This window comes from Flavilitoribacter nigricans DSM 23189 = NBRC 102662 (assembly GCF_002646595.1).
GTDB classification, from domain to species: Bacteria; Bacteroidota; Bacteroidia; order Chitinophagales; family Saprospiraceae; genus Flavilitoribacter; species Flavilitoribacter nigricans.
On the sequence record NZ_PDUD01000048.1, the window covers coordinates 1 to 57,671 of the forward strand.

Here is a 57,671-nt window from a genome sequence, read left to right on the forward strand (position 1 = left end):
CCCGTTTGGCCTTATATTGTGATGTACTCATTTCGGATTGTTTTATGATTCAGCACCACAAAATTCTCCGTTTTGAGTACATCTTGTATTATTTACGAGTAGGTTTTAAAACAGTCTCTTAGGGCTCTTTGAACAAATACAAAATAGCCGTTTTTATTTACAATTAAAGAACCCCTATCAACGATTTAAATCCTCAATGTGGGTTTTCCATTTTTCGATTCTACAGCATATACATTTAAGGTATCTACTATACAAAAAGGACCTGCTTCCTAAAAAACTGGTCCACTTTTTAAAAGAAGCAACCAAACAAAATATTTTGGAATCGGACGGTGGTTCATGGCGCTTTCGCCATCGTATTATACAAGATCATTTGGCCAAGCATTGGGTAGTAGAGTATTCAACAAGAGAAGAAGAAGCCGTTCAGGAGATATAAACCATTTTATGATAATTCACCTAATACCCCCAATCATTATGCACTCATACACTATAGTTTAAAGCTTGTTTAGTGATGTCGGGTAAAATATGGCCTCTCGAGTAAGAAGTTGAATGCTATAGACTAAAGAATCTACTCTATCGACCAGAATATCTACTCATATTCGTGGTTTGCTCGGCATAAAGTGAAAATTCTGTACAGCTTCATTATTGTTTGGTTTTTCACTTTTATTAAAAAGCTTCAATTAACGATACCGAATAGTAATTGCCTGCAATGCTTTTTCCCTATTGAAAGAACACAAGAAGGGAAAAAAGCGTATAATCGAGAAAAAAAATCCGGATGTTGACAAGAACGGAATTTACGCTCATTGGGGCCGGTATCATGAGTGCGACCCTGGGGGTGCTGCTGAAGCAATTGGTACCCAACGCCACCATCGTCATATTCGAACGGCTCGATCAGGTTGGTGCAGAGAGTTCCGATGCCTGGAATAATGCCGGCACCGGGCATTCGGCTTTTTGCGAGCTTAACTACACGCCCGAGCGCGAGGACGGCACCATTGATATTTCCAAAGCGCTGAAGATCAGTGAGGCCTTTGAAGTATCCAAACAATTGTGGGCTTATCTGAAGGAGAATGAGCTGGTCACTACGGGGTACCCTTTCATCAATGATATCGATCATATGAGCTTCGTATGGGGCCCGGAGAATATAACTTTTCTCAGGAAGCGCCACGAAGCGATGGTGCAGTACGAGATGTTCGCCGATATGCAATTCTCTACTTCCTTTTCGGAAATTGCCGAATGGGTCCCGCTGATGATGGACGGTCGCGATCCGGAAGAACAGGTCGCTGCCACACGCATGGCTATCGGCACGGACGTCAATTTTGGGGCCATCACCCGGGGCATGATCGACTATTTGCGCGGTTGTGACGGGGTGGAATTACACTTAGGACACGAGGTGGAAGACCTGACTCAGGAACGGCACGGCACCTGGAACGTGGCAGTAAAAGACCTGCATCAAAAGAAGAACAGGGCCGTCCATAGCCGGTTCGTATTCATCGGTGCCGGTGGCGGGGCTTTGCCGCTGCTGGATAAATCCGAAATTCGACAAGGTAAAGGATACGCAGGTTTCCCGATCAGTGGTCAGTTTTTGCGCTGCACCGATCCGGATGTGGTAGCCCGGCACGAAGCCAAGGTGTACGGTAAGGCAGCAGAAGGTTCACCACCCATGTCTGTACCGCACCTGGATACGCGTTTGTTGGACGGTGAACGCTCGCTACTGTTTGGCCCATATGCCGGTTTTTCCACTAAATTCCTGAAGAATGGTTCTTACTTCGATCTGCCGCTTTCTATAGAGATGCACAATGTATGGCCAATGTTATCGGCCGGTGTTAAGAATATTCCACTGACCAAATACCTGGTGGAGCAAGTTTTTCAATCTCAGGAAAATCGTTTCGAAGCCCTACAACAATTCTACCCCAAAGCACGCTTTGAAGACTGGAAACTGATCACTGCCGGCCAACGGGTGCAGATCATCAAACGCAATAGTAAAGGGGGCGGAGTACTGCAGTTCGGCACCGAGATCGTTAGCGGTTCTGATCGCACGATCGCAGCCTTGTTGGGGGCTTCGCCCGGAGCCTCTACTTCGGTTTCCATTATGCTGGATGTGCTGGCCATCTGTTTTCCGGACGAAATGAAATCAACTGTTTGGCAGGAGCGACTGATGAAAATGATCCCGAGTTATGGACAATCGCTGATCAATAACGGGGCGCTTTGCCGCCAGATGCGGGAGTATACGACGGAGGTACTTAAGCTAGCTTGAGGAGGTGTTTTCTTCATTGTAGGATACTTGTTTTAAGAGCCCCAATTAGTTGTAATTTTTAAGCCAATCTCTGTTAAAGTATACTAGCTACTTTTTCCTGTACTTTCTCAGCGGAAAGAGGTTTTCTCAAAAAATCAGAAGCGCCTACGGCTTCAGCTAGCCGATCAATGTCATCATAATTACCAGACATTAATATGATAGGAAGCCCTTTAAATTTATCCTTTATTCGAATAATTTGAGTCAGGTAATCACCATCTACATCAGGAAGTAAAGTATTGATCAGAAGCAAGTCAGGAAGGACAGGACTGCGCTTTAAGTAGTTTAAGACTTCTCTGCCGCACCGTTTAAGGATAATCTCAATGTGGGTGTGCTGTTGAAGCGTTCTGGACAGAAGTTGGGTAGTCTTTTGATCTATATCACAAACAAGGAGTTTCTTTTTCATGATAATGGGATTTTTGACGCCTACATGGATAAATAAAAAGTTCAATAAAGTCAAGCTTTAAAGAAATGTTCTAGCGGATTTTCCGAGGAAAAAACAGGGAAAAGGCTTTAAGATAGTTACCAATTGCTTTCTTACTCCGATGGGTGTCATGCTGGCGCTCGATAAGGTTCCGGTAAACGTGAAACAGGATATTTTGGGCCACCAATTCCCGGAAAGTACTCAGATCTATATGCAGGTTTTAGGCGATGATCGGCGGCAGCTAATCTCCAATGTCTGGTAGTTTGGACAGGTGGATTTTTCCTTTTGGACCAACGAAAAAAGAAAACATTTATTCTTTGATATTTTGTAGCTTTGAAAAGCTTTTAATGCCTGCATTTTCTATATTTAAGCACATCGTTCTACCGTCGGAAAATTGCCTACTAGGACAACAAATTTAAGGACATTATTATGATAACTCTTCGTATCGAACATAAAGTGTCGGACTATGATGGGTGGAAAAAAGCATTTGACAATGATCCCATCAACCGCAAAAAATCTGGTGTGAAGCGGTATCGAATTTACCGTCCAACAGACGATGAAAATTATGTAATAATTGAACTCGATTTTGACAATATAGAACAAGCACATTCGACGCAGATTGCCCTGCATAAATTGTTTGGAATGATTGAAGGTAAGTTGGTTTTTGGTGGTAAGACCAAAATTCTGACTATGATAGAAATAACTGAATCATAAAAAGTGATGTTGAACATTAAATCTACCGTTCGCTTTATCAATATCACGCTTGCTGCTTTACTGGCAGGAACAAGCTTTGGTATATGGGTTGGATTCAATCCGAAAAATTACACTGCTTCGACCTATCTGGAGCAACAGCAGCATCTTGTTCAGTCGCTAAACACATTGATGGTTTCCATGGTAATCTTGGTAACACTTGTATCCATAGTGTCGGCTTATCAACAGAGGCAGAACAAACCTGTATTTATCACCTTACTGTTTGCAGCAGCATTTTTTGCATCGTGCATTTTCATTTCCCGATTCGGCAATCTTCCTATCCAGACTGAAATGCTAACATGGACACTGGAATCTCTTCCTGAAAATTGGATGGATCTTCGCGATAAATGGTGGAACTTGCACATTATCCGGACAATTGCCGAACTCGTGGGACTAAGTCTAGTTGTTTTGACGAATGTAAGTAATCAGACCACAAGGTTAGAAGAGATGTAGAACGTCTAATCCCTATTTTAATATATGTTCCGTTTTCTCCAACGGATCGCGAAACGGTTGGAGAGAACAGGAACTGATCATTCACAACGCGGAGGCAGGGATCATGATGGTGCGGGCCCGCGGCCGATAGCATGAACGATGAGCTAAATTCTGCACGATGTTGCAGGCTATTGTGCAGGCTCACCTCTGGAAGCAACTCGACAGTTTGTTTGAAAACATATTCTACTTAACATAAACTTAATTATAGGCTAATTAAAATCAATTGAAAATCAGGGCATTATATCTAATTATAGGCATCCGTCTAAGGTTGGACAGCGGCAAAAAATGGTTTTAGCAAAAAATGCTAAATTGTGACAATCCAAAATTCGACCCGTGTTAAAGCAACTATGGTTACGGTTGAGTGCTCACCGCAAAAAGCATCCGAAACAGAGTATCCGACAAATGAGCCGCCAAACGGCTATACCTAAAAGCAGCGTTCATTACCATTTACATCGTGAAAATCAACGCCATCAATTTCCGGAATCTGTATTCTGGGACAGTGAGGCCGGTCAAAATTTTCTCAAACGACTCATCACCAGTGCTATTTATACCTTTGGAGTTAAAGGGGGTGTCGGTGCTGGACGTATTGAAGAATTCATGAGGAAGCTACGGATCCAAACCCATGTCGGGATATCAGAGAGTTCAATTTATCGGCAAATGAAAGCAATTGAACTATCAATTTTGAAATATAAGGAATTACGCGAACTAGATTTGGCAGACCAAGCCACTAATCAATTGGAGCACCTGGAAGTAGTTCTTGGATTAGATGAAACTTGGCTAGATACCATGCTTTTGGTTTGCCAGGAATTGAGTAGTGGTTACCTTTTTTTGAAGTCCCAAAAGATAAACGAGATACAAAAAGCTGGTGGGATCAACTCCAGAAAAGCTTAGCAAAATATAACTGTAGCGTCAAATTGCTGGTCAGTGACAGAGCCACTGCCTTGGTGCAATTGGGGGATGAGGATTATTTTGGTCCTAACTCTACAAAAGGATAAAATGTCCCACTTTTCCTGTTCTGCTCATGCGCTTCAGATTTAATGTTCTAAATTTTGCTATTTAAGACCATCCTTTAAAAAAGGAACCATACTTGCCCAAACCGCTTCAAAGTTTTCCATGAAAACAACATGGCCTGTGTTTGGAATAATGCTCAGCTGGCTATTCGGTATCATGTTGTATGCATTAATGACGGTTGGTAATGGTGCGTTGCGGTCGAGTTCTCCTGACATAAGCAAAACTGGACATTTAATCGACATAAACAACGCTTTGCCTGCTACCATTGTATTGTAAAAGTCGGCCATAGCCAACCAGAATTCTTCAATCCTTCCGGGTTCCGGCATCAGGGCCAACTTTTGTCTCCAGAACTCACTTTCTAGGTTTACTGTCTCTTTAGTTAATGGCACTACTTTGCGCAAACCGGGTTTTTGCTCACCGGCGCCAATAGCAATTAGCTTTTTTACCCGCTCGGGATACATACTGGCCACTTTGTAACCGGTATAGGCTCCGTCGCTAAACCCCAATATGATAACACTGTCTTGTGTTACTGCATTAACTACCTCCATCACATCATTTGCTTTTAGCTCATAAGTAATAGGGGCTGTGCCAATTTCAGATTTACCATGTCCACGGGTAGCCATGGCGATGACCTGGTAATTGGGCTTCAGGTTTTCAATGAATTCAGCCATTTCACCAATCGATCCCATTAATCCGCCATGTAGCAATATGATGGGCTGCCCGCTACCATAAAGCTCGTAGTAAATTTTGGCATCACCGGCTTGTACATATTGCCCGGCCTCCTGATTTACCCCATAGACAATTTTATTTCCTTCATTGGACGCTTGAGAATTCCTTCCCGGATTGTTTTGAGCATGAACATTAGAGAAAGCCAAGATAATGGATAGCACTAAAAATAATTTTGACCACATGTTTTCTACTTATAGATTGTTAAAACAATTTTTCCTGCGGCGGCTTGACTCCGGCCAAACGAAGATAGACCGTCGTTTGGCCCCTGTGGTGCGTTTGATGCTCAAAGCATTTAGCTAAGGCTGTTCCTTTGCTCATCTCAAACCGACCGAATAGTTGCACGCTTTCATTCAATTGATCAGCCGTCATTTTCCGAATGTTATCAATAACGAAATCATAGCCCGCCATGACCAATTTCGTCACGTTTTCCTTTGATTTATCAGCTGTATTTTCGGACTCACCGCGGCCAATTGGGTTTTCGACACCGGTTGCCGCTGAAGCAAAACCATAGTTGGCATCTGTTAAATGCAACATTTGCTCGGCAAAGGAGCGCATTTCAGGTGTTGGTTTTAATCCATAACTCGATTCAGGCATGGCATCAAGGTATTCTTTGGTGTAGGCTTTAGCGCGTTCCCAGTCTTTGACGATATCATTCACGGGATCTTGCAGGGAGGTTACCTTTAAATCTTTAAAATAGCCGATGGTGCCCATATCCACATATAAGCCGATACCGCCATGTGAACTGGTGCTCAGCATGGAGTCCACAACAAAAGTGGAATATTTGGCGTCATTGACGAACATCTCCGCCTTTTTGCCATTTACTTCGATGCGCATGGTTATCCACTCATGAATGTCCACCGGAGCGGAGGTTTCATACTTTCCGGGGTGTGCTTTCCGCAAGGTCTCGAACTTATAATCCGGGTAGGCATAATATTGAACTGTATGGTTCCTCGATCGCTGGTTGTCGGAACGCCCGACCTTGGGCCGCAAATAAATGGACTCATAGGCTTTTTCATTTTCACCAACCCTGAATGCAACGCCAATAAAGCCTTGTGCATGCTGATAATCCTGGGGCATCGGGTCTTGCAGTTGGCTATACATTTTTACTTCAATAGTACCGTTTTCAAAATCCAAATCGGCCAATCTGGCAAATGTCGGCTCATCAACCGTAGCCTCCAACCTGGCTTCATCAAAAGGGATGGCATTCAGATCCCGCTCTATTTTCAGGACTTTTTCACCCTGAAATTCTATGATGGAACCGGTAACGTTTTTCAATTCAAACTCTTGCTCACCCAACTTGAGTTTTTGTCCGTAAGTGTTATCAATCGTCAGGCTTAATAGAATGAGGATAATCAGGATATTTTTCATTTTTTACGATTTAGTTTTGTTAAACATGTATCGGGCAATTTTCCAATCACCATCCATTTTTTCAAAAACAAATAATTCTCTATTCTCTTCCGGTACTGTTTCGCCCGTTGCCTGAATCAAGGTTGTACCTTTTGAGCTGGACGTAACATAGGCAAAATCTTCCTCGACCAGAATTTCATCGATATAGAATTCAATATTTAACTGTATTTGAGAAAAAATGAACTCGTAAGATTTCAGAATGTTATCTGCCCCAATGGCAGAAGGAGCTCCTGATGGCATGAATATGCCGTCTTTTGCATAAAGACTTTGCGCTAATTTCGCATCGGAAGTATTGAGGGATTTTTTGTAGTCTTCCAATAGGTTTCCGATTCTTTCTTTTTCCAATTTAACCATAACATCTTTGTTTTCGGATTGATTCGGATCTTGATTGCAAGAAGCCAGTAACAGCATGGCAAATGCAACGGTCAATAATCGTTTCATTCTACAATGATTTGATTTGATGATGAATTACATCACAAAGATGAGGTGCTTTGATAGCTTGCACCAATAAGGTAGTTTAAGAAAGAATCTTAAGGTAGTTTAAGATTTTGCTAGTCTTTTTCGAATGGTACTCAGGAATTCGGGTGTTATTCCAAGGTAAGACGCAATTTGTACATTTGAAATGCGATTGAACAAGAAGGGATAGCGATCCATAAAATCTAGATATCGCTCCTCTGCAGTGGAGCTGATATTTTGCATGACTCTTCTTTGACAGGCTATTAATGCGTTTTCAGATAAAACTCTGAAAATTCGATTGAACTTGGGGTAGTTTACAAACAAATTGAACTGGTCTTCTCTGTTGATTTGAAGAATCATAGAATTCTCCATGGCTTCAATATTCAACCGACTCGGCTCATCAGAATAGAAACTATTCATATCAATCACCCACCAATTTTCTATTGCAAACTGTAGATTGTGCTCTTTACCATTTTCATCTACCATATACATTCTTAGGCAACCTTCCACGACGAATGAGTTATGTTTGCAAATATCTCCTTCCTGAAGAAGGAACTGCCTTCTTCTTACTTTTTTTTCCTTAACCACAGTTTTCAGAAAGACTATTTCCTTTTCATTTAAAGGTAAATGTTTTGAAAGATAGGATATAAGTGGCTCAATCTTCATTTTTCTGATTTTGATCTACAACTATTGGCGCAAAGGCTTCTATTTTAAGTAGTTTCTATTTTCATTTGCTTTTGCTGAATTGACCATTTTGTCGAACCATTTACCCAGTTATCTTTCTAAACTCTCTATCCGTGTCAATGGCGGCAGTTTTTGTATAAATCTGTGTAGTACCAGGTAAATCATGGCCTAGAAATACCTGTAAATGATCTTTGCTCATTCCATTTTCTGCTAAAAAGGTAGCCCTGGTATGACGTAGCGTATGAGGCGTCACTTCTATCGAACTAATATCCGCAGACTCGGCGATCTCTTTTACAATTTGCTGGATTCTGCGATTAGTAAACCTGGTTCCTCTCTGCGTTCTAAAAATCGGCCCTGTTTTTCTTTCTTTCAGATGGGTTGATAACAGGCGGGTTAAATGTTCCTCCATGGGTACCTCCCGCCTCTTATTACCTTTCCCGGAACGAATAATTATTCTCAATTCCCCAAAATAAATATCATCAGCGTTTAAGCTGGTGAATTCATCTACTCTCGCCGCTGTTTCAAATAAGGTTTGCATCATCAGACCAGTCTGCGACGATTTTTCATAGGCTGCATTGATGAAGTTCTGATATTCCTTTCTAGACAGACGCTTTACCGTTCCTCTGTTTTTCTTCTCCGGTTTTAGTTCCAGCTTTTTTCTTACCTCCTTAAAAATGTATTGCGATTGACTATAAGTGATATTCTCTTTGGCGAAATTTTTCGCAATGAGATTAATGATATGCTTAAAACCTGGTGTATCCACAATTTCGCATTCTATTTTTGAGTAGCGAAAAGGTAGTATTTTTCAGTCGAAACTGGAAGTGCTTTTCTAAAAAAAGTAGCTAGTCATTTCGCACTCTGTCTCTTATACGAAATCCGAATCGTGGCTTTTTAGTTTGGCTACCTTGAACTTGAGCCACTGTTTTTTAATTCAAAATACCGCTCTATGCCTAAGATGACCATCTTGAACGAACGGGAAATCAAAAAATATGATGAGCCTCCATACTTTCAAAGCCAGGATAGAAAGCAGTTTTTGACGCTGCCCACCAAACTCCAGGAACAGCTATCATCCTTTCATACCACTACCAATAAGGTCTGCTTTCATCTTTCTTTTGCTTATTTCAAGGCCTGTGGCCGGTTCTTTACTCCGGCTCGGTTTCGGACAAGAGAGATAGAATTCGTTTGCAGGCGATTAGGCATCTTCGCTTTTGCGGTTGAAAGATCTGATTACAACCGGGAGACCTTCGGTCGGCATAAACGATTAATTTTGGCGTATTTTAATTATCAATCATTCGATTCCAACACTCATTCGCTAATGCTGAAGAAGTCGGCAAACGCCATGATCCGGTCTCAGTTTCGACCAAAACTGATCTTCAATTTCATGGTAGATTTGCTGCGGCAAAAGCGAATTGAACTACCTCCATATAATACCCTACAAACCATTATCGTAGATGCTATCGGGGAATATGCCCGGTCTTTGATGGCCAATCTTGAACAGCATCTTCGCCTGGATCACAAAGCGGCAATGGATTTTTTGTTACAGAAACTTACGGACAGCGAGGCTTCAAACCATCCCTACCGAATAACCTGGTTAAAATACTTCAATCCCAAAGACAGCCTCAAAGGAATCAAGGCCAATGTCGAAAAACTACGATCGTTGCAGGAGATTTTCAGGGTGATTCAACCCTTAATTGGTGCTTTGGATCTTAACCCGGACGCCATCAGATATTATGGAGAGTTGGTTAAACATTATCAAATCCAGCAGATCACCCGTCGCTCAGAATTATACAAATACCTTTATTTACTGGCTTTCACAGCATACCAATTGTACCAATTGGAAGACTGGTTGACTGATACATTGCTACTTGAAACCAGGAAAATTTTCAACCAGGCTCAGCACGAACACAAACAGAAACAATTTGAGTATCAGCAATTGAGTAAGCCCACTATCCGAAAAGTGGTAAGTAACTATTATGGGGTTTTGGAGCGGGAAGAAAAGGCGATAGCTATTCTTTGGTCGGAAGATACTTTGATCTCTGATGGGGTTAGAATACAACTTCTTCGACAGCTATATCCCAATCAAGTACAAGTATCTCAGGAAAAACAAACGATCAAAAGGTGGCATGAACAATATGAAACCAGTGAGGAAGACAGCTATTACAGCATATTGGAATCCGACTCCCTGACCTTGCAAAAACAAGTAGCTGGTATTGTTAAGTTGCTTCATTTCAATGGACAAACTTCAGATAAGAATATTATCGACGCCATTCAAGACTTCAGGATTAAGGATGGAGCGATAACAAAGTCCGTCCCCACTGATTTTTTGCCGGATAAAGAAAAGGCCATCATTTTTGACGACAAAGGAAAATTCCGAATTTCTTTATTCAAGGTTCTATTATTTACCTCCACCTGTCAGGCTATCAGGGATGGGAGTTTAAATCTGAAGTATTCTTACCGGTACAAGGCTTTCGATGAATATCTAATCAAGGATACGATTTGGAAACAGGACTGGATACAACTATTGGAACAAGCAGATTTATCCCATCTAAACTCAATTGATGATTTACTTCGTTCGCTGAAAAAGAAGACCGAAGAAGCATACCACAGTACAAATCAGAGTATTTTACTTGGAGAGAACAAGTTCATGCGTTTTAGCGATAACGGAAAATTTAGCGTTACTACTCCAAAAGTAGAGGAAGCGGATACGGAAATACTTGATGATTTGTTTCCAAATGCGAAGATCATCCCATTGTCAGAAGTACTGGCCACGGTCAACTATGCGACCAGGTACTTGGATGATTTTATTCACTTTCAACCCAAGTATCAAAAAAAGCGGCCGGAGAATGCTTTGTTTTTTGCGGGAATTACGGCCTATGGATGTAACCTGGGAATTCCTACCATGACCAAGGTAGCAACACCCATGTCTGAAACCGAATTGGAAAATACGGTTAACTGGTATTTTGACCTTCCCAACATTGATAAAGCGAATGACGCCATTATAGATTTTATCGCCGAGATGGAATTACCGCAGCTTTACAAACAATATAAGGATCAGTTGCATACTTCGAGCGATGGACAAAAGTTCAACGTAAAGGGCAACTCCATACACTCCACTTATTCCTACAAATATTTCGGAAAAGGCAGAGGCGTTACGGCCTACTCTTATGTAGATGAACGGTTCCTGCAATTCTACTCCACGGTCATTAATGCTTCGGAAAGAGAAGCCACGTATGTCATTGACGGATTGTTGCACAATGAAGTTGTCCAATCCACTATTCATTCTACCGATACACACGGCTATACCGAAGCGGTATTTGCCCTGATGAACCTCTTAGGCTTTGAGTTCGCTCCGCGAATCGCCAAAATTTACAAGCAGCGGCTCTACTCCTTTACCAAGCGAGCAGACTATGCCAAAGAAGGCTACAAAATATTGCCGGATGGTTACATCAATACGGAACTCATAGCGGAAAACTGGGACAACATCTTACGACTAATCACCTCTATCAAACTCAAAGAATGTTCTGCTTCTCAAATTTTTAAGCGATTAAATTCCTATTCCAGGCAGCACCCGGTTTATCAGGCATTAAAAGAATACGGCAAGATCATCAAAACGCTTTTCATCCTGAAATACATTGATGATGTGGAGCTGCGCCGTTCCATCAGGAAGCAACTTAACAAGATTGAACACTCTAACCGCTTCTCCGCGGCTATCTGCTTTGCCAATAACGGCGAGTTGATTTTTTTAACCCGTCAAGAGCAATTGGTGGCAGAATCCTGCAAGCGACTGATTAAAAACGCTATCATCTGCTGGAATTATCTGTACCTCACCCACTGCATTCAGCAAGCGAATACTGAAAGGAGGAAAAAAGAGATTGTTGAGACCGTTAAATCCGGTTCAGCAATGACTTGGAAGCATATTTACTTCCACGGATTGTACGATTTTTCGGACGAAAAGCTGGTAGATTCCTTCAATTTGACGGCTTCCCAAAATTACCGCCTGGATTTGGATTCCTTTTTGGGATAGCGGCAACTATTTGTTATGTATTAGCAATCAGTTAACTCTGAAAATAAAAGTGGGACATTTTATCCTTTTGTAGAGCTATGACCCTCAAAGGCCGCTACTTCTTTTTTTTCTTGATATTTGATGACCAAAAAGTTATCAGAAAGTTGTTGAAATTGAGTCGCACACATGGCTAGTAATTTTAAGGGGGTGAACAATTAATGATTACAGAGCCAAATATATGGTCAGTCCGGGCGCTCCGTGGGATTGTTCGGTGAGATAGGAATATGGATCGGTGAGATTTGAAAACAGGGGGTTGAAATTTCAAGGCCATCCGTTTAAGAGCATGAACTGGTTTAAATTTAACAGTCATAAACTGCAAAAGTCTCCGTCCAGGCAATTACTAATTCAAGGCATTCAATTTTTCGAGAAGATGAGCCCGGTAAGTTTCACTCACGGCCAGTACGTTTTTTTGAATGGACACCATATTGTCGGCGAAGCTGTCAATTTTATCGAGAGCAACCACATAAGAACGGTGGATGCGAAGAAATCGATCAGGCGGTAATTTTTCCAGGAGTGCTTTTAAGGTTAGGTGTACCATATATTTTTTCTGAGGGGTAGCAATCCGGATATAATCGCCCATAGTTTCGACGTACAGGATCTGATCGAAATCCAGGCGGGTGAGCACATTATCGATGCGGGCAAATAGGTAGCCATCCGCTTCCTTTTGGGTAGGCCGCAAAAAATCCTTAGCTCGATTGACCGCTTTCAGGAAACGGGCCAGTTTGATGGGTTTAACGATATAGTCGATGACTTCCAGATTGTAGGCTTGGACCGCGTATTCAGTTTTAGAAGTGATCAGAATAACCAGAGGCCGGTGGGTTAAGCTTTCCAGCAATTCCAATCCGGTCATTTGCGGCATTTCTACATCGAGAAAAAGCAGCTCGATTGGTTCTTTTTGCAGCCAGTTCATGGCCTGGACGGCATCCTCACATTCTCCGCTAAGGGATAAAAAATCTACTTCCTGGATGAAATTTCTAATAGCCAGCCTCGCCATGGGATTATCATCAATGATGAGGCATTTGATCATAGCGTTGGAGTAAAATAGTTTGTTGGTGAAATTAATAAATTTAAACCATTAAAAAAAAACATCCCCAGCGAAGCTTTGAAGTAAAAAAACCATTTTCCATACGTACCTTGTAATTGAAACAAAATTCATTTACTTTTGCGGGCAATGAAATACATCAGTGCCATACTATCGATTTATATACTGGCCCTGGCCCTGCTCCCCTGTGCAGACCAGATAGATTGGTGTAATTCCGACACGGGGGCCGAACAGGTCGTAGCACAGGCGGAAGCGGGCGATCACGATCATAGTAGCGATTCTAAAGATCTTTGTTCTCCCTTGTGTACCTGTAGTTGTTGCCATTTGACGGTTAGGACACCTACAAAAAACGACCTGCCAATCACCATTCCCAAGTTTATTTTTGCTGATTCCCCACTATTTGAGTCTATGCTCGTAGACCTCACTTCTCTTCATGACATTTGGCATCCGCCACAGCTTAGTTAAACCATTAGAGTTGTTCTACAGGAATTCTAATTGGGGTTAACGAAATTTTCACCTATTGTCTTTTTTGTTCCGTAATGTTCGCTTTTGTTCATCACAAAAGCTGGCTAATGGAAAAGCTTCGGTAAAAAGAAAAACGGTTCGTTTACCTCTCGGCACCTGGAAATCAACTCCATTTTAGCAGGCCGCCTATGCTTGCAAGTCTCCTATTCAATGGTTTAACGAAATTTTAATTTCAACATGTTTGATAAGATAATTGCTTATTCGATACAGAATAAGTTTGTGATAGGGCTATTGGTAGCAGCCCTAATCGTATGGGGGATTTTCTCCCTGCGACAGCTACCTATTGATGCCGTACCTGACATCACCAACAATCAGGTGCAGGTGATTACCATTTCTCCGACCTTGGCCACGCAGGAAGTAGAGCAGTTTATAACCACTCCAATAGAGCTGTCTTTACAAAACATCCAGCAACTTGTTGAGATTCGGTCTATTTCTCGTTTCGGCCTGTCGGTTATCACAGTAGTATTTGAGGAAGATATGGATATATACCTTGCCCGGCAACTGGTTGGAGAATACCTAAAAGAAGCCGAAAGCAATATTCCTGATGGGCTGGGCACCCCTGAAATGGCTCCAATCTCAACGGGTTTGGGAGAAATATACCAGTATGTTGTCCGACCTGAAGAAGGGTACGAAGAACAATATCCAGCTACCGAATTGCGCACGATTCAAGACTGGATAGTGAGGCGACAGCTATCCGGGATTGAGGGTGTAGTAGAGGTCAACACCATGGGCGGTTTTCTCAAGCAATATGAAGTAGCCGTAAATCCTAATCTGCTCAAGTCCATTGGCATTAGTATTACCGATGTCTACGATGCGCTACAAAACAGCAATGAAAATACGGGCGGCGCTTACATTGAAAAAAATCCAAGTACTTATTACATCCGCACCAATGGGATTGCCCAATCACTAACGGATATAGGAAATATAGTGGTTGACGTCCGTAGTGGCAGGCCAATTTTAATACAAGATGTAGCCACGGTACAGTTTGGTAAAGCACCCCGCTATGGCGCATTGACCCGTGATGGAGCAGAGGCAGTTGGTGGTCGAGTAATGATGCTCAAAGGATCAAACTCGGCAGCCGTTACCGAACGAGTAAAAGAAAGAGTGGTTCAAATTCAAAAATCACTTCCGGAAGGCGTGGTTATAGAACCCTATTTGGTCAGAGACAAACTTGTTTCAACGGCCATTGGTACCGTGCAGACCAACTTAATAGAGGGAGGTTTAATAGTGGTGTTTGTTTTGGTGCTGATGCTGGGTAACTGGCGAGCAGGCTTAATAGTAGCTTCGGTTATTCCCCTGGCCATGTTGTTTGCCATCTCTATGATGAATGTATTGGGTATTTCTGCCAATCTAATGAGTTTAGGAGCTATAGATTTTGGCCTAATCGTGGACGGGGCAGTTATAATCGTAGAAGCCATTGTTCATCGCTTACAGGTAGGGTTTGCGGGGCAAAAGCTAAGCGCAGCCCAAATGAATAAGGAAGTGCAAACCGCTTCTATAAAAATTCGGAGTTCGGCAGCCTTTGGTGAGATTATCATTTTAATGGTTTATATCCCCATTTTAGCCCTGGTAGGCATTGAGGGTAAAATGTTTAAGCCAATGGCACAGACCGTTATGCTCGCCATTGCTGGAGCATTGATTTTGTCTCTTACCTACGTACCTATGATGGCCGCACTTTTTTTAAACAAAAAGATTAGCGATAAAAAGACCATTGCGGACCGAATCATTGCCTTCACGCAATGGATCTATACCCCGATACTGAATGTAGCATTAAGGCTAAAAGGCATTTTTGTAATAGCTACCCTCGCTCTGTTTGCAATAAGTTTTTATGTGTTTACCCAAATGGGAGGCGAATTCATACCCACGCTGGAAGAAGGTGATTTAGCCATGCAGCAGATATTACCACCTGGGACCTCGCTATCGCAGAGTATAGAGATGTCCAAGATGATCCAAAATAAGCTGATGGATGAATTTCCTGAAATTGAAGACATTGTTACCAATATAGGCGCAGCCGAAATACCTACTGACCCTATGCCTGTTGAAATTGGTGACTATGTACTGGTCATGAAACCCAAATCAGAATGGACCTCTGCCAGTAATCGACAGGAGATGTTTGAGAAGATAGCGGAATCTCTAAGTGTATTTCCAGGAGTAGGTTACGAATTTTCCCAACCCATCCAACTACGGTTTAATGAATTGATGACGGGCTCAAAATCCGATATCGCCATTAAGCTCTATGGGCAAGACCTGGACCTTTTGTACAGCAAAGCCAAAGAAGCTGAAGGTCTTATCACCAAAATAGATGGTGTAGGAACTGTTAATGTGGAACAAACTATCGGCATGCCGCAAATCATTATCAATTTTAAGTACGCCAAAATGGCGCAGTATGGCTTACAGGTCAAAGAGGTCAATCAGGTGGTAAGAGCTGCCTTTGCCGGAGAGAGTGCCGGAATTATTTATGAAGGAGAAAGGCGGTTTGATCTAGTAGTACGGCTGGATGAAACCTACCGTAAGGATCTCGCAAACGTGCAAAACCTATATATCACTCTGGACAATGGCACTCAAGTGCCTTTACAAGCTGTGGCGGATGTGGAATTGATTGATGCTCCTATGCAAATCTCCAGGGACAATACCAATAGAAGAATTGTTATTGGTGTAAATGTAGGGGATACAGATGTAGAAACGCTGGTAGGTAAAATTCAAGCGGAACTGGATACCAAACTAAGTTTACCTTCAGGATATTACTTCACCTATGGCGGCCAATTCGAAAACCTCAAGGCCGCCAATGCTCGTCTGGCAGTAGCGGTACCTCTTGCTCTGGCACTAATTTTCATACTCCTCTTTTTTACATTTGGTTCCATCTCACAAGCGGCCTTGATATTTACCGCCATTCCACTATCTGCCATTGGCGGCATCTGGGCTTTGCAGCTAAGAGGTATGCCTTTCAGCATTTCAGCTGGTATAGGATTTATTGCCTTGTTTGGGGTCGCTGTCCTGAACGGGATTGTATTAATTGGCTACTTCAACCAATTGAAAAGCGAGGGAATAAGCAATATTCGGGAACGCATTCTAAAGGGTACCCGGGTGCGACTCAGGCCCGTTTTGATGACCGCGTCGGTGGCATCTTTGGGTTTTCTACCAATGGCTCTTTCCACTTCAGGGGGGGCGGAAGTACAGCGCCCCCTGGCAACAGTTGTTATTGGTGGTTTGATCACGGCCACTTTCCTGACGCTGGTCGTTCTACCTATTTTATACAGCTGGCTGGCACAGTGGCAAGAAGGTAAAAACAAACCATCCTTACCCGTAAAAGGAGCTATGGTGTTGCTGCCGCTGCTGTTCTTTGGATGGTCGGCCCAAGCGCAACAAAGACCGATATCGATGGACGAAGCCATAGAAATAGCCCTTAAAAACCATCCATCTGTTCGGGCCGCTAAGCTACAAGTTCAGCAAAGCCAGGCTTTGCAGCATCTGAAATACAACCTGGGAACGACTGATATTAGCTATCAGGGCGAGGGTTTATTCCGGGAAAACGGCCAGCGGGTTAATCAAATCGGCATCGTCCAAAGTTTCCCCAACCCCGCCACTACCAAAGCGCAAAATGCTTTCCAGGATGAAGTAGTGGCGATGAATAGTTTGTACAGTGAATTGACAGAAAGAGAACTAAAATTTCAGCTTAAGCAGCTTTATTACGAACTGCAACAACGCAAAGAGCTGCAAGCCCTTTACCAGGAATTGGTACAACTGTACCAACAGTATTACCAGACCGCATCGGTGAGAGTACAAACGGGTGCGGCCAACAATATCGAACGGCTTAGCATAGGTTCTTCGCTGGATGAATACCAACTATTGCAAAGGCAAATGACTATTGAAATCAGCAATCTGGAAGAACGCTTGCAAGTTCTGCTCAATACCAATGAAGCGGTAACCACCACGGATGGTCTTAGCCTAAACAGCCCGGTTTCCAGAGACACTGTAGCTGCCCTTCAGGTGCAATTGGCCGAACAGCGTATTCGTATAGAACAAGCCAATATTGACATTTTAAAAGCGAAGATGAAACCCGATTTCAATCTTGGATATGCTGCTCAAAACTACTTTGAAGGAGGCTGGCTATCCGGGCTACAGGTCGGCGTACAAATACCTTTATTCAACAAGCAGACCAAGCAAAAAATAGAAGCGCAAAAGATACAGACGGAAGTAGCTACAGCCCAGTACGAAGCGGAGCAATTGAGGGTTAACCAGCAACTATTGTCTGTCTATAATTCCATTCAACTCTATGCTGAAGGAGCTAATTATTATCGGGAACAACTCGATAACGTAAATCCGGAGATGGAAAGAATTTCCGAGTTAAACTATCAGGCCGGAGAAATTTCTTATTTGGAACTGCTCAACACGCTTAATCTACTAGCTAAAAACAATAAGAGTTATTGGGAACAGGTACTGGCACATAATAAAGCTGGCGCACTGTATCAATTTCTTGCAAATCAATAAAATATAATCGAAATGAAAATCATAAATCAGTCCATAATACCCATGTTATTAGTAGCGGTGCTGCCACTGCTGTTTTCCTGCAATCAAAAAAATGATGAAGCGGACAGTCACAAGCATGAAGAAGAATCTATCCAACGCTCAAATGAGGAAGGACACGATCCCGAAGGTGAAGAAGAACATGTAGAGGGCGAAATACACCTAACCCAAGCGCAGATAGCGACCATGAATATTACCTTAGGAGATTTTTCGCAGATAAAAATCAACGACTATGTAAGTGCAACGGGTACGCTAGGCTTACCACCCAATGCCTATTCGTCCGTTAGTGCTAAAGCAAGTGGATTTATTAAGAATAGTAGAAAATACGTAGAAGGTAATTATGTGAAAAAAGGAGTCGTCATGGCCTACCTGGAGAACCCTGAATTCATCCAACATCAACAGCAATACCTGGAAACAGCGGCCGAACTGACTTTTCTACGTCAAGAACTAGAGAGGCAACAAACATTGGTGGAGGCCAATGCAGGTATTGAAAAGAACCTGCAAAAGCTGCAATCTGAAGTCAATATGAAGACAGCAACGCTAAAAGGCATAGCTAAACAATTGACTTATCTGGGCATCAATGTTTCCAATTTAACGCCAGATAACATTGTAGAACGCATTGCCCTCGTCTCTCCCATGTCGGGTTATCTCACCACTATTAAAATGCATAACGGTATGTATGTAGAGCCCAATATGGAATTAATGGAAATTGTAAGTGAAGAACATTTGCATCTTGAATTGGATGTATTTGAAAATGATCTCGCACAGGTAAAAGAAACGCAACGCATTAGTTATACCGTACCAGCATTAGGCAATGCGATGTACGAAGGCGAAGTCCATGTACTCGGTAAAGAATTTAATACCGAAAATAAAACGGTTCGCATCCATGGTCATTTAGAGAAGGAACGCCCCCGGTTTATTAAAGATCTATTTATAGAAGCAAAGATTTGGCTTAATGATCAGACGGTTCAGGCATTGCCAGAAAAAGCAATTATTAAGGATGGAGCGTCTTCCTATATCTATATCACCACTGGTCAGGAGGAAGGAGGAGAAGTAAAATTCGAACAAGTAATGGTAATCCCCGGTACTAGTGATAATGGATATACCTCCGTAAAATTGGTTGATAAAATACCGGAGGGGGTGAAGATTGTGACGGATGGAGCCTACTTCGTCTATGCCCAGTCGAAGGCGGGGGAACTGGAGCACGAACATTGACAAACAGGGCGGCAGTGGCGCCAGGGGTGTCACTGCCGCATTCAAAATTTAAAAATCATGGAAAAAATCAAAATCAAAATACCTGTTTTATTACCATCAATACCTGATGAAAAAGACCAATGTATCACTCGACTTATACAAAATTTGGAAAACCAAAATGGTATAGAGAAAGCTCATGTTGAGGATGGCAATCCAGCCCAAATATGCATTCACTATCATCCCGATACCATTTCCGTCAATAAGGTGAAAAAAATAGCCCAGCAAACCGGAGCAACCCTAACCCACCGCTTTCGGCACACTTTGTTGGAGGTCAAAGGTATCCGTCACCAACGTCATGCCCGAAGTATCGGTGATTCATTAATGAAAGAAACTGGAATCGTAGAGGCGGTTGCTTCTGCTGCCGGGATACTGCGACTGGAATGGGACACGGAAAAAGTCAAGCAATCGGAAATTTTGGCAGCAGTTAAAAAAACAGGGCTCAAAATCAGCAAAGAAACCAAAGATGAACATGACGAACACGAACACGAGGAAGGTGATGGGCATGACCATGCTCACGGTGGTTTTCTGGGAGAAAATACGGAACTGTACTTTGCTATTGGCAGCGGTGTTTTTTGGCTGACGGGTTTAATACTTTCTTTCCAATCTGGTATTCCCGAAATGCTGACTACAGGGCTTTTTGTCGTTGCCCTCATTTTAGGTGGCTATTTTACCCTGATGGAAGCCATTGAAACCATCCGCAAAGGAAAATTTGAAATTGATTTTCTGATGCTGGTGGCGGCAGCCGGTGCAGCTTCGCTCGGCAAATGGGAAGAAGCCGCATTATTGTTGTTTTTGTTCAGTTTGGGGCATGCACTGGAAAACTACGCTATGAATCGAGCCAGAAAATCCATTGCAGCACTTTCGGATTTAGCACCACCAACGGCATTGGTCAAACGAAATGGTGAAACTGTTGAGGTGGGAATTGAGGAGTTAGAATTGGGAGAAAGTATAGTGGTGAAACCCAATACAAAAATCGCCGCTGACGGTGTAGTTATAAAAGGGAGCAGTTCCGTCAATCAAGCACCCATTACCGGTGAAAGTGTTCCAGTTGACAAACGCCCAGTTGACAATCCCGATAAAGTGGACAAACTTGATGGATTGGCAGCCGAAAATCGAGCTTTTGCAGGTACGATTAACGGCAGCCATGCCCTCGAAATAAAGGTTTTAAAATTAGCAAAAGATAGTACCCTGTCAAAGCTGGTAGAACTGGTCAAGGAAGCCGAAACCCAAAAATCACCGACCCAACAATTGACCGATAAGTTTGAACGATACTTCGTACCGGCGGTATTGATTTTGGTGGTCTTACTGCTGTTTGCCTTTTTAGTGATTGACGAAACCTTTGCCGATAGCTTTTATCGGGCAATGGCAGTCCTTGTTGCTGCCTCACCCTGTGCTTTAGCCATTTCTACACCAAGTGCAGTATTAGCAGGCGTAGCAAGGGCAGCCCGTGAGGGGGTACTGATTAAAGGAGGTCGTCCATTGGAAGATTTAGGTAGTTTAAATGCGCTGGCTTTTGATAAAACGGGAACGCTTACAGAAGGGAAACCCAAACTGACCAATGCCATACCTTTCGAACCAATTGACCGACAGACCCTGCTTACCGTAGCGGTGGCGGTGGAGGAATTGAGCGACCACCCGCTGGCGGCAGCTATCGTGGAAGGCGGTAAAGCAGAGTTGGAAAACATAACTATTTCCAAAGCCCAAAATCTGGAAGCCTTAACCGCACGTGGTATTAAAGCGACGGTTGAAGGCAAAACGGTTCACATAGGTAATCGAAGGCTGTTTGAAGAATTAACAGGAGAAGCCGTTCCAGAAGAAATAGACCAACAGATGGCAAGCCTCGAAGAGGAAGGGCATACCGCCATGATCGTCCATCAGAACAGCCAGTATTTGGGTATTATCTCAGTGATGGATGTAGCCCGCCCCGAAGCTGCCGCCACCCTAAAGAAGTTAAAGCAAATAGGTATCCAACGGATGGTCATGCTCACAGGAGATAACCAGAAAGTGGCAAATGCAGTAGCCAGGAATATAGGAATTACTGACCCGATGGGGAGTTTATTACCTGAAGATAAAGTAGCCGCAATCGAAAAACTAAAAGCCGAAGAAGGCAAAGTAGCAATGGTAGGAGATGGAGTGAATGACGCCCCTGCTATGGCAAAAAGTACCGTAGGCATTGCAATGGGTGCAGCGGGTTCGGATGTCGCTTTGGAAACGGCAGATATTGCCTTGATGGCAGACCGTCTGAACAATCTCCCTTTTGCCATCGGACTGAGCAGAAAAGCAAAAGGGATTATTAAACAAAACCTTTGGATCAGCCTGGGCATGGTAGTCATCTTAATACCCCTGACGCTGACGGGTATTGCAGACATTGGCCCGGCGGTGATTGCCCACGAGGGGTCCACACTGGTGGTGGTTTTCAATGCATTGAGATTATTAGCTTATAAAAAGTAGGATACCTTGAAAAAGAGCACCTTCACGATCAGTAAAATGGATTGCCCCTCCGAGGAGCAAATAATCCGTATGAAACTGGAATCCCTCCCTCAGGTGAAGCACCTGGAGTTTGATATTCCATCCCGTAAATTGGAAGTTTTTCATCAGAATGATGTACAACCCATACAAGCGGCCATCAGTGAACTCAAGCTCAATGACCAACTACAGGGTACGGCCGAGGCTGAATTGCCCATAGAGGTCGACGATACGCATCAACGTAAAATATTATGGTGGGTGCTGGGTATCAATTTTGGTTTTTTTGTGATTGAAATGACCACCGGTTGGATCTCCCGGTCCATGGGGCTAGTAGCTGATTCTTTGGATATGCTGGCCGATTCCATCGTGTACGGGCTAAGTCTTTTTGCTGTAGGAGCTGCTATTTCCCGGAAGAAAAAAGTGGCGAAAGTTAGCGGCTACTTTCAGATGGGACTGGCTTTGCTGGGGTTTTCGGAAGTACTACGCAGGTTTTTCAGTGAAAGTGAAACGCCCTTGTTTCAATGGATGATCATCGTTTCTCTCCTGGCGCTTGCGGGTAATTTGGTCTCTCTTTGGCTGATCAATAAGGTCAAAAGTCGAGAGGCCCACATGCAGGCGAGTGCCATCTTTACTTCCAATGACATCATTGTAAACGGTGGGGTGATTTTGGCCGGGATATTCGTTTTCTGGCTGGATAGCAAATGGCCTGATTTGATCGTTGGAGGGATCGTATTCGGTTTTGTAATGCGTGGTGCAATAAGGATATTGAATTTGGCGAAATGATGATTCTAAAATTTCGAAATCTATGAATGCATGGCTGTGGGCAGGAGTTTTATTACTGGCGGCATGGGCAGCTCATTGGGGAGCCAATCAATTACTGACCCCTTTAAAATTGCTGCGTAAACAATGGGGGCTCACCGCTTCTGCCGGAGCTGCTTTTCTAGCCATTGTCACGGCCAGTCCGGAGGTGGCCATCAATATCACCAGTGCGGCACGGGGCGTATCCGACATCGGTTTGGGTAACCTCCTGGGGTCTAATATTATTTCTATTCCATTAATGATTACCATTGCCTATTTCGCCTCTCGCAAGCGCTTTAAAAATAACCCACAGCATCAGGAGCACCTGGATGCTAAAGTGCTGGCCCTCAACAAACGATCAGTGTCCGTTTTGTCATTACCCTATTTGGGTATCATCGCGCTGGTTGCCATTTTGACCATACCCAAAGCCTGGCGCGGACTGCAACCGGTAGATGGCTGGATCATGTTGGGGGCTTATGCCGCTTTTTTGGCGCGTGCCATTATCAAAGGACGCGAGAAAGGAGAAAAAGTGGAGTGGACCCAAAAGGAAATTTGGCTTTCTATAGCCGGGGCATTTGCTATAGCAGCCGGGGCTTTTTTCATTGTTAAAGCTACTGAAAACATTGTTTCGGTTCTGAGTATTTCAAAGATTGTAGGCGGGCTATTCATTACGGGCATTATGACCACCGCACCGGAGGTATTTAAGACTTGGAGTGTAGTAAAAGGGGGAGAGGTAACCGCAGGCACCACGAGTGTGATAGCCGACAATGCCATTACCATGACAGTTGCATTTTTTCCGTTAGCACTGGTTAATACCCCCGTACAGGATTTTCAACTGTATTGGGTTAATCTGGCGTTTGTAGGATTGATGCCTTTGTTGTACAGTCTGTTTGTCCATCAGAGCAAAGAACTTCATGGTTTCAGTAAATGGCAGGTTTTTGTTTTTGATGCGGCTTATTTAACTTATTTACTCGTCATGGCATTTTTCGTCTTGGAACTTATTTAAACAATGAAAGGCGAATTTTTAATATTATAAAAGAAATGATTCTCAATAAAGACCAAGTAAAGGAATTATACCAACGCACAGCCCGATTTTATGATATCGCCTTATTAGGTTACCGCCTTCTGGGGATCACCAAATACCGGCGCGAAACCATAAATGGATTGCAGCTTAAAGCCGGAGACACGGTAGTAGATATAGGTTGCGGCACAGGGGCAAATTTCGCTTTACTCAGTAAAGCAGTAGGACCTACCGGACGGATTATCGGTGTGGATCTTTCACCGGCCATGCTTTCCAAAGCGGAACGGCAAGTGGATCGATTGGAAGGGACAAACATTGAGCTTGTGGAAGCGGATATTGGTTCCTGGCCGATTCCGGCAGAAACGAATGGCATCCTGGCTACCTTTGCCCTGGAAATGATACCTGAGTACGATGCCGTGATCCAACGAATTGCCGGAACCTTATTACCTGGACAACGTTTGGCATTGCTGGGGCTTAAGCATCCGGAAAAATGGCCGGACTGGCTTATTGAATTTGGAATATGGTTGAATAAACCTTTTGGAGTAAACAGGGAATATGAATCTTTACAACCGTGGAAATCGGTTCAACAACACATGAATGTTTTAAAATTTAAAGAAATATACTTTGGTTCGGCTTACATTTGCGTCGGTGAAAAGAGGCCCGGTTAATTGTATTCCCTAATTCCGTTTTCAAAAATAGGAAGATACCCCAAACTGTATTCCACCCATCTTTTTCGGTGGATTGGAGAGAATATCCGTTTGCCTCATAAACCGGTAATTGAGCCGTAAGACGGTAGAAGGAACCGGCCGAAAGCTCAAGCCTGGTACGATAGCCCAAAGTTGATCTCCGATGTTTCCGCCGGTTTCCCTGAAGCGGCCCACGTTCCAGTCGACATATTCCAGTCGTAGGGCAAAATTGATCACGGCCTTATCAAAGCCCAAAAGGTCTCGCTTCCATAGAGGCTGAATAATGTCGACAAATCCCCCCCTTTGCCGGTTACCATACTGTTGGGAATAAGTTTCGGGAATATCCAACTGGATCCAGGCCCATTCCCCTACGAGTGTAGTGCCGGTTATCGAAAGAGTTGTATTGAAATCCACGGCAATCACACCGAGACTTCTCTTTTTATCCAATAACAAGCCGTCTTCTTCAAAGGTGTTGTAAATGCCCCCCATGTAGGATATCCCGATCTCTCCGATCTTGTTATTGCGTAAAGCTAATTTCCCACTCAACAAAGGGGAACCATTACTGCTTTCTTCGAATCTTTCTTTATTGGCTTTTGCTGCCGGCAGAAAGGTCTGGTTCCGGTGGTTGCTAATGATCGAATCATCAAATCCGTTGGTCAGATAGATTTCATAACCGAAAGCCCAGTCGTTTTGGTAATGTTTTCCATAAAACCCAAAACCTACATTACTCCAGGTAGCGGGCAGCATTTCAGTCATGGCAATGGGACGATCCACAAATTCCCATTTCGGGCCGTCATGGTTTTGGTTAAAGGCTCCGATCGGATTCATTACTACACCACCCCGGAAATTTAAAAAAGGATGCAGATTCAGATCCAGGGCTGCAAACTCAATGGCGATTTCCTTGCCCCCTTCTTCCAGCTCAATCTCTGATAAAAATTTTATCTTCCGGTGAATGGAGGATGCCAGAAAGATCGTCATTCGCGGTATTTGAAACGAGTGCCCCTCGCTTATGCCATCTTCGCCCATGTATTGATAGTGAGTCTCCAGATAGCCCCCTACTGAAACCGGCATTTTCCCTACTTGCAGAAATGGGCGGTTATAGACCGCATCCATGTTCATGCTCTTCTGAAAGGAAGTATCCGGCGGATTTCTCTTAAGTAAACCCGGATCAATTTGAGCAAAAAGACTCCAACCGGATAGTAATAGTAGGATACTTGAAATGTATTGTTTCATGCCAGATTTATTTTTACAGCATTAAGCTCCACCAATACCGGAAATATCCTTAAATGTTCTTCAGCGGGACCATTTTGCACTATCCCATATTTAGTAAATTCACTTCCATGTGCCGGACACTGAAGACGATCTCCATAAACCTCCAACTCAGTACCCTGATGGGTACATTTCATTAATAGGGCTTGATATTCAGAAGCAGAAAGGCGATAAACACAAATTGGATAGGCCAATGCCTTGTGTTGCACCACAACATAGTGTCTGAATTTTAGCTCTTTTTGCCTGGTAAGCACAAAAGCATCCAGCGGGATTTCGAGATAACTCCCTTTCAGTTTTCCAGTCAGATATTTGGTCCCGGTGCAGCTTTCCATGAATGGAACGGCCCCAAGGAAACTCAGGCAACTCCATCCACAGGTTTTTATAAAATCTTGACGATGCATAGGTGTCAATTAAAGGGATTCAAGAAATGTAAGTAGCGCTGACTTTTCTATAGTGGATAAAGCCTCAAACAGGTCTCTGGCCATTTTAGCCTCACCTCCGTGCAGTAGAATGGCTTCTTCTATACTCCGGGCTCTGCCATCGTGTAACAGAAAATATTCCCGGCCCTGAGAATCCGGAGATAGGCCCAAGCCCCAAAGAGGGGGAGTTCTCCATTCGAAAGTTTCCGCAGAACCTTCGGTTACTCCATCGTCCAATGCCGGCCCCATATCGTGTAACAACAGATCGGTATAGGGGAAAAAAGTCTTGTTTGACAAAGCGGAAATATCCGAATGGGGTGTGGTCCATTGCGGTATATGGCAGGAATTGCATTGTATACTATGGAAAATGTCCCGTCCTTGCATTACTTGATCGCCATCGGGGCCTCTCTGAATTGGGGCTTTTAAGGTTCTTAGATAAAGAACTACATCTCTAACCGTTTGATCCGTTACCTCAGGGTCGATAGTCAGGCCCGACGCGACATCCACCGGTTCAAAAGTGGAGGTAACACCCATATCCTGATTGTAAGCGGTAACCGTTTGTTGAAGCAGATCAATGGCAGCAGCTTTTTTCCCAAATCTGCCGAGATACCGATTATCTTTTGATTGGTGATACCACTGTACTATAAAATAGTCTGGAGGAATTACATACTGAGGCACCCCGGAAATTCCGTCCTTATCCAGGTCATCAGGATCAGCATTATTTAAGATTTGCTGATCGGTCAAAGCAGCCAACAATCCCAAACCTGTTACTGCCGGGGGAGTAAACCGGGTATGGGGAAGGCTATCCGGCAGCCATTCCGGCTGATGGCCCGGGATGGCCCGGTTTTGCAATTGTGGCCCTCCAATGGAGACATCGGGTAAAGCGTTGGGTTCAGTTTGCCCAAAGCGAACGAGCGTGGTAAATGGATGTCCTTTCCCATCGCCTATATGACAGCTTCCACAGGACGTAGCCACAAATAAAGGCCCCAAGCCATTTTGTGCGGTAAAAATCTCATCATTGAAAGCAATATCTCCCGCCAAAAATTGACTTTGTTCAGAAAAGGATAATCCCTCTATTGGACCGTCAAGCAATTCATCTTCCGGTGGGCTTCCGGGGATGATTTTTTCACAGGCTCCCCAAAGAAAAAAAATTCCTGATGTGAGGAGTATCAATATTCTCTTTTTCATAGGGGGTATTATTTTTTTAGTTTGATAAAATTAATAATTTAGATTAGTCTAACAAAATTATTTCACCCTTTTAATCGCACCTGTTACTTTTTCCATTTTTCCTGTCCTTCCTGCATAGATATTTTTCAACTAATTCCTAAACAATTCAACAAGAAAAACAATGAGAACCATAAATCTCATTCTGTTCTTCGGCTTACTGCTAGCCACTTCCTACTCCCGAATCTACTCTATATTGGTTCCTGGCCGATTCCGGCAGAAACGAATGGCATCCTGGCTACCTTTGCCCTGGAAATGATACCTGAATACGATGCCGTGATCCAGCGAATTGCCGGAACCTTATTACCTGGACAACGTTTGGCATTGCTGGGGCTTAAGCATCCGGAAAAATGGCCGGACTGGATTATTGAAGTTGGTATATGGCTGAATAAACCTTTTGGAGTAAACAGGGAATATGAATCTTTACAACCGTGGAAACCGGTTCAACAACACATGAATGTTTTAAAATTTAAAGAAATATATTTTGGTGCGGCCTACATTTGCGTCGGTGAATTGCCCCTATGAGGGCAATTTTTATATAATTAAACAGCTTTTTCGTAGTGGGCGTGTTAAACATTAATTAAGTAATTGCTTAAATAATTAAAGAGGTTAAAATATTTGATATGAAGACACAAGGATCATCAGGAAAATGGGCGGGAACTGGGCTTTTAGTCGCTATCACCGCTTCTCTTTGTTGCATAACTCCCGTCCTGGCTTTATTGGCCGGAACAAGCGGCATTGCTGCTACTTTTTCTTTTCTGGAACCTGCCAGACCTTATTTGATCGGCCTAACCATAGCGATATTGGGATTTGCCTGGTATCAGAAATTGAAGCCGGTAAATGCCGAAGCCATTGATTGCGATTGTGAAGAGGACGGCAAGCCTTCCTTTTGGCAGTCTAAATCTTTCTTGGGCATTGTCACTGCCTTTGCCCTGCTTATGTTAGCTTTTCCAAACTATGCTCACCTATTCTATCCGGAGAATAACAAGGCCGAAGTTATGATTATCAAAGAGGCCGATATTGAAACGGTTACACTTGGTGTTTCCGGTATGACTTGCACCGGCTGCGAGGAACACATTAAGCATGCCGTGACGGAATTGCCCGGCATAATTGAAGTGGAAGCAAGTTATGAGGCTGCTAATACTACGGTGAAATTTGATAAAACAAAATCCTCATTGGAGGAAATCAAAGCCGCTATCAACTCAACCGGGTATAAAGTCAAAGAAGATCAAATAGGAGAATTCCGGGAAGACTAATGCAAAAGCCGTTATAAAGGTCATCGAAGATACCGGCTATAAGGCGGAAGTGATGAAAGATGAGCAAACAAAAGATAAGCCATGATTCTCAAAAACCACTCACATCAAAAGAAGAATAAACCAGAAAACGATATGCAGGAAGTTACCTTTGAGATCACAGGAATGACCTGTGATCATTGTGCAGCAAGCATCGAAAAGCGATTTGCGGAAGTGGATGGTATGATCGGAAAAAGAGTAAGTTATCAAGAAGGGCAAGGCCACTTCACTTTTGACCCTTCAAAATTATCCAAGGAGACGATCATCAATACGATCAATAAAGGGAATTACCGTGCTGTGGGAGAAGTAGAAAGCACCAATAGAAGCGCCAGCAGTAACCAATATGACCTGATTATTATTGGTGGCGGTTCCGCGGCATTTTCAGCGGCTATCCAGGCTAATGAACTAAAACTAAACACCCTTCTGATTAATGGAGGCCTGCCCTTGGGAGGAACCTGTGTCAATGTCGGTTGTGTGCCCTCTAAACACCTGATCAGAGCTGCCGAACAGGTACACCGGGCTGCACATTCTCCTTTTAGGGGTATAGCAGGAGCAATGCCCGTTTTGGATTACCAAACCATTATCCGGCAAAAGAAAGAGCTGGTAAGCGAGTTGCAACAGAAGAAATACGGCGATATTGCTAAAAGGTTGGAATTTGTAAAAGTACTGAAAGGATGGGCCACCTTTCTTGACCCTAAAACAGTACAAGTTGGTGAGCAAAACTATACGGCTATCAAATTTTTAATTGCTACCGGAGCCACGACAAACATTCCCGATATTGAAGGTTTGGAAGAGGTTGGATATCTCACCAATGAATCACTTTTTGAGCAGGAAGTTCAACCACAAAGTTTAACCATTTTCGGAGCCGGGTATATTGCTTTGGAGATTGCTCAGGCTTTCCACCGGCTGGGTAGCAAGGTACGCATTATTCACCGTTCTGAACGCATTCTCCGTTCGCAAATGGCTGACCTCACGGATGAGTTGACCCACTATCTGCAAGAAGAAGGCATTGAAATCATCACGAATGTCAAAGTCGATAAAGTGGAACGCTCTGATTCTGACATCCAAATTTTCGGGAAGGATGCAGATGGAAAAACAGTACAGTTCACAGAAAACGGGCAATTAGCGGTAGCCACCGGTATTCGCCCCAATACCTTTCAACTGGGCATTGAAAACACTGGTCTTGAACTGGATAAAAAGGGCTTTATCAAAGTAGATATCCGACAGCAAACTAACGTGCCCCATATATACGCTGCAGGAGATTGTGCCGATACACCGGCCTTTGTTTACACCGCAGCCAAGGAAGGTAAACACGCAGTCAGCAATGCTTTCACCGGTCAGGTGATGGAAGCAGATTATTCCTCCCTCTCTTGGGTGGTATTCACTGACCCGCAAGTTGCAGGGGCCGGTATGGACGAAAGTGAAGCAGAAGCCAAAGAAATTCCCTTTGAAACTACCTCCTTGCCGTTAAGTGAAGTTCCTCGCTCCCAAGCTGCTTTGGACACCAGAGGTTTTATTAAACTGATCCGTAATCCGGAAACCGATCAGTTGCTTGGAGCCAGAATCCTGGCACCGGAAGGAGGCGAACTGGTGACGGCCTTAAGTCTCGCCATTAAATACAAGATACCGGTATCAGAATTAGCCGACCACTTGCATCCCTACTTGACCCTTTCAGAAGGAATAAAATTAGCCGCGATCACTTTTGAGAAAGATGTTGCGGAATTAAGTTGTTGTGCCGGTTAGTTTGCTTTCAGGAGTAGAGTCAGGAGGGGGTATGCTCATACAGACTCCATTGGATAGGCATTCTGACGCTCCTTAATCATTGAATATATCTTATCCCAAGATTCAAGCATAAAATCTGGAAACGTATGGACCTACCAAAAAATTTAACAAAGGACATTAAAACCCGCCTCCGAAGTATCGAAGGCCAGGTTCGTGGACTTATCAAGATGCTGGACGAAGACAAACAACCTGACCAGGTGCTTACCCAGTTCAAAGCTGTGCAAAAGGCATTGGACAAAACGCACTATTTGCTATTAGATGAAGTTTACCGGAAGGCGCTCGCCATAAAAATAGTTGAGACCGCAAATGCTTGTCCCGGAAACTGTGGTAATGAAGAGCAGATCGAATACATCAGACAACAATTTCCTGAGCTTGGACTGGACGACATTACCCGGAAAATGACAGAAATACTGTCGCTGAAAGAAAGGATCGATAATTTTAAAAATGGTGACTCACCACATAGTTTGTAAACCTGCTTTACCGATCAATTTTTTTCGCATAATTTTTTCCATTTCCTACTTGCGGACCACCCTACCCCTCGGTTTATCTTTGTACAGATTTTTACTAATCCACTAAAAGTTGCAAATGATGAATCGACAAGTGATCCATTTCTCATCGGTAAGAAAAACAATTTTTATTGCGCTGCTCTGTTTGGGCAGTCTACTCCTCAGCCAGGAAATGAATGCGCAGGCAGATCTAAAAGGTAAAAAGCAGGTCAGTGAGCAAACTGACAAGAAGACCACCAAGCTGGAGCTGACCGTTGCAGGCATGAGTTGCCAGGCAGGTTGTGCCGACGGTATCGATCACCTGCTAAGCCGCCGGGAAGGAGTAGTCAAAAGCAATACGACTTATGCCACCGGCATTTCCTCTATATGGTATGACCAGGCCATTATTTCCGAAAAAGAGATCATTGAGTTGATCGGTAAGCGAGGATTCAAAGCTACCGTCAAAACCACCCAAACAAAGATCAAAGATCAATGAAAGTCCGACAGCTGTTCACCAACAGGAAGTGCATCGTCATGCGAGGGGCTATTTGGGCATGGTTTCTGGGGCCGATATTTGTTTTCGGCCAGTCCGGTGTAATTGAGGGCCGGGTGATCGACGCCGAAACGGCTGCCCCCCTTTCCAGGGCTTCAGTAGTTATTGAAAGTGAATTCAGCGGTGTTTCGACGGATGCCGATGGCCATTTTCGCTTTACCGATCTCGCCGCGGGCGATTACTACCTGCAGGTGAGGTATTTAGGCTATCAATCTCAGACCCGTCTGGCGGTAATTGAGGCGGATGAGGCCATTACACTCGATTTCGGATTGATCCCACTGGCAACGGCCCTGACTGAAGTGGTGATCTCTGCTCCCGAAACTGACCTACTGGAAGAACCCATTCCCTCCACAAAAATCGGCGCCGGCCAGATCGAAAGACTTGCTGCTACCAATACTGCCGAGATCCTGGAGGAGATAGGAGGCGTATCGGTAGGCAGGGCCGGGAACTGGGGGTCTAAACCCTATTTCCAGGGGATGACCGACAGTCGGGTACTCCTCTTCATTGACGGGATCAAGACTACCCAATCCTGCCCGATGGGTATGGATGCCTGTACGGCGACGATCGAACCGGATATGATCAACAGTATGGACGTACAGGTAGGTCCGGGCAATGCTCAATTCGGTTCCGGGAATATGGGAGGTATTGTGAGCATCAATACGATCGGAGCCCAATATCAATATCTGGAAGAATTCAGGGCCGAGGTGGAAGCCGTTGCCCGCGTACGCTCCGTGTCCGGTTCCCGCAGCGGTTTACTGGCTTTTAAAGGAGGAAATAAGACACTGGATTTTGCCCTCAGCGCCGGAGGTGGCAGGCACGGGAATTATAAGGTGCCCGATCCGGATAGATATACTCTTTTCCCCAACACGGAAATACCCAACAGTGGATTTGACAGCCGCTGGTTGCACCTTCACACCCGGTATCGCCCCGAGGCCGGTCAGGAAATTGCGCTGATCGGCCAGATCTACCGGGGAGAAAATATAGGTTGGCCCGCCAGAATGCCGGAAACTTACACTATTATTCCCGAGGAAAAAAGAGATCTGCTGGCCTTAAAGTACCGCTGGGATTTCAATGGCCGAAATTTTAAAAAGCTGGAGGCGGTTTTGGGATACCAACCCATGTTTCACAACATGCTTAACCATGTTCCCGGTAATACACGCTTTTTCGGGATCTCCCGGACCGATAATTACCAAAGTTCGGTAAAAGCCTTTTTTGCCCTTGGAGAACGTTCTCTGTTTACAGCCGGAGTCGACGGTTTTGTTTGGAAAATGAACGCAGAAAGGCAGACGATCACCGAGCAGGGAACGTCCCCGTTCGTAAACATTCTCAATCGGGGGAAATTACAGGAAGGGGGAATCTTTTTGCTTAACCGGTATTTAGCCGGTGATCGCTTGACCATCGACGCCGGTCTGCGTCTAAATGCAGTATTTTCCGACGCCCGGCCCGATGCGACCGGATTTTTAGCCGGAGGCTTGCAGGATAACCAAGAAATCTGGACCGGCAACTTCGCAGTTCTCTATCAACTCAATCGGCATATGGCTGTTTCCGCAGGTGTGGTCAAAGGCTTCAACGCTGCTACCCCGGTAGATCGTTTCCTGAGTGCACCCCAGTTGGATGGTTTTTACCATTACGGGAATCCGGAAATTCGACCGGAGATAAATGTCAGCAAAACCATCAGTTGGAGAGGTATGAAAGATAAATGGAGCTGGAATCTCACTTATTTTCATAATCAACTTCGTGACCTAATCGAAAGACGTATCGATAGCACCCAAACTGCTCCCATAGCCGGACTTAGAGGAGTGAAACGCGCCGTCAATATTCCCGAGGCAGTGATTAAGGGAGCGAGCGCCTACCTGGCTTTTTATATCACCCCGGCCCTTCAATCCTCCTTAACCATCTCCTATTTGCACGGACGAGATGGACAAGGCGGGAATCTACCCAATATCGCGCCGCTGGAATTTAGTCCAAAAGTCACTTTTGAACATCCTGAGAAAAACCTCTGGGTGAGTTTAAGAGCCGACCTTGCGACCGGTCAGCACCGGTTCGCTCCGGCTTATGGGGAAATCTCTACTCCGGCTTACGCGGCTTTTGGTCTGTCCGGTGGTGGAAAAATAACCGAGCAAGTGGAACTTTCACTGGGCATCAGCAACCTGTCCAACCGCTTTTACCGGAGACACCTCAATCTGGCGCAATTACCGGAGCCTGGATTGAGTGTTTTCGCCACTGCCAAAGTGAACCTGTCAGTAATCGGACCTTCGAGCGAGGCACCTGGTTTAAAGGGCGCGCGCCTGGTGACTATTCGCATCGAAGGTATGGCCTGTCAGTTCTGCGCCAAAACCGTCCGCGAACGCTCGGAAGCTTTACCGCAGGTGATCCAGGCCATCGTCCACCTGGAAGATGGAAAAGCCGCCGTTATCGTCGGCCGGAAGGCCTCGCTGGAAGCATTACTCGAAGCGATACGCAGAGCAGGTTTTGGGGCTCAGGTATTATCGGTTGAAGATTATACGCCCTCATAAGAAGACATCGAGAACCAGAGAGCTTCTCATTTACATCGACGTTAAATGTAAACAATTTCCTATTCCAACACGATTCGTTTGGTCGTTTCCCAATCCGACCCTACGATTCGAAGAAGGTAGACGCCAGCTGCCAGCGCCTTATTCGCATTCAATTGAAACCCTGCTTGCAACTGAGTTATCGAAAGCTTCTTTACTTGCAATCTTCTACCTTGTAGGTCCATTAACTCAAAGGTCAGGTCAGCATCGATCCGATCTATTTCGATGGAGATTCGCTGGCCGGAAGTAACTGGATTTGGGAATACCTTAGCTATGCTGCTTTTCAGATCCGGTTTTTTATCGCGAGTACCAGTTGGGCCTCCCAGAAAATAATTTTGAGCTAATGCAAAAGCATTTTTACCAATTTCCTCGCCAATGATGCGCCCAGGTATATCATCTGCCGGAGGATGGATCCCCCCCCAGATACGAGAAAGACTGGTTTGGTCCGATGCATCACGGTAAGTAGCCCACTGGAGTGTCACATCAACGCTGGGGCCAACCTCAAATACGAGAAACTCATTTTTCTTGGCCACAAATTCGCCTATTCCTCCAGGGAAATACTCATCACCAGTCAAGGCGGTAATTACTTCGGCAGCAGCACGCGAAAAAGTAGAATGTCCAGAAATATAGCCACCAAAGTTAGGCGTTACAAAAGTAGGTCGTTGGTAGGGCCACCAATTTTCGGCCAGGATCCAGCCCACCCCGGCATAGTCCGTTTTAGGATTCTGAATGTAATCAGGTCCACGCCAGGCCTTTACTTTTACTTTCCCGATATGTTCACCGGTCGTTCCAGCCAAAGGATCTCCTGCCTCAACTAGTTCAATACGATCATCAATTAGAGGCAAACCAGCAGGATGAAAGCTGGGTCGCGAAGCATCACTACATTGCCCCCGATCAGCCATAAATCGAATAGCAGAAATAGGCCGCAGATAATCATACCAGCCTTTGATTCCCCAAGATGTAATAGCCGCATCATGACCAGCACCACTCAAGGTAAAATAGGCTTTCACATCCCACTCCAGGGGATCAAGTATTTCTCCTTTGCCAGCAAAGCGAGCTTCGAACTTAGGATGATCTGTAACGTAATTGAGAATAGTAAACCAGTGTCCAGGAGGTGTTTCTGAAGCTGGGCCATCCGCCCAAAATTCAGCAAGTACTCGAACATAATCTGCTCGGGGAACAATTTGAGGTTCATAAGGTAGACCTGTAGCTGGGTTGACGGCATGGCCGGTACCGGGGTCACCACCATTAAGCTGGTCGTAAAAAGTGGGAAAATCTTCAAAATTTCTTGGTAAGTTTTCAATACTAAAATTGCCGAGAGCAGCTGGAGAAATATCCCATAATACACCATCATTATGATCCAGATGAGCTGACCACATGGCCACGAGCGCAAAACCCCAGTGATAATCTGTAACTCCCTGGGAATTTAAGGTATCGATCATAGGAGGAGCCCCCGGATCATGATAAACCCAATAATCAAAGCCATCGCGATTATAAATGGTGAGGTCGTCCTTACGCAAAGCAAAAGGAGTAACCTGTCCCCATTCTGGGCTTAGAAATGGAGGCGTATTTACCGGAATTACATTGCCACTTTGGTCGATCACCAAATCCAAGGTCAAAGGTTGCCATCGATTAGGGTTTTCGATATTCGGATTCCCAGGAAACTTGGTGACCAAGGATTCATTAACCGGGCGATAAAAACGATTATTATAATTGATTTGTTCATTGGCCCCATCTTGCAAACCAAAGGCAATGATTTGTTCGGCCAAATAATTACCCAAAGCTGCCGGATTCCCATCTTGATAATCAGTAGATATAAAATTCTGATCATAGCCCAAGTCTTGAAAAAGTTGATCTGCTAAATTGAACGTTTCTTGCCTGCCGGGAGATCGACTGAAGCGATGTTTGATCAAGCGAAAGACCGCATAGCTGATGGCTGTTGCTCTAGCCGTCTGCACATTTTCGGGTGTGGAGATACCCTCAAACGGACAAGTAAAACCATCCACTGTTTCTCCTAGAAAGAAGGGTTTTGCCTCTGCATCATAAACCGCCCAGAGATCATACATGGCCATAGAAGTATGAAAAAGGTTTCGGGCATGCACGGTGGGGCGCGCCAGGTCATTCCGAATTCCAGCTAACAGCACTTCATTCCACTGGCGGGCAACGGAATGTTCCTGAGCAGAAAGATTCAGAGAAAATAGTATAAATAGTAGGTAGAATGATCTTTGCATGGAATCAATATCGGATTATTAAATAGGAACCAAAAGTATAAAGGTCTTGAATTTTAAGAGCAGTAAGTTTATATAATTTTGGCAATTATTTATACAATTATAACAACATGCAGCCAATCTTTACGCTTCCATCAAGATTTTAAAAATTACAGAGAACATCAGTTAATTAACCGTGTTCCATCATTGTAATTATACTTTGAACTTGAAGTGATTTAAACTCTAACTATGCGGACCTTTGTTATGATTTCTGGCTTACTGATTAACTTATTCCTTGTTGCCTGTAACGGCGGCGAAAAAAATACTGATGTAGGCATCAATACGCCGACAGAAGTAAGAACGGAAAAGGCATCCACCCCAGATAGCTTTGATGCTGGCTTTGCCGATGGCCTGACCGAAGCCATATTCCAGGACTACCTCCACCTACGGACGGCCTTCGTCAATTCCGATGTAGAAGAAGCCAGTGCTGTGGCGAAAGAGTTAACCGAACGCCTGACCAACGATTATGCAGACGCGCACACCACCGCTCAGGCAATCGTTGATGCCAAAGACCTGGAAAAGCAAAGAACTGCTTTTTCCCAACTAACTATCGCCCTTGAACCCCTTTTTAAAGAGGGGCTGACCGAAGGCGTCATCTACAAGCAATATTGTCCCATGGCCTTTGATAATAAGGGAGCCAATTGGTTCAGCGACACGGACCAAATCCAGAACCCTTACTTCGGAGAACGTATGCTCAGTTGTGGCAAGATAGTAGAAACCATTCAATGAATTCACGGCTGTAAGCGGGCAGAACTAGATGCGAAGGTTAAAAGTTAATCATGATTCATGAACATTCCTTTCAACCTCGAATTCAAATCCTCTTTTAACTGTATTATCCATCGAGGAAAGATGGATAAGAAAAATTCGAATAAAAAAATGAATCCTTACGTAAAATTCGGCCTGATGATGCTGACCAGCTTCGTCATTATGTACGCCGTCATGTATATGAACGTTGATCAGCTGGACCACATCTATCTGGCCCAGACCCGTACCTATATGACCATTCTGATGATTGCGCCCATGGCCATCACTATGCTGCTGTTCATGTGGGGCATGTACAAAGACAAACGCAAAAATTACCTCATCCTTGGCGCTGCCCTACTGGTCGGCGCTTTCACCTATCACATCCTGCGTCAGCAAACCTTTGTAGACGACAAAGCCTGGATGCGGGCCATGATCCCCCACCATAGTTCAGCTATTATGGTGAGTGAAAAGGCCCAGCTCGACGATCCTGAAGCCATCCAATTGGCCAAAGAGATCATCGAAGCTCAGAAGCGGGAGATCGCACAGATGAAGAAAATGTTGTATCGGCTGGAGCAGGCGGAGTAGGGAAATAATCATTCGTATCCTTCCGACTGTATCCGTTTAGCGTGAAATACGAAGGATTCACCGCGAGCCGCAAAGATCTATTTTTCGAAGCGCTTAGCGACCTCCAAGTTTAAGAACGCGAAGATTTGTGGATTTGCCGCCGGCAAATCCACAAAAAAAACTTAGAGACTGTTTTAAAACCCCTCACTGGGCTACAAAACGCGGCTTTTGCCGCCACTCTGCACCTATTTTTTATTTGATTCAAGAGCGGGGCCCCTGCCCCATTCTTGAATGAAGCGATGCTCCCAATCAAAGATTGCCCTTCCCGATTAAAATACGGGACAGGTCGGCGGGATCGAGATATGCAGTGAAAAATAGCTTTTCCCGACACTGCATGTACGGGACAGGCTAATTGACGGCAAAATCCGGGTTTTTCACCGGCAGCAGAGGTTTTAAAACAGTCTCTTAGCGTCTCGTGGTGAATTCTTTATGGTTTCACGCTAAACAAATACTTCCGACATGGAAGGATACGAATCTAATAGCAGGCCATCCGATTATAGTTTCCTTCAGGGTGCTGCGCCATCGTTATTATTCAGAAACAGGTTCAGCAGTAAATCCAACGCTACCTACCGCCTGGATGACTTTCTCTACAGGGATATTATCGGTGTCGATGATCAAAATTCGATCGTCACTCTTCAGGTCAACCTCCCATTTTTCAATTTGTGTTTCAGCATCCAGTATAGGCTTGACTTTTGATAAGCAGCCCGTACAAGTGATATTGGTTTTGAACTTTAACTTTTTCATTGGTTTAAATTTTTTTAGATTAAATTTTTGCGGTTTTCAGACGTAGACTATTAGCGACAACCGAAACTGAACTCAGGGCCATAGCCGCGCCGGCTATCATCGGATCCAGTAAAAAGCCGTTAACCGGGTACAACAACCCGGCTGCAACCGGAATACCGATGATATTGTAGATAAATGCCCAGAATAGGTTTTGGCGAATGCCTACTACCGTTTTTTTCGATAGTCTTAAAGCTTTGGGTATGGCCTGCAAGTCGGAGGTTATTAAAGTCATTTTAGCTACTTCCATGGCAATATCTGAACCCTTACCCATGGCAATGCTTACGTCCGACTGGGCCAGGGCCTGACTATCATTGATACCGTCACCTACCATGGCCACTATTTTACCCTGCTGTTGTAATTTTTTCACGAATTCCGCTTTATCAGCCGGCATCAGCTCTGCTTCGAAATGCTGCAAGCCTACTTGTCTGGCTACTTCAGCAGCGGTTTGCCGATTATCTCCGGTGAGCATATAAACTTCTACTCCTCTTGCTTGCAGGGTCTCAACGGCAGATCTGGAATTTGCTTTAATTTTATCAGCAATGGCCATCACTGCCAGTATTTCCCGATTGCCGGCAAATAAAATAGCCGTCTTTGCTTCTTGTTGCCACTGGGTCAAAAACTGCCTGGTAGCAGCTGAGATCGGGATGTCATTCAATTTCATCAGGCGTTCATTGCCTACCAAGAATGCCTGCTGCTTATCGGCAGTAAAAGCAGTTACTCCTTTACCGGTAATACTCTCAAACGCTTCAATTGTGCCAGGTTTCACTTCCTTTGATCTTAAAAAATCCACAACTGCTTCCGCCAGGGGGTGCTCTGACTGACTTTCCATTGCCAATAATACTGACAGGTGGTAATCGACATCCTGTTCGCGGAGCCATTTAAAATCGGTGACTACCGGCCTCCCTTCCGTAATGGTCCCCGTTTTGTCCAACACAATGCTATCCACGCGATGTCCCAACTCTAAACTTTCGGCATCTTTAATCAGGATGTTATTTTCTGCCCCTTTCCCAATGCCAACCATAATGGCGGTTGGGGTGGCCAGCCCCAGTGCGCAGGGACAGGCAATAACCAGCACCGCAACCGAAGTCAGCAAAGCATGGGTGAAAGCATCTTCCCCACCGAAGACCATCCAGGCGAGAAAGGTGACGATCGATATCACGATCACGACGGGTACGAAAATCCCGGCAATTTTATCCACCAGTTTTTGCACCGGAGCCTTACTACCCTGCGCTTCCCGGACCATTTGAATGATTTGAGCAAGCAGGGTGGCTCCACCTACCTTTTGGGCGATAAATTGAAAACTGCCTTTCTGATTGATCGTTCCGGCAAAAACCTGCTCTCCCTTATGTTTGGGAACCGGAACCGGCTCACCGGTAATCATACTTTCATCCACATTGGAACTTCCGGAGATTACTTGTCCATCTACGGGGATTTTTTTCCCGGGACGAACAATAATGGTATGGCCAATTTCAACCTGACTGATGGGCATTTCCACTTCTTCTCCATTGAGCATTACGCTCAAAGTCTTGGGTTGTAAGCCCATGAGCTTTTTGATGGACGAAGAGGTATTGGATTTCGCCCTTTCCTCCAGTAATTTACCAAAAGTGATAAAAGTGATAATCACCGTAGCCGCCTCGTAATACACATGCGGATGAATGCCTCTGGCGTGCCAAAAATCCGGAAATAAAGTATTGAACAGACTGAAAATGAAAGCGATCCCTGTACTTAGGCTCACCAAAGTATCCATATTCGCCTTACCATGTCTGGCCTGTTTAAAGGCATTGATAAAAAACGAGCGGCCTAACCAAAATAAAATAGGAATCGTGAGTACTAAAGAAATCCATCTACCCGGTCCCCAATCCATAAAAAACATACCCAGGATGAAGACCGGTAGAGTAAGAATGGCAGACCAAATGGTACGGCGTTTAATTTCCTGATAATGTTCTTGCCGTAAGGCTTCCTGGATCTCTGAAGGATCTTCGACATCTAAGATTAGATCGTAACCAACCGCCTGTAATGCTTTCTGTAAGGCCTCCGGATTAGTGGTAGCATCGTATTCTACCAAGGCCGTATGATCGGCAAAATTGACGTTGGCATTTAAAACGCCTTCCGATTTTTTCAGTATCGTTTCAACACTGTTGGCACAGGCGGCGCAAGTCATTCCGCTTACCGGCAGTGATCGTTTTTGCACTTTGCGATTTTCTAAGACCGTATATTCAGACATATTTTGCTTCTTTGATCAAGTGAACTTATGGGGCAAATTTCGTCCGATACGGTGGCAAAAAACTTACAGCATTTTGGGTTTGGATTACAATATTTTGGAGTTACACCTCATCTAGTGAATTCCGCGGGGGCTGGCGCAGGTTTTTAAAAGTGATGGGTGACATTCCCGTAATTTTTTTGAATTGTGCCGATAAATGAGCCGAACTACTATAGTTCAGTTGAAAGGCAATTTCCGAGATGGTCAGCTCCCTATAAATAAGCAGTTCTTTTACCCGTTCTACCTTTTGGAGGATGATGAATTTCTCGATCGTGATCCCCTCGACCGAGGAGAAAAGTTTGCTCAGACTGAAGTAATTAACGCCAACTTGTTGTTCTATAAAATCGGAGAAGTTAGTAGATTCCGGTTTTTCCTTTTCATGGTGAATATGCTCGATGATCACCGTCTTTACCTGTTCGATGATCTGTCGCTGTCGATCATTGATCAGTTCAAAACCACCGGATAGCAAGACCTTCTCCACCTGCATCAGTTCTTTTTCCGATAAACTGCCCTTAATTTCTGCCTTGCCCAATTCAATCGATTCTAAGACAATTCCCAGCTTCCCCAGATCCTCTTCCACTACCCGGATGCAACGGTTACAGACCATGTTTTTGATATATATTGTTGTATTTTTCATAAAATATTGATTTCTGCCTCGTGGATGAATCAATTTCCGATCTGTCTTTTCAGCAACTGGGCGTTGATTGCAACAATAACGGTACTCAAACTCATAAATACGGCCCCTACGGCCGGGCTTAAAATGAACCCCCAGGGGTACAATATTCCCACGGCCAGCGGGATGGCAATAGCGTTGTACCCGGTGGCCCAGGCCAGATTCTGGATCATTTTCCGATAGGTAGCTTTTCCGAAAAGGATCAGGTTGGCGATATCTTTCGGATTACTGTTCACGAGGATGATATCCGCTGTTTCCGCGGCTACATCCGTACCGGAGCCGACGGCGATGCCTACATCGGCCTGAGCCAGGGCAGGCGCGTCGTTAACGCCATCGCCGGTCATGGCCACGAATTCTTTTTTAGCCTGCAGTTCTTTAACGATCTCCACTTTCTGATGGGGCAGCACTTCGGCGTAATAACCGTCTAATCCCAGTTCCTCGCTCACCGCTTTGCCAACGACTTCATTATCACCCGTGGCCATGAACACCTTTATATTGTTGTCTTTAAACGTTTTGATCGCGGCAGCAGACTCGGGGCGAATTTCATCTGCCAGTGCAACGTAGCCCGCCGGCGCTCCGTCGATAAGTACGAAAACAACCGTTTCGGCCGCGCTGCTGTAAGCACCTTCCGGAATATCGATCTTTTCGTCGCGCAGATAACCGGGACTGACTATTTTCATAGACTTACCCTCCACCGTCGCCTGCACCCCCTTGCCGGTGATAGCTTCAAAATCGTCAGCCTCAGGAATACTGATCCCCAATTCCTTTATTTTTTGTACGATTCCAACCGCGATGGGGTGTTCCGAGTTTTGTTCCAAAGCACCGGCCAGACGGAGCATTTCCTTTTTATCCAGTTCCTTTTGCAGGCTTTCGTAACGAGTTACGCCAAATTTCCCCTGAGTCAGCGTACCGGTCTTATCGAAGACCAGGACCGAGATCTTGCGGGCCTCTTCAAAGGCCGTCCGGTTGCGGATCAACAGGCCGTGCTGAGCGGAAACGGCCGTCGAGATGGCTACTACCAGCGGGATGGCCAGCCCCAGCGCATGCGGACAGGAAATGACCATGACCGTCACCATTCTTTCCAGGGCGAAGACAAAATCATAGCCAAGTAGCAACCACAGAATCAGCGTACCGAAACCTACGGCCAGCGCAATATAGGTCAGCCACTTTGCCGCACGGTTGGAAAGGTTTTGCATCTTTGATTTGGACTTTTGGGCCTCCTGCACCATCGTTATGACCTTATTCAGGTAGCTGTCTTTACCCGTATGTTCTACCTTTACCCGCAGCGAGCCATTGCCGTTGATGGAACCCCCGATGACCTGATCGCTTGTGCCTTTGCGCACCGGTTTGGATTCCCCCGTCAGCATAGATTCGTTGAGGTAGCTTTCCCCCTCAACCACTACCCCGTCGGCGGGTACTTTTTCACCGGGTTTGACCAGGATGGTATCGCCGCTAAGCAAATCTTCCAGCTTTACATCGACGATCTGGTCGCCGTCGACCCTGTGGGCCTCGGCCGGCATCATGCTCACCAGGAGTTCCAAAGCTTTGGAAGCACCGAGCACCGATTTCATCTCGATCCAGTGCCCCAGCAACATGATCACGATCAGCGTGGCGAGTTCCCAGTAGAAACTCTCACCGGGCAGACCGAAAGTAGTGGCGACCGAGTAAAAGTAAGCCACCGAGATGGCCATGGCGATCAAGGTCATCATGCCCGGAGCTTTGCTTCTGACTTCCTCAAAAAAGCCTTTGATAAACGGCCATCCGCCATAAAAATAAACTATACTGGATAAAGCAAAGAGCAGATATTTACTACCCGGGAACTGCCAGTTCACACCCAGCCATTCCTGGATCATAGGCGCCAGGATCAAGATCGGTACGGTCAATACGAGCGACACCCAAAAACGCTTCTTGAAGTCCTCGATCATCATGCGGTGGTGATCGTGTCCTATTTCTCCGTGGGAAGGATTATGGCCATGCCCGGCGTGCCCGCCTTCATGAGCGCTGGCCCCGGAGATCTTTTCCGGAGTTCCTCCGTGCGGCTGGTGTCCGCCGTGATCTTCGTGCCGGTGCTCGGCCTTTTCACTAATTCCTGTTTGATCACTTTGCGAAAAAGTATGGTGTTGGTCATGATCCGTTGGTGCAGGCTCCAGTCGATAGTCCCCTACCTGGGCCAAACTCTCATTCATCTGACTTTCGGGGATATGATGATGCATGGTAACACGCGCCTGCGGTGGATCGAGACTTACTTCAGCCGTTTGAATACCGGGAATGGTTTCCAGTGCTTTTTTTACTTTTTGCACACAGTGCTCGCAGGTCATTCCGCTGATGATATAGGTGTGGGTCATGGTTGGATGGTTTGGTGGCCGGCTTCTACTTCGCTCAGCCCAAGGTTCGATAACTGGAAGATAAATGGATTCATGTTAATTTAACGTCAGGTTTGACCAGACAACATCAGGATCAGGAGCAGCGTACCGATAACCAAAGGGCTTTTCGAGGAATGATGGTTATTATGGTTGATGGTTAAGGGATCCCGTCTACAGCCATCCTGCCATCAAGCCATTTTAGCCTCCCGGACAAGGAATAAGGCTTCCATGTCAGTCCATTAGTACAAATGTGGCTCCGAACCTCATGTTAATTTAACCCAAGTTGCTAGTGCCTCGGGCGCTAATTCCCAAGGCACTAGTAAGCAGTAGTCGGTAGTCAGTTGTAGTGGTCATTACTAAAAATTAAGGAATTGATCTCTATTTTCAGGCGCATCGAGCACTCTTGAGATCGATGCTGTGTCCTAATCATCTCATTTCACGTCGACTCTTTATAACTGACTACTGTTTACCGACTAACTGACAACTTACATTAATTTAAGGTTATGCAAAGATCCTCTAACAGAAGCAAGTATGTGTTACAAAATCTTGTATTTCTTTTGTAAGATTTTTGCTTGAAGATCGTGTTAGCCATATACTGATTGAGCCCAAGTTACTTTGGTAGTCAATGAGTATGACCAGTATCTGTCTCGAGATATTTTCCCTGGGGCCCCACTCCGTGCAAATGCACCAGGGTAGCTCCATAGTGGCCCGCTTTGCTGACGGAGAATACAGCGCCGGCCAGGGCCAAAACTACCAGTGTTTCCATCCACCACTTGCGCTGCAGGAAAAAATGGCTGATTATTTTTAACAAAAGAGCGATGCCGCTCGCCCAAACGGTAAAATCAGCATATTGGTCGTGCAGGTCCAACACCTGCTGGGCTGCCTCGCCTAGTTCGCCGGTATGGGGATGAAAGACTGTAGAGACCAGATAGGCGCCGATAAAACCTGCGAGCAGCAAGATACCCGAAATCAGGCTCAACTCTTTTTTCCAGATGAATAGCGCCGCCAACTGACCGAAAAAGGCCAGTATAAGCAATACGATTGGGAAATGAACCATTAAAGGGTGCAAATTGGGGAAATCACTGAACTTCGCTTCAACAATTGTTACCATTGTCTCATCATGGTGATCCTCGGGTTCGGTATCCGGAGATGCCTCCAAATGAGCGTGTTCCTGCGCATGGGCAGCAGTATCCGTACTAATTTCCGTCGTATCCTGCTTGGCGTGTTGATCCCGATCGTGAGCGAAAACAGGATAATCACTAAACAGGACAAGTGTAAATACTAAGCCTAATTGAAAGATATTTTTCATGTTTAATCATTTTAAAGGGTGTGACAATTAATTTTCTTATTCTACAACCCAATGGATTAGTTCTTGTCGCGCTGGAGCAAGGCTTGGGTAATAACCACTTCAAATTCACTGTCGAGGCCCTCGATCGGCAGGTAAATATTCAATGCATCCAGGTTGAGTATCATGTTCAATCCCATAACACAAGCATACTGATTGGATTTTCCTATATGGTGTAGCTCCCCGGTTCCTTCAATCAGCTGTTTTTCTTCATTTATGTTCAACCATCCCTCCGTAGTGAATTGCATAGGTGGGTGGTTTTCCGTATTGACATATTCCAGTCCTAACTTTCCCTCGTATACTACTTCAGAATTGGACTTTTCGATCCGGGTCTGCAAGCTATCCAGATCGGTAGTGAGTGAGCTGACGGGAAACCTGATAATGATCTCTGCGGTCTCGTAGTCGAGTTTCACGTTTAGTTCACTGGTTTGAAGCGTCAGTGCTTTACCCGACAGGCCGCCATTCAGAGTAAGCGTAGCATTCCGGGTATAATAAATGTCCTGGGAAAGGCCAGACTGTAGTCCGATAGCGATTAATAGTAACAGAATTAGTATTTTTTTCATGATTCCTTATTTTGTCGGGTATTGTAAATTCAACTGCTCTAACTGTTCAACAATATATTTTGCTACGTAGTAGTTGCGATACCATTTTTGATCGGCCGGTACAATTTGCCACGGTATTTCCGGGCTGCAGCGGAATAGGATCTTTTCGTAGATCCGTTGATAATCCTCCCAGTTTTTAGCCTCTTTTTCATCAGAGATCGCGTACTTCCATTTTTTTTGTGGATTTTGCTTACGCGCCTCGATGCGCTTTTGCTGTTCTCCTTTGGAGATATGTAGAAAGAACTTCCAGATGATCGTTCCTTCTTTTCGCAATCCTTTCTCAAGGCAATTGATCTGGTGGAATCTTTCCTCTATCCTTTCCCGGGATAAAGTCTTATGCACCGTGGGCACCAGAATATCCTCGTAATGAGAGCGATTGAAAATCTGGATCATTCCCCGTTCCGGGAGATGTTGATAGATGCGCCAAAGAAAATCGTGCTTTTGTTCTCTTTCAGTGGGTGCTTTAAATGACTTGACATTACACCCCATCGGATTAACACAGGAGAATACGTGGCGTATAGTCCCATCTTTACCGGATGTATCCATTCCTTGTAAAATGATTAAAATGGGATGTTTCCCTTCGGCGAACAACACGTTTTGCCAATGGAAGATCTTTCGATGCAAGGCCCCCAACTCCCGTTTTGCCAGGTTCTTTTTAGTCCCTGTTGGCGCCCGGGTCGATATAGTATTCAGATTGATCATCGCTTATTATTTTATATGGACTTTTTTGATATTTGCCAAGGCAAAGACCACTATGAAAAAACTCAAGAATATTTCCATTACGGAAAGTATCCGGGCAATTATCGAGACCGGAACAATATCTCCGTATCCCACCGTGGAAAAAGTGATCACGCTGAAATAGAAAAAGTGAAACAGGTGATCAATGTAGGTTCTCGATTGAGTGGTGACACCTTCAAAAGCATTGGAATCAAACTGGTAGAGGCAGGTGAAATCCGTGGCAAACGAAAAAATACTAAGTCCGATAAGCAGTCCGAAAACCCAAAGCAGGCGCTCTACCGAATGGCAGATCCTGATCAACCTGGCCAACTGATTTAAGGTGGTAAGGGCCAGAACGATGGTTTTGACCAAAGCAAACACCAGGATCAGGTAATCCATAGGGAAGGCTCGATGATCAATTAATGACATCAGGATCACATAAAGTATTCCAACGAGCAATACACTAACAATGGGAAAGATTGTTTTCCGGAATAACTGGCGGTAGAAATGAATATTAAGTAATCTATCATCGATTGACATGGCAATCAGTCTACTTGAAAGTGATTTTGAAATAAGCTAAAGCCGCAAGCTCAGCACCGGAAGGATAGAACGATTAGCCACTTTCTCCGCTATACTTGGGGAAAACAATTGTCGTAATCCGCTCTTCCCGTGGGTGCAAATAGCGATGAGGTCCATCGGTTGCTGCCGAATAAACGCCTTAATTCCATCCTCTACCGTCTCGGCATTGATCACGTTGCGAGTACAAGTGTCCTCTCGTTGGCAATGCGCCATGAGCCGGTCCATATTTCGATCGGTTGCTGCGGATGCGGTAAACTGGTCCTGCGTATTGACGAAAAGCAGATCAATATGAGCCTGGATCAGGTCGGCAAAACCCGTCAGCTGATGGAAAGAAGCAGTGGAAACATCCGTAAAGTCAGATACAAAAAGAATGTTCCGGACCGGTCGGAAAATGGGTTTCTTGATGATCAGTACCGGTACTGTGGCCTGGCGTAATACCTGCTGTGCATTACTGCCGATCAGCTTTTCTTCCAGTCCGTCGGCTCCATGAGAGCCCATAACCAAAAAATCGTGCTGATGTGCCTCCAGATGCCGGATTATTTCGTCCTTACCGGTATCGAAAACCAAAAAACGCTCTGCTTTCACGCCCGTTTTTTCCGCTTTACGCACCCATTTGGAAAGTTCGCTCTTAGCGTGACCAATAGCGCGAAGTGTCTCCGGGTATCGCTTTTCTTTTTCTTTGGACAATCTTATCCAATTCACCGGCGTCTCCTGCAGGTGCAGTAAATGCACTTCAGCGCCCGCAAGTTGCGCCAGTTGTATGGCATAATCTGCAGCAGCATTGGCGCAATTCGAAAAATCGGTAGGGACCAGAATGTTTTTAAGGTTTAATCCCTTATTGTCTAATGTATTTTCCATTTTTGATCCTAATTTTAATTATGAAAAGGCCATCTCTTTTTTAAATTTTATCACTTTTCTATCAAAGTAATGGTGAAATATTCTCCGTCACTTGCTCTAAAATTTTGCCGGACTATGCCCTTTTCTGCGGTGATATCTTCAAAGTAATCATATACTGTCGTGGAAATTCTAATTCCTGCAACAAAGGCTTTCAGGGTCATTTTCCCCGATACCCGGTATGTGCCCTCTGATTGGAGACTGACTTTTCTTTGCGAAATGGTAGTTCGGCTCTCCGTTCCGAAAAATCCGGCAGCTCCACCTTCAAGTTTGAGTCGAAAATTGAAATTCGGCAGGCTGTTACCTTGTTGCCATCCCGATGGGTAAAGTTCATTTCTCTCCGGCATTTCAATTTTCAGTGATTTGTTAGGCTTGCCACCTGCAAAAGGGAAAATTCCCATCAACACTTCCTGCGCTTCCGGGTTGCATCGGATGGTGGTTTGTGAGGCATTCAGTAGATTATCCTCTTCATCGTAACTCAGCACCGTCATTTTCGATTCGATAATGTCATTGTTGATATTCAATTTCCCTACCTCGATAGTTTGATAGTTTTTCAAAATTCCTTTTGCATCGTAGTTTTTGCGCAGGTAGCGGTTCCCCTCGATTTGATAGATCAACATCCCCTGCGCTCCTTGGGCAAATGCCTGCCCAGGCAACAAGAATAATGCGAGACTTGGAACTACTAGCCATTTTCTCATTGATCTTCAACTTCCGTTTTTTCAAAATGTCTAATAAAATCTATATACAAGTCACTCAAGTCAATACCATTGGATTCGTGCGGTATTGTATTGCTGGTGACTACCCGTGCTACTCCGGTTTCCAGCAGATCCTGGTAGGCATTGCCGGCAAAAACGGCGTGCACGCCCATACAAACCGGAGCTTTCATGCCTGCTTTTTTCAGATGTCCGACGGTTTCGATCATAGTTCGGGCCGTTGAAATTATATCATCTACCAGCACCGGAGTATGGTCATGATAATGTTCAACTTCCGGAACGGACACTTCCACCCGACGATCCCCGCGACGCACTTTTTCCAGCACAATAAACGGAGCGTTTGCCTGCCCGGCTACTGCCGATACCCATTGAGCACTTTCGCTATCCGGTCCGATCAATACGGGGCTCGTAACATTGTCTTTAATCCACTGTGCCAGGTGACCGGCGGCATGAACCACCCGGGTAGGGATATCGTATACGGCCTCCAGTGTCGGGATCCGATGCAGATGGGGATCAACCGTGAGCAGGCTGTCCGCAAAGTCTGAGATCAGCCGGGCAAAATAGGAAGATGTAACGCCTTCTCCTTCCAGAAAAATCTTATCCTGGCGCATATACGCCAGGTAGGGCGCCAATAGGCAGGTACAGACCGCCCCCTGTTCCTTAGCCAGCTTTGACAAGAAATAAAGCGGCAATAGTTTGGCATCCGGCCGGTCGAGCGTAGAAACGAGCACAACCTTCTTACCCGTAACATCAGAGATCATCCGCAAGTAGGTTTCACCGTCGGGAAACTGGCGAATAGTGGCTGAACCGTATTCGGCATTCAGCTTTTGCGCCAGCAGCTCGGTCAGGCGTTCATTTCCTGGCAGGGGGAATAATATAGTGTCCATCTATTTTAGTTTAAGTTGCAGCGCAACTTAGGTAGAGGGTGTAGAATAGAGGGTAGTGGGACTACTTATGGTAAAATGGGACGAAATTGCACATTTTAACGATTCCTGTCCTTCTACTCTCTACCATCTTCTCTCTACAATTCAAGGTAACTTGCGCTATTTTAGATTTATAATAAAGTCAAATTCACGTTGTAAATAAAGTTTGGCGTACGCCAATTCTCCCGGTGTTTCGGCGTACATCACAAACATAGTTTGTCCACTTTTCAATCGCTGCCCGATTTTGCATTGGAGTAAGATACCGGCACCTTTTCGGAGCGGAGCGCCCAGCAGCTTAGCCAGTCTTGCCAGTCGCCGGTTATCAATAGACCGTACTTTGCCATCAACCGAAGCCACCACCGATTCCTGTAAATGACCGCTTTGGGGTTCCCGGAAGCCTCCCTGAGCCTCACAGATAGCTTTGAACTTTTCCCAGGCCTTTCCTCGCACGAGGAGCCCCTGTGCTATTTCCCGACCATTGCCCGCTCCGGTCCGGCCGGCCAGTTCCAATAAACTTCCCGCTATGCTGACTGACCGTTGTTCCAGATCTGCGGGACGATCCGGGTTTTGACGCAATACCGCCAGGACATCCATCGCTTCCAAAGCAGGACCAATGCCCCTGCCTACGGGTTGCGAACCATCGGTGATCATAACCTCCACCTGTAGACCGACCTGCCGGCCAATCTGCCGGAAATACTCTTTTAACCGGACCGCTTCCTGCTGATTTCGGATCTTTGCGCTGGTTCCCACCGGAATATCGATCACCACATGCGTGGCGCCGGCAGCAGCTTTCTTGGAGAGCACAGAGGCGATCATCTGTCCTTCGCTGTCGATATCCAGCGCTTTTTCGATCCGGATCAGGCGATCGTCGGCAGGACTGAGTTGAACGGCACCACCCCAGGCTACACATCCTCCTTCCTTTTGCACTACTTCCCGGATCTGCTGTAAGCTCAATTGCACAGGTGCCATGGTTTCCATCGTATCGGCCGTACCGGCCGGAGAAGTGATAGCCCGGGACGAGGTTTTGGGGATCGTCAGACCGGCGGCAGCCACAATGGCCACAACAATGGGAGTAGTTCGGTTGCCCGGCAGCCCTCCGACACAATGCTTATCCACTACAATGTTCTGATCCCAATCAAGATTTTCTCCGGCCCTGATCATAGCCTTAGTCAGGGAAACGACCTCTTTTAGTTCCAATCGGTCACCGGTACAAGCCGTAATGAAAGCAGCCAGCTCAACATCCGAATACCGCCCGGCGGAAATATCCGCTATAATCTCAGAAAAGGCCTCATCGTCCAGTCGATGTCCGTACATTTTTGCTCTGACCAGACTCATCGAGCTTACCGGTTGCAGATGATTAAAAAAGGCGATATCACCGGGTTCAGGATGCAGTACTTTCCAGGCACTTTCACTCAGACCGGCTTCGCCGTCCAGGAGCAGATCCCCATGCAGCACATTTAGCGTTGCGATAATGGTCTGGCCATTTACCGTCACCTGGAGGCGAGTCAAAGCCTCAAAACCTTCAGAGATGCAGATGTGGCAATTGGCACGCATGTAAACGACGAATTCCTGCCGGGTATCTACTCCCAGGCGTCGCAGTTTCAGGGTATTGGTTGGTGATTGATCATTCATTATTCGTATCATTCTGTATCAGGCTATGGTGACTTTTTTTTCAAGATAGACTTGTTGGACAGCCTGGATAATTTCCACGCCGGATTGCATGGATCTTTGAAATGCCTTGCGGCCCAGGATCAGGCCCATTCCACCGGCCCGTTTATTGATCACGGCTGTTTTCACCGCTTCCGCCAGGTCATGCTCACCGGCCGAGCCGCCACCGGAATTGATTAGGCCGATCTCACCCATGTAGCAGTTAGCCACCTGGAATCGACACCGATCGATGGGGTGATCGGTCACCAGTATGTTGTACATATCTTCATTGTATTTGCCAAATCGAAGATCCCGGAAACCATAATCAGTGGTCGGCAGCTTCTGCTTGATCAGATCGGCCTGAATAGTGACTCCAAGGTAGTTCGCCTGTCCGGTGAGATCGGCGGCAGTATGATAGTCCTGTTGCCCCGTTTTAAAGGCGTCGTTGCGGGTATAACACCATAGAATAGTAGCCATGCCCAAGTCATGGGCCTCAGCGAAAGCTTCGGCAATTTCCCGGAGTTGCCGGTCACTTTCTTCTGATCCGAAATACACCGTAGCCCCCACCGCCACTGCACCCAGGTTCCAAGCCTCGCGAACGGTGCCGAATAAGGTTTGATCGTACTTATTGGGGTAGGTCAGCAGTTGATTGTGGTTGAGCTTGACGATAAAAGGGATTTTATGGGCGTATTTTCGGGAAGTGATCGCCAAAACACCAAAAGAAGAGGCCACCGCATTACAACCTCCCTCAATAGCCAGACGGATGATATTTTCGGGTTTGAAATAGGCTGGGTTATTATAAAAGGAAAAGGCGGCACTATGTTCAATACCCTGGTCAACCGGTAATATGCTCAGGTAACCAGTGCCTTTAAGGTTACCATGCCCGAAAAGTTGGGCCAGGCTGCGCAATACCTGAGGGCTGCGATTACTGTGCACGAATACCCGATCCAAATAATCCGGTTCCGGCAGTTGCAGTGTCTGTTTGAGAATTCGCTTACATTCATGCTCAAGCAGATAGGTGGCATTATCGCCTAATAGTTGAATGATCTTTTCAAAAGTGAGCATTGGTTTATCTAAATTTTAGTGCGCAGATGCGTTTGTAGCAGCTTGCGCCTTCACATCTGAAATAATCCGGCCATCTTCCAGCGTAACCACGCGCCTCGCCTCCCGGATGATCCTCGCATCATGCGTTGAAAAAATGAAAGTCATGTATTCTTCTTCATTGAGTATGAGCATGATGTCCAAGAGGTTTTCGGCAGATCGGCTATCGAGGTTGGCCGTTGGTTCATCGGCCAGCACAAATTGAGGTTTGGAAGCCAAGGCTCTGACTACAGCCACCCTTTGCTGCTGCTCTCCGGAAAGTTCTGAAGATCGCCTATCAACCTGATCTTCCAAGCCAACTGCTATCGGTTCATCAAATGCCAGTTCCTGATAATCCAAAACCGTTTTGCTGCCCGGCTCACCCTGGGGTAAGATCTCCAATCGGGAGGTAACGCTACGCCCATCCATGGTTTTGATATTCCGGCCAAAAACGGTATTGATCAATTCGTCATCTTCATCGTAGTATTCGGTTTTCAGGAAAAGGAACTCCTCCTGATCGACCCAGGTAATGATCTTTCCCCAAACTACTGCTGCTTCCTCTTTGGGTATCATTTCGATCTTATAAGCATCTCTTCCATCTACCGGTTCTTTTCCAAGTAAAGTTTGCTCGTAATCCTGCACCATAGAGGACATTTTCACAAGATCGTCATTACTGAAATCGGAACCCATCCAGGCCTGCGCCATAGCGGATGGTGGTAATTTCACAATGCGTTCGATGCGGGGGATCCAGTTCCAGAATTCCTTGTCCCGTTTTAAGAAACTGGTGCCTTTATCCCGAACCAGATCGGTGATGAGTATGAGCAAATAATCACTACCCTTAGTCCATACCTTAAGGTGCATTTCCCGCTGCCAGCTTGGACGGATCACCGTGAGGGCCATCGTACTTTTGCTGGTATTACCCAGCCGCTTATTGTCGGCTTTTTCGACTATTCCCCTGGCGGTTTGTGCTACCATCTTGTTGACAGGCAATGCGTTGAAGAGCAGACTCAGGAGGATTAAAAAAAATATATTTTTCATGCTTTCCAGATTTAAAGATGGAACGTATCCGGCCCTTAGCTATCTTCTTTGGAGACCGTATGGGGCAAACCGTATATTCTGATGACATGCAGTTCCGGTATTTCGCATTCCCAACCCAATTCATCCTTGAGCTTCACCCGCAGCGCATCAGCGGCCTGCGGTTCCCCGTGAACCAGGAAGACCTTTTCCGGTCGGTCACGTATGTTACTTAACCAGTTGATCAGTTCCCGTTGATCGGCGTGTCCCGAAAGGCCGTGCAGGCTTTTTATCCTGGCCTTAACCGGATAGTATTTACCGTAGATCTTAAGTTCGTGAGTCCCTTCCAGTAGTTGCCGGCCGCGAGTACCTTCCGCCTGATACCCAACCAGCAGGATGCAGGTTTCGGGTTTGTCCACGTATTGCGTCAGGTAGGTGAGCACCCGGCCGCCACTGACCATACCGCTGCCGGCAATAATGATCTTCGGGCCTTTCCGGTCAATCACCTCCCAGGTTTCCCTGAATTCCTTTACCGTGTGGATGTATTTGCACATTTCGTCGCATTCCTCCTCGGATAATTTGTGCCAGGAGCGGGAACGGTGAAACACTTCCAGCACATTCGCTCCCATGGGGCTATCCATAAAAACGGGCATATCGGGCATTTGCCCTTTCTTGCGAAGTTGCCACAACAAGTACATGAGGGTCTGGGTACGCTCTACGGCAAAACTGGGTATGATCAGAGTGCCTCCTTCGCGGAAAGTCTGCTCAATGGTTTCCAGCAAAAATTGCTGCGGATCTTCTGTAGGGTGCAGGCGGTTGCCGTAGGTGCTTTCCAGAAAAAGGATATCTGCGTTTTCCGGTTGTTTGGGTTTAAACAGCAAAGCATCCTGTTGGCGCCCGACATCACCCGAAAAAACCAAACGCTTCCCGGCAAGATCCAGCTCAATAAATGTGGCCCCGAGAATATGTCCTACGTACTGAAAGCGTACTTTGATCTGTGGATCAAGTGTAATCCATTGGTCCGATTGGATCTCCTCGAAGCGGACCAGGGTCCGATCTACGTCTTTGAGGTCGTATAGCGGCTGGGCCGGATGATGTCTGGAATAAGCTTTTTCATTGGCACGAGTTGCTTCCTCCTCCTGGATCTTGGCACTGTCGCGGAGGATGATCTCCGCAACGTCGAGGGTAGGCCCGGTGCCGTAGATCTTTCCACGGAATCCGTTTTTCACCAAGCGGGGCAAATATCCCGTATGATCCAGGTGGGCATGGGTGAGCAATACGGCATCAATGGTGGCCGCTTTCACGGGAAGATATTCCCAGTTGAGCTGACGTAATTTTTTAAGCCCCTGAAACAAGCCGCAGTCCACCATGATCTTTTTGCCCAAGGCTTCGATCAGGTACTTTGATCCGGTGACCGTCCCGGCAGCGCCGAGGAAAGATATTTGGAGGTATTCATTCATAATATTGGAGATTCAGGTTCACATAATAAGCGGACTTCTTGCTCGACCTTCTTTAACCTTGCTTCGGACACACCAACTGATCGCAACTGATTGAGATCCCGGTGCAATTCCCGGCAGAGCACCAGGCCCTGGTCCAGCAATTGCTGTTTTTCCTTTTTGGTTAAGGTAGTCAGACAAGTTAGCGGGTGTAAACCCGAGCGGTCGATGCGCTTTTTCAAGCTCTCTTTACGGGGATAGTTCCAGGAGATCAGGCGCAGGCCCGCACAATTACCGTATTGAATAGCTGCGTCGGTAAAGCGCGTGTTGGTCACGATCCAGCCTTGATGGAATTTATGATCGTGCCCCGGTCGCTGTTGCCACATCTTTTCTACATCCAGGAAACGGGCGTGGATATAAAGCGGGATCTTCACATCACATTTGCGGTTCTGTTCGCTATGGTATTTACACTCGATCATAAAATGCTGCTCATCTTTCAGGGCAATTACATCGATCTCATGCGGTACACAATGCCCTTGCACGATTTTTCCAACCTGGGTATCGTAACCTTCGAAATCCAATAGTTTCCCGACGTATTTTTCAAAGGGAAAGCCCGAAGGTCCCAATTCCATGATCGCTTTTTTCAGCTTGTACCTGGCGGCCATGTGCGGCGATGCTTTGCGAAGCAGTGAAAATGCTTTGCGATATATTTCCCGGGTACTGATGCCCGGGTAAAGCATTTTTTGGACCGCTTCTTCAATTTCGGGCATGGCGCTTGGAGGGGCACCGGCCCGTTTTAAGGAATGCTGTAGTTTTCCCAAATCGAAGGCTTCCTGCTTGCCCGAAGCTTTGGTTACAAAAAAGACGGTGTCTGCCATACTGTTCAGGTCTCGATTATTTTTGAATAGCCTCTATACCAGATAGGATTGTTTAAAGTAATTGGGATAGATGAACAATGCCTTATTGGTGGTATTAATGGAATTGGGCCCCGATGTTTCGCTACCGGTCAAAGCCCGGACCGCGTCAATAGTTTCGGGGATCACAATGGCCTGGTTATCGACCAGATAAGCGTAATACAGCTCATCTCCTTCCACTTTGAGCATGTCTTCCCAAAGCGCCACTTCGTACATGTCGCCGTGGGGGCGCCCCAGATCGAGCATTAATTCCTTTACGGCATTATTTGCTGAAAGACCATCCTCGTGTTGAATGAATGCAATTCGGGTGGAGCTACGGAATGCTTCCAGAACTTCTTCTTTCGAGGCTTTTCTGGACAGGCGAACCGTCCAGTAATGCAGATGGCTGAGCGTTTCCGGGACTTTTACGGCGGCGGTGACCACATCCAACTCAGGATCGACGCTTTGGGCATCCGGCCCCTGGTGGCTGGGGATCTCCGGTTCCGGCACAAGCGTATTCATAATGCCGTTGAGATGACTTTCCCAGGGATCGGTTGCCCGCCGCAGCAAAGTACCTCTAGCATTTTTCAACAGTCCGGCCCTTTTGAGCGCCGAAAGAGTCCGCACAATAGAGGTGGTATTACAAGACACCACCCGGGTAGCCTCCCGGCCCAGGGCGCTCTCATAATTGGCTTCGGCTACAAAGGAATGACCGGCGACTTCGTGTTTTTCACCCCCCTGGACAATAAATTTTACGCCCGCCTTCCGGTACCTTTCCGCATTTTGAGCGCCAAATTTTTTTGGCGCACAATCTACGATCACATCCGCTTGTTTCAGCAGGTCTTCCAGAATACCGACTACTTCGATATTCGCTAATTTCATTTTTTCATAGGTTTCACCATTATAGGCATAAACCGGTATTTCTTTGGTATTGGCCACTTTGATCCGCCAGTCGGTTGCGACATCACAAATACCGATCAATTGCATATCCGGTTGAAGCATGATCGCATTCGCGACCCGTTTGCCGATGACGCCGTATCCGTTTACGGCTACTTTTATCTTTTTCATAGTTTTGAATTTTACGAGCTTGTCTAAATTTCATCATCAAAAACGAATTTTAAACAAGCTCTAAGAGAAATCTTTACAGCATCCCATTTGATTAGCATCGCCGGCTTGTTGAGGCTGGTTTTTAAGAATGGCCAGATAAAGACTTCGGTAATCAGCAGCAATTAAGTCGGCCACTTCTGACGTCAGCTGAGGGTCGGAAATGACGAGCGTCAGCATCACCTCAAAAGCCTCCTGGAAAAACCGGCGATCATTTTCAAGTGCCTGAAAGAATTGGTTCTTTGTGCTACTTTCCCTAAGATGTTGATCATCAATTTCTGTAGTTTTCATGATTCTTCTGTTTTTAAGTGACCTGCCGGTTCCGGCCTTTTCCAAGTCGCGGAAAAATGGCTGGTACGGCAGATTGAGAATTATTTATTTAGGATGGACCAAATCGTGCATTGTTCTGAGTTCCATCATATCCTGGAATGTCGCCAGGTTATGTTGATACTCATGTGCTTCTGCGGTATGGATATGGCCTTGCTCTCCGTTCATCATACCGTGATCAATCATATTCCCGTTTTCATGATGATGATCGTCACCTATATTGTTATGGCTATATTGGTTGTGCTGGTGATCGAACATTTCATCGTACCGATGGAATTGATGGTCGTAAAAATCTACGATTTCCAGATCGCAAGGAGTAGAAGCGTTGAAACAGCGTTCCAGAGATTCGTTGTAGAATCTGGCTTCCCCGTAGGCATCATGCATGCCTTCGATTGCCGCAATATCGCTGCCCGGCATGATCTCAAAAAGATCGTCGCCGGACTGACAGGCGGTGAAGATCAGGCCCCCTGCAATTAGCATTAGGTGTA

Annotated in this window: 50 protein-coding genes (1 of these 50 running past the window's edge); 20 read left to right on the forward strand and 30 right to left on the reverse strand. The window is 45.4% G+C overall.

From position 1 onward, the window contains the following. The first annotated feature begins 772 nt into the window (after positions 1-772). Positions 773-2,251 (forward strand): malate dehydrogenase (quinone), encoded by a 1,479-nt coding sequence (mqo, locus tag CRP01_RS34795; RefSeq protein ID WP_099154705.1) that lies wholly within the window; start codon positions 773-775, stop codon positions 2,249-2,251. A 73-nt stretch (positions 2,252-2,324) separates the two neighbouring features. Here the strand turns inward: mqo and CRP01_RS34800 are convergent, their stop codons facing one another. Beyond that, positions 2,325-2,693: a response regulator gene (locus CRP01_RS34800; RefSeq protein ID WP_143473672.1), complete on the reverse strand. Its 369-nt coding sequence runs from the start codon at positions 2,691-2,693 to the stop codon at positions 2,325-2,327. 447 nt (positions 2,694-3,140) lie between these two features. Here CRP01_RS34800 and CRP01_RS34805 point away from each other — a divergent pair, with 447 nt between their 5' ends. From CRP01_RS34805 to CRP01_RS34815, 3 genes are all read left to right on the forward strand, one after another. Further along, the gene (locus tag CRP01_RS34805) at positions 3,141-3,425 is read left to right on the forward strand and encodes a hypothetical protein (RefSeq protein ID WP_099154707.1); all 285 of its coding nucleotides are present in this window, start codon (positions 3,141-3,143) and stop codon (positions 3,423-3,425) included. A 6-nt stretch (positions 3,426-3,431) separates the two neighbouring features. Further along, positions 3,432-3,914 carry a DUF1772 domain-containing protein gene (locus CRP01_RS34810; protein WP_099154708.1) on the forward strand — a complete coding sequence of 161 codons (483 nt, stop codon included), beginning with the start codon at positions 3,432-3,434 and terminating at the stop codon, positions 3,912-3,914. Between the two features lie 372 nt (positions 3,915-4,286). Further along, on the forward strand, positions 4,287-4,844 hold the full coding sequence (locus CRP01_RS34815; protein WP_143473673.1) for a hypothetical protein: 558 nt from the start codon (positions 4,287-4,289) through the stop codon (positions 4,842-4,844). Between the two features lie 161 nt (positions 4,845-5,005). Here the strand turns inward: CRP01_RS34815 and CRP01_RS34820 are convergent, their stop codons facing one another. From CRP01_RS34820 to CRP01_RS34840, 5 genes are all read right to left on the reverse strand, one after another. Next, a complete protein-coding gene (locus tag CRP01_RS34820) occupies positions 5,006-5,875 on the reverse strand; it encodes an alpha/beta fold hydrolase (RefSeq protein ID WP_099154710.1) in 870 nt (289 codons plus the stop codon). A 19-nt stretch (positions 5,876-5,894) separates the two neighbouring features. Beyond that, positions 5,895-7,061 carry a DinB family protein gene (locus tag CRP01_RS42565; RefSeq protein WP_170110672.1) on the reverse strand — a complete coding sequence of 389 codons (1,167 nt, stop codon included), beginning with the start codon at positions 7,059-7,061 and terminating at the stop codon, positions 5,895-5,897. A gap of 3 nt (positions 7,062-7,064) precedes the next feature. After that, positions 7,065-7,541 (reverse strand): YybH family protein, encoded by a 477-nt coding sequence (locus CRP01_RS34830; protein WP_099154711.1) that lies wholly within the window; start codon positions 7,539-7,541, stop codon positions 7,065-7,067. Between the two features lie 99 nt (positions 7,542-7,640). Then, entirely contained in the window at positions 7,641-8,222 is a 582-nt protein-coding gene (locus CRP01_RS34835; protein ID WP_099154712.1) for a Crp/Fnr family transcriptional regulator, read from the reverse strand. 100 nt (positions 8,223-8,322) lie between these two features. After that, a complete protein-coding gene (locus CRP01_RS34840; protein WP_170110673.1) occupies positions 8,323-9,003 on the reverse strand; it encodes a tyrosine-type recombinase/integrase in 681 nt (226 codons plus the stop codon). Positions 9,004-9,186: 183 nt separating this feature from the next. Between CRP01_RS34840 and CRP01_RS34845 the strand changes: the two genes are divergently transcribed. After that, complete coding sequence (locus tag CRP01_RS34845; protein WP_099154714.1) at positions 9,187-12,264, forward strand: Tn3 family transposase; 3,078 nt, start codon at positions 9,187-9,189, stop codon at positions 12,262-12,264. 379 nt (positions 12,265-12,643) lie between these two features. Here the strand turns inward: CRP01_RS34845 and CRP01_RS34850 are convergent, their stop codons facing one another. Beyond that, on the reverse strand, positions 12,644-13,330 hold the full coding sequence (locus CRP01_RS34850) for a LytR/AlgR family response regulator transcription factor (RefSeq protein ID WP_099154715.1): 687 nt from the start codon (positions 13,328-13,330) through the stop codon (positions 12,644-12,646). A gap of 144 nt (positions 13,331-13,474) precedes the next feature. On the opposite strand from CRP01_RS34850, the gene CRP01_RS43540 reads away from it, so the two are divergent. The 7 genes from CRP01_RS43540 to CRP01_RS34885 all read left to right on the forward strand — a co-directional run bounded on the left by CRP01_RS43540 (position 13,475) and on the right by CRP01_RS34885 (position 24,601). After that, complete coding sequence (locus CRP01_RS43540) at positions 13,475-13,810, forward strand: DUF6660 family protein (RefSeq protein ID WP_099154716.1); 336 nt, start codon at positions 13,475-13,477, stop codon at positions 13,808-13,810. Positions 13,811-14,047: 237 nt separating this feature from the next. Next, complete coding sequence (locus CRP01_RS34860) at positions 14,048-18,358, forward strand: CusA/CzcA family heavy metal efflux RND transporter (protein ID WP_099154717.1); 4,311 nt, start codon at positions 14,048-14,050, stop codon at positions 18,356-18,358. 12 nt (positions 18,359-18,370) lie between these two features. Further along, positions 18,371-19,609 carry an efflux RND transporter periplasmic adaptor subunit gene (locus tag CRP01_RS34865; RefSeq protein ID WP_099154718.1) on the forward strand — a complete coding sequence of 413 codons (1,239 nt, stop codon included), beginning with the start codon at positions 18,371-18,373 and terminating at the stop codon, positions 19,607-19,609. Positions 19,610-19,666: 57 nt separating this feature from the next. Beyond that, positions 19,667-22,099 carry a heavy metal translocating P-type ATPase gene (locus CRP01_RS34870; RefSeq protein WP_099154719.1) on the forward strand — a complete coding sequence of 811 codons (2,433 nt, stop codon included), beginning with the start codon at positions 19,667-19,669 and terminating at the stop codon, positions 22,097-22,099. 6 nt (positions 22,100-22,105) lie between these two features. After that, on the forward strand, positions 22,106-22,897 hold the full coding sequence (locus CRP01_RS34875) for a cation transporter (protein ID WP_185154588.1): 792 nt from the start codon (positions 22,106-22,108) through the stop codon (positions 22,895-22,897). A 22-nt stretch (positions 22,898-22,919) separates the two neighbouring features. Then, the gene (locus CRP01_RS34880) at positions 22,920-23,918 is read left to right on the forward strand and encodes a sodium:calcium antiporter (RefSeq protein ID WP_099154720.1); all 999 of its coding nucleotides are present in this window, start codon (positions 22,920-22,922) and stop codon (positions 23,916-23,918) included. A gap of 35 nt (positions 23,919-23,953) precedes the next feature. Beyond that, a complete protein-coding gene (locus CRP01_RS34885) occupies positions 23,954-24,601 on the forward strand; it encodes a class I SAM-dependent methyltransferase (RefSeq protein ID WP_099154721.1) in 648 nt (215 codons plus the stop codon). Between the two features lie 21 nt (positions 24,602-24,622). Here CRP01_RS34885 and CRP01_RS34890 read toward each other — a convergent pair whose 3' ends face one another. Genes CRP01_RS34890 through CRP01_RS34900 form a run of 3 tightly spaced genes read right to left on the reverse strand, consistent with a single transcriptional unit; the run spans position 24,623 to position 27,495 of the window. Continuing rightward, entirely contained in the window at positions 24,623-25,852 is a 1,230-nt protein-coding gene (locus tag CRP01_RS34890) for a hypothetical protein (protein ID WP_099154722.1), read from the reverse strand. Then, the gene (locus tag CRP01_RS34895) at positions 25,849-26,289 is read right to left on the reverse strand and encodes a QcrA and Rieske domain-containing protein (RefSeq protein WP_143473674.1); all 441 of its coding nucleotides are present in this window, start codon (positions 26,287-26,289) and stop codon (positions 25,849-25,851) included. The genes CRP01_RS34890 and CRP01_RS34895 overlap by 4 nt, the downstream gene beginning before the upstream one ends. Before the next feature lie 9 nt (positions 26,290-26,298). Then, positions 26,299-27,495, reverse strand: a complete 1,197-nt coding sequence (locus tag CRP01_RS34900) for a di-heme oxidoredictase family protein (RefSeq protein WP_099154724.1) — start codon at positions 27,493-27,495, stop codon at positions 26,299-26,301. A gap of 312 nt (positions 27,496-27,807) precedes the next feature. Here CRP01_RS34900 and CRP01_RS34905 point away from each other — a divergent pair, with 312 nt between their 5' ends. The 6 genes from CRP01_RS34905 to CRP01_RS34930 all read left to right on the forward strand — a co-directional run bounded on the left by CRP01_RS34905 (position 27,808) and on the right by CRP01_RS34930 (position 34,159). After that, positions 27,808-28,056 (forward strand): hypothetical protein, encoded by a 249-nt coding sequence (locus CRP01_RS34905; RefSeq protein ID WP_143473675.1) that lies wholly within the window; start codon positions 27,808-27,810, stop codon positions 28,054-28,056. 98 nt (positions 28,057-28,154) lie between these two features. Then, positions 28,155-28,787 (forward strand): mercuric transport protein MerTP, encoded by a 633-nt coding sequence (merTP, locus tag CRP01_RS34910; RefSeq protein ID WP_099154726.1) that lies wholly within the window; start codon positions 28,155-28,157, stop codon positions 28,785-28,787. A gap of 81 nt (positions 28,788-28,868) precedes the next feature. Beyond that, entirely contained in the window at positions 28,869-30,566 is a 1,698-nt protein-coding gene (merA, locus tag CRP01_RS34915; protein ID WP_222845886.1) for a mercury(II) reductase, read from the forward strand. Between the two features lie 125 nt (positions 30,567-30,691). Then, positions 30,692-31,075 (forward strand): metal-sensitive transcriptional regulator, encoded by a 384-nt coding sequence (locus CRP01_RS34920; protein WP_099154727.1) that lies wholly within the window; start codon positions 30,692-30,694, stop codon positions 31,073-31,075. A gap of 115 nt (positions 31,076-31,190) precedes the next feature. Then, positions 31,191-31,586, forward strand: a complete 396-nt coding sequence (locus tag CRP01_RS34925) for a heavy metal-associated domain-containing protein (protein WP_222845887.1) — start codon at positions 31,191-31,193, stop codon at positions 31,584-31,586. Continuing rightward, positions 31,583-34,159 carry a TonB-dependent receptor domain-containing protein gene (locus tag CRP01_RS34930; protein WP_099154728.1) on the forward strand — a complete coding sequence of 859 codons (2,577 nt, stop codon included), beginning with the start codon at positions 31,583-31,585 and terminating at the stop codon, positions 34,157-34,159. The genes CRP01_RS34925 and CRP01_RS34930 overlap by 4 nt, the downstream gene beginning before the upstream one ends. Positions 34,160-34,218: 59 nt before the next feature. Here the strand turns inward: CRP01_RS34930 and CRP01_RS34935 are convergent, their stop codons facing one another. Next, complete coding sequence (locus CRP01_RS34935; protein ID WP_099154729.1) at positions 34,219-36,426, reverse strand: DUF6851 domain-containing protein; 2,208 nt, start codon at positions 36,424-36,426, stop codon at positions 34,219-34,221. Positions 36,427-36,651: 225 nt separating this feature from the next. On the opposite strand from CRP01_RS34935, the gene CRP01_RS34940 reads away from it, so the two are divergent. Next, entirely contained in the window at positions 36,652-37,191 is a 540-nt protein-coding gene (locus CRP01_RS34940) for a DUF3347 domain-containing protein (RefSeq protein ID WP_099154730.1), read from the forward strand. Positions 37,192-37,338: 147 nt separating this feature from the next. Further along, complete coding sequence (locus CRP01_RS34945) at positions 37,339-37,791, forward strand: DUF305 domain-containing protein (RefSeq protein ID WP_099154791.1); 453 nt, start codon at positions 37,339-37,341, stop codon at positions 37,789-37,791. 567 nt (positions 37,792-38,358) lie between these two features. Here CRP01_RS34945 and CRP01_RS34950 read toward each other — a convergent pair. From CRP01_RS34950 to CRP01_RS35040, 19 genes are all read right to left on the reverse strand, one after another. After that, positions 38,359-38,574: a heavy-metal-associated domain-containing protein gene (locus CRP01_RS34950; protein WP_099154731.1), complete on the reverse strand. Its 216-nt coding sequence runs from the start codon at positions 38,572-38,574 to the stop codon at positions 38,359-38,361. A gap of 19 nt (positions 38,575-38,593) precedes the next feature. Further along, positions 38,594-40,837 carry a heavy metal translocating P-type ATPase gene (locus tag CRP01_RS34955; protein WP_099154732.1) on the reverse strand — a complete coding sequence of 748 codons (2,244 nt, stop codon included), beginning with the start codon at positions 40,835-40,837 and terminating at the stop codon, positions 38,594-38,596. Between the two features lie 100 nt (positions 40,838-40,937). Beyond that, positions 40,938-41,510, reverse strand: a complete 573-nt coding sequence (locus CRP01_RS34960) for a helix-turn-helix domain-containing protein (protein ID WP_099154733.1) — start codon at positions 41,508-41,510, stop codon at positions 40,938-40,940. Between the two features lie 29 nt (positions 41,511-41,539). Continuing rightward, the gene (locus CRP01_RS34965) at positions 41,540-43,891 is read right to left on the reverse strand and encodes a copper-translocating P-type ATPase (RefSeq protein ID WP_099154734.1); all 2,352 of its coding nucleotides are present in this window, start codon (positions 43,889-43,891) and stop codon (positions 41,540-41,542) included. 640 nt (positions 43,892-44,531) lie between these two features. Then, the gene (locus CRP01_RS34970) at positions 44,532-45,218 is read right to left on the reverse strand and encodes a DUF2231 domain-containing protein (RefSeq protein ID WP_099154735.1); all 687 of its coding nucleotides are present in this window, start codon (positions 45,216-45,218) and stop codon (positions 44,532-44,534) included. A 56-nt stretch (positions 45,219-45,274) separates the two neighbouring features. Then, the gene (locus CRP01_RS34975) at positions 45,275-45,817 is read right to left on the reverse strand and encodes a hypothetical protein (protein ID WP_099154736.1); all 543 of its coding nucleotides are present in this window, start codon (positions 45,815-45,817) and stop codon (positions 45,275-45,277) included. Between the two features lie 6 nt (positions 45,818-45,823). Then, positions 45,824-46,558, reverse strand: a complete 735-nt coding sequence (locus CRP01_RS34980; protein ID WP_099154737.1) for a PPK2 family polyphosphate kinase — start codon at positions 46,556-46,558, stop codon at positions 45,824-45,826. A 6-nt stretch (positions 46,559-46,564) separates the two neighbouring features. After that, positions 46,565-46,972 carry an ion channel gene (locus CRP01_RS34985; protein ID WP_170110674.1) on the reverse strand — a complete coding sequence of 136 codons (408 nt, stop codon included), beginning with the start codon at positions 46,970-46,972 and terminating at the stop codon, positions 46,565-46,567. A gap of 177 nt (positions 46,973-47,149) precedes the next feature. Then, positions 47,150-48,010, reverse strand: a complete 861-nt coding sequence (locus tag CRP01_RS34990; RefSeq protein ID WP_099154739.1) for a universal stress protein — start codon at positions 48,008-48,010, stop codon at positions 47,150-47,152. 50 nt (positions 48,011-48,060) lie between these two features. Then, positions 48,061-48,744 (reverse strand): hypothetical protein, encoded by a 684-nt coding sequence (locus tag CRP01_RS34995; protein WP_099154740.1) that lies wholly within the window; start codon positions 48,742-48,744, stop codon positions 48,061-48,063. Next, on the reverse strand, positions 48,741-49,646 hold the full coding sequence (locus tag CRP01_RS35000; protein ID WP_099154741.1) for a ribose-phosphate pyrophosphokinase: 906 nt from the start codon (positions 49,644-49,646) through the stop codon (positions 48,741-48,743). The genes CRP01_RS34995 and CRP01_RS35000 overlap by 4 nt, the downstream gene beginning before the upstream one ends. Before the next feature lie 156 nt (positions 49,647-49,802). Further along, entirely contained in the window at positions 49,803-51,314 is a 1,512-nt protein-coding gene (locus CRP01_RS35005; protein ID WP_099154742.1) for a thymidine phosphorylase family protein, read from the reverse strand. An 18-nt stretch (positions 51,315-51,332) separates the two neighbouring features. Beyond that, the gene (locus CRP01_RS35010) at positions 51,333-52,394 is read right to left on the reverse strand and encodes a class I fructose-bisphosphate aldolase (RefSeq protein WP_099154743.1); all 1,062 of its coding nucleotides are present in this window, start codon (positions 52,392-52,394) and stop codon (positions 51,333-51,335) included. Positions 52,395-52,409: 15 nt separating this feature from the next. Further along, the gene (locus CRP01_RS35015) at positions 52,410-53,447 is read right to left on the reverse strand and encodes an outer membrane lipoprotein-sorting protein (protein WP_099154744.1); all 1,038 of its coding nucleotides are present in this window, start codon (positions 53,445-53,447) and stop codon (positions 52,410-52,412) included. Between the two features lie 35 nt (positions 53,448-53,482). Beyond that, positions 53,483-54,883 carry an MBL fold metallo-hydrolase RNA specificity domain-containing protein gene (locus CRP01_RS35020; protein ID WP_185154589.1) on the reverse strand — a complete coding sequence of 467 codons (1,401 nt, stop codon included), beginning with the start codon at positions 54,881-54,883 and terminating at the stop codon, positions 53,483-53,485. Continuing rightward, a complete protein-coding gene (locus tag CRP01_RS35025) occupies positions 54,880-55,737 on the reverse strand; it encodes a restriction endonuclease (protein WP_099154746.1) in 858 nt (285 codons plus the stop codon). Before CRP01_RS35025 ends, CRP01_RS35020 begins: the two co-directional genes overlap by 4 nt. Positions 55,738-55,770: 33 nt before the next feature. Continuing rightward, positions 55,771-56,820, reverse strand: coding sequence for a type II glyceraldehyde-3-phosphate dehydrogenase (locus CRP01_RS35030; protein ID WP_099154747.1), 1,050 nt, complete (start codon positions 56,818-56,820; stop codon positions 55,771-55,773). A gap of 60 nt (positions 56,821-56,880) precedes the next feature. Continuing rightward, the gene (locus tag CRP01_RS35035; RefSeq protein WP_099154748.1) at positions 56,881-57,147 is read right to left on the reverse strand and encodes a hypothetical protein; all 267 of its coding nucleotides are present in this window, start codon (positions 57,145-57,147) and stop codon (positions 56,881-56,883) included. An 84-nt stretch (positions 57,148-57,231) separates the two neighbouring features. Further along, on the reverse strand, positions 57,232-57,671 hold the 3' portion of the coding sequence (locus tag CRP01_RS35040; RefSeq protein ID WP_099154749.1) for a hypothetical protein. It continues 103 nt past the right edge of the window; 440 of the gene's 543 nt are visible here — the last part of the coding sequence; its start codon lies beyond the right edge, outside the window — the gene reads right to left on this strand; its stop codon occupies positions 57,232-57,234.

Coding starts and splice junctions, on each gene's coding strand:
- mqo (WP_099154705.1), top strand. CDS start 773: ATGTTGACAAGAACGGAATTTACGCTCATTGGGGCCGGTATCATGAGT.
- CRP01_RS34870 (WP_099154719.1), top strand. CDS start 19,667: ATGGAAAAAATCAAAATCAAAATACCTGTTTTATTACCATCAATACCT.
- CRP01_RS34900 (WP_099154724.1), bottom strand. CDS start 27,495: ATGAAAAAGAGAATATTGATACTCCTCACATCAGGAATTTTTTTTCTT.
- CRP01_RS34805 (WP_099154707.1), top strand. CDS start 3,141: ATGATAACTCTTCGTATCGAACATAAAGTGTCGGACTATGATGGGTGG.
- CRP01_RS43540 (WP_099154716.1), top strand. CDS start 13,475: ATGAAATACATCAGTGCCATACTATCGATTTATATACTGGCCCTGGCC.
- CRP01_RS34960 (WP_099154733.1), bottom strand. CDS start 41,510: ATGAAAAATACAACAATATATATCAAAAACATGGTCTGTAACCGTTGC.
- CRP01_RS34845 (WP_099154714.1), top strand. CDS start 9,187: ATGCCTAAGATGACCATCTTGAACGAACGGGAAATCAAAAAATATGAT.
- CRP01_RS34810 (WP_099154708.1), top strand. CDS start 3,432: ATGTTGAACATTAAATCTACCGTTCGCTTTATCAATATCACGCTTGCT.
- CRP01_RS34830 (WP_099154711.1), bottom strand. CDS start 7,541: ATGAAACGATTATTGACCGTTGCATTTGCCATGCTGTTACTGGCTTCT.
- CRP01_RS34955 (WP_099154732.1), bottom strand. CDS start 40,837: ATGTCTGAATATACGGTCTTAGAAAATCGCAAAGTGCAAAAACGATCA.
- CRP01_RS34925 (WP_222845887.1), top strand. CDS start 31,191: ATGATGAATCGACAAGTGATCCATTTCTCATCGGTAAGAAAAACAATT.
- CRP01_RS34860 (WP_099154717.1), top strand. CDS start 14,048: ATGTTTGATAAGATAATTGCTTATTCGATACAGAATAAGTTTGTGATA.
- CRP01_RS34980 (WP_099154737.1), bottom strand. CDS start 46,558: ATGATCAATCTGAATACTATATCGACCCGGGCGCCAACAGGGACTAAA.
- CRP01_RS34920 (WP_099154727.1), top strand. CDS start 30,692: ATGGACCTACCAAAAAATTTAACAAAGGACATTAAAACCCGCCTCCGA.
- CRP01_RS34930 (WP_099154728.1), top strand. CDS start 31,583: ATGAAAGTCCGACAGCTGTTCACCAACAGGAAGTGCATCGTCATGCGA.
- CRP01_RS34800 (WP_143473672.1), bottom strand. CDS start 2,693: ATGAAAAAGAAACTCCTTGTTTGTGATATAGATCAAAAGACTACCCAA.
- CRP01_RS35035 (WP_099154748.1), bottom strand. CDS start 57,147: ATGAAAACTACAGAAATTGATGATCAACATCTTAGGGAAAGTAGCACA.
- CRP01_RS34890 (WP_099154722.1), bottom strand. CDS start 25,852: ATGAAACAATACATTTCAAGTATCCTACTATTACTATCCGGTTGGAGT.
- CRP01_RS34945 (WP_099154791.1), top strand. CDS start 37,339: ATGAATCCTTACGTAAAATTCGGCCTGATGATGCTGACCAGCTTCGTC.
- CRP01_RS34865 (WP_099154718.1), top strand. CDS start 18,371: ATGAAAATCATAAATCAGTCCATAATACCCATGTTATTAGTAGCGGTG.
- CRP01_RS34895 (WP_143473674.1), bottom strand. CDS start 26,289: ATGCATCGTCAAGATTTTATAAAAACCTGTGGATGGAGTTGCCTGAGT.
- CRP01_RS34835 (WP_099154712.1), bottom strand. CDS start 8,222: ATGAAGATTGAGCCACTTATATCCTATCTTTCAAAACATTTACCTTTA.
- CRP01_RS34965 (WP_099154734.1), bottom strand. CDS start 43,891: ATGACCCACACCTATATCATCAGCGGAATGACCTGCGAGCACTGTGTG.
- CRP01_RS35030 (WP_099154747.1), bottom strand. CDS start 56,820: ATGAAAAAGATAAAAGTAGCCGTAAACGGATACGGCGTCATCGGCAAA.
- CRP01_RS35020 (WP_185154589.1), bottom strand. CDS start 54,883: ATGAATGAATACCTCCAAATATCTTTCCTCGGCGCTGCCGGGACGGTC.
- CRP01_RS35000 (WP_099154741.1), bottom strand. CDS start 49,646: ATGGACACTATATTATTCCCCCTGCCAGGAAATGAACGCCTGACCGAG.
- CRP01_RS35025 (WP_099154746.1), bottom strand. CDS start 55,737: ATGGCAGACACCGTCTTTTTTGTAACCAAAGCTTCGGGCAAGCAGGAA.
- CRP01_RS34970 (WP_099154735.1), bottom strand. CDS start 45,218: ATGAAAAATATCTTTCAATTAGGCTTAGTATTTACACTTGTCCTGTTT.
- merTP (WP_099154726.1), top strand. CDS start 28,155: ATGAAGACACAAGGATCATCAGGAAAATGGGCGGGAACTGGGCTTTTA.
- CRP01_RS34940 (WP_099154730.1), top strand. CDS start 36,652: ATGCGGACCTTTGTTATGATTTCTGGCTTACTGATTAACTTATTCCTT.
- CRP01_RS35005 (WP_099154742.1), bottom strand. CDS start 51,314: ATGAATGATCAATCACCAACCAATACCCTGAAACTGCGACGCCTGGGA.
- merA (WP_222845886.1), top strand. CDS start 28,869: ATGATTCTCAAAAACCACTCACATCAAAAGAAGAATAAACCAGAAAAC.
- CRP01_RS34880 (WP_099154720.1), top strand. CDS start 22,920: ATGAATGCATGGCTGTGGGCAGGAGTTTTATTACTGGCGGCATGGGCA.
- CRP01_RS35015 (WP_099154744.1), bottom strand. CDS start 53,447: ATGAAAAATATATTTTTTTTAATCCTCCTGAGTCTGCTCTTCAACGCA.
- CRP01_RS34990 (WP_099154739.1), bottom strand. CDS start 48,010: ATGGAAAATACATTAGACAATAAGGGATTAAACCTTAAAAACATTCTG.
- CRP01_RS34995 (WP_099154740.1), bottom strand. CDS start 48,744: ATGAGAAAATGGCTAGTAGTTCCAAGTCTCGCATTATTCTTGTTGCCT.
- CRP01_RS34985 (WP_170110674.1), bottom strand. CDS start 46,972: ATGGATTACCTGATCCTGGTGTTTGCTTTGGTCAAAACCATCGTTCTG.
- CRP01_RS34820 (WP_099154710.1), bottom strand. CDS start 5,875: ATGTGGTCAAAATTATTTTTAGTGCTATCCATTATCTTGGCTTTCTCT.
- CRP01_RS34950 (WP_099154731.1), bottom strand. CDS start 38,574: ATGAAAAAGTTAAAGTTCAAAACCAATATCACTTGTACGGGCTGCTTA.
- CRP01_RS34885 (WP_099154721.1), top strand. CDS start 23,954: ATGATTCTCAATAAAGACCAAGTAAAGGAATTATACCAACGCACAGCC.
- CRP01_RS34975 (WP_099154736.1), bottom strand. CDS start 45,817: ATGAAAAAAATACTAATTCTGTTACTATTAATCGCTATCGGACTACAG.
- CRP01_RS35010 (WP_099154743.1), bottom strand. CDS start 52,394: ATGCTCACTTTTGAAAAGATCATTCAACTATTAGGCGATAATGCCACC.
- CRP01_RS34935 (WP_099154729.1), bottom strand. CDS start 36,426: ATGCAAAGATCATTCTACCTACTATTTATACTATTTTCTCTGAATCTT.
- CRP01_RS42565 (WP_170110672.1), bottom strand. CDS start 7,061: ATGAAAAATATCCTGATTATCCTCATTCTATTAAGCCTGACGATTGAT.
- CRP01_RS34850 (WP_099154715.1), bottom strand. CDS start 13,330: ATGATCAAATGCCTCATCATTGATGATAATCCCATGGCGAGGCTGGCT.